We start from the raw sequence: 57,671 nt of genomic DNA on the forward strand, positions 1-57,671 counted from the left end.
CGCCACGGCTCGTCGCGACCGTTCTCACGGCGCAGCCGCGCCATCGGGCTGTCGTCGTCACGCGTGAGGTATTCGACCCACTCCGACATCTCCTGCACCGTGCCACTGCCGACGTTGCCGTTGACGTACGCCTCGGTACCGAGCAGGTCGCACAGATCCATGAACTCGTGGGTTCCGAAGTGATTGCTCTCGACGACGTCGCCCCAGTTCGTGTTCGCGATCTTCGGACGCTGCTCGCGCGGACCGATCCCGTCGCGCCAGTGATACGTGTCGGCGAAGCATCCGCCGGGCCAGCGCAGGTTCGGGATGTCGAGCGCGCGGAGGGCATCGACGATGTCGGTGCGGATGCCGCGGATATTGGGGATCGACGAATTCTCGCCGACCCAGAAGCCGTCGTAGATGCAGCGCCCGAGGTGCTCGGCGAAGTGCCCGTAGATGTGTCGGCTGATGCGATCGCCGACGACGTCGAGGTCGATGACCGCACGTGCGGACGAGGTCATGTGGTTCTCCAGTGCTCGTGCTCGGTGAGCGGGACCAGCGGAGGACGCGCCGCGGTCGTGGTCAGGGTGATGCGGCGGCCCTCTCGCGCCGACCGGGTGAGAGCGCTCATGATCTCCAGGACGTGCAGGGCGACCTCGCCGCTCGCACGCCCCGCGCCGGCGCCGCCGCGCACGACGTCGAGAACCCCGATGCCGCGGCCCGCGCCTCGGTAGCCGGCGCGCGGTGCGATCGCGGTCCACTCCGCTGCCCGCGGCCGGCGCATGGTCACCTCGCCGTCGAAGAAGTTGGGGTCGGGCAGGGTCAGCGAAGCGCTCTCGCCGTGCACCTCGATCGGTGCGGCATGGGTCGCGGCGGCGTCGAAGCTGAAAGTCACCGTCGACAGGGCACCGCCTGCGTGCTCGAGCACGCCGGTGACATGCGTGTCGATCTCGACGGGGATGCGCTCCCCCGCGCGCGGACCGGAACCGATCGTGCGCTCGTCGCGGGACCGCGATGACGCGCCCGATACGCGCACGACGGGCCCCAGCAGATGGAACAGGGCCGTGAGGTAGTAGGGCCCCATGTCGTAGAGCGGTCCGCCGCCTTCGCGATAGTAGAAGTCGGGATGCGGGTGCCAGGCCTCGTGTCCCGACGACAGCCACGTCGCGACCGCCGCGATCGGCCGGCCGATCTCACCGGCGTCGACGACCGCGCGCGCGGTTTGCACACCGGATCCCAGCACGGTGTCGGGAGCCCCGCCGACCCAGGCACCGTTCGCGCCGGCCATGACCCCGAGCGCCTCGTCGAAGGTCGCGGCCAGCGGCTTCTCGCCGTAGACGTTCTTTCCCGCGGCGAGTGCTGCGCGCGCGACCTCGCCGTGGGCGGCGGGGATCGTCAGGTTCACCACGGTCTGCACCGCCGGGTCGGCGACGAGCTCGGCGACCGACAGCGCCCGCGCCCCCGGGAACCGCTCGGCGACCGACCGGGCGCGGTCGGCGTCGAGGTCGGCCGTCGCCGCGATACGGACGGCGGGGTGTTCGCCCAGCGTCTCCAGATACTGGCCCGAGATGACCCCGAGGCCGACTACACCGATGCCGTGCGGCTCGCCCACAGCATCCCCCTCTCGATGATGGTGCGGACGTTGACGTCGCGCAGGACGACGAGACTGTGCCCCGGCGTCGCGACGAAGATGCGCCCCTGTCCCCACTCGCGCGTCCAGACGGCGGGCGAGGTGATGGGGCGGTGCCACGGGTGGTACGGCTGCACGGGGTGCGTCGTCGTCGCGAGAACGTCGTTGAGGTCGTCGCAGAGCACCCAGTACTGCTCCGTGCGCAGCGTGAAGTCCTCGAGACCGGCCATGATCTGCGACCGGCGCCCCGCGTCGGTGAGGTCGACGGTGTAGCAGAGGTAGTTGTCGGTCTCGTCGCCGACCCGGGCATCGGGGTGCTTCGCGGGATGCGTCGCGAACTGCCCGCCGATGAGCTGCAGGTAGTCGGAGTTGTCGCGGTACGAGTCGGCGATGCCGCCGTGCCAGCCCGCGAGTCCTGTTCCACGCTCGACCGCGTCGCGGAGGCCCGCGAAGGCCTCGCGCGAGATCTTCGACATCGTCACCGATTGCACGATCAGATCGGTGCGCTCCATCGTCTCCCGGTCGGTGTAGACCTCGTTGTCCTCCTCGATGCGGACCTCGAAGCCGTTCTCCTCGAGGAACGGGACGAAGAGGTTGGTGGCCTCGACGGGCTTGTGCCCCTCCCAGCCGCCTCGGACGATGAGCGCCTGTCTCGCGGTCATGAGCTGACCCCTTCCACTCGGATGCTTCTGCTGTCGGATGCCGCGCTCTCCTCGACCGCCGTGAGCACGCGCTGCACCCCGGCGGCCTCGGCGAACGACGGACGCGCGTCGATCTCACCGGCGACGGCGCGGACGAAGTCGACGCTCTGATGCGTGAACAGGTGCTCGTAGCCGAGCCCGTGACCCGCTGGCCACCAGGCTCCCGCGTAGGGGTGCTCGGGCTCGGTCGCGTCGATGCGCCGGAAGCCCTGCTCGCCGGCGGGGAGTGTCGCGTCGGCGAAGAGCAGGTCGTTGAGGTGCGAGAAGTCGAAGGCGACCGCCCCGCGGTCGCCGCTGATCTCGATGCGGTTGGCGTTGCGATGGCCCGTGGCCATGCGCGTCGCCTCGAAGACGCCGAGAGCGCCGTCGGAGAAGGATGCCGTGAACGCCGCGGCGTCGTCGACGGTGACGCGCTCGGCGCCGGCCCCGGCTCCGGCCCGGCCGCCGAGCCCGACGCGCTCGTCGAGGACGGGACGCTCGTCGACGAAGGTGCGGAGCGTGCCCGAGACGCTCGTGATGCGCGATCCCGTGAGCCATTGGGCCGCATCGATGCTGTGCGCTCCGATGTCGCCGAGAGCGCCCGATCCCGCGCGGTCACGATCGAGGCGCCACGTGAACGGAGCCTCTGGATCGGTGAGCCAGTCCTGCAGGTACTGGGCGCGGACGTGCCGGATGCGGCCGACGCGGCCCTCCTCGATCAGGCGCCGCGCCAGAGCGAGGGCGGGCGTGCGGCGGTAGCTGAACCCGCACATCGCGACGACGCCGCGGGATCCCGCCGCGGCGGCGGCATCCGTCATCCGGTCGGCGTCGGCGACGTCATTGGCCAGCGGCTTCTCGCACAGGACGTGACGGCCGGCGTCGAGGGCGGCGAGCGCGATCTCGGCGTGGGTGTCGCCGGGGGTGCAGATGTCGACGGCGTCGATGTCGTCGCGTGCGATGACGGCGCGCCAGTCGTCGCTCGACTCGGCGATGCCGAACCGCGACGCGGCATCGGACGCACGCTGGGCATCGCTGCCCGCGAGCACGACGACCTCGGGCTCGAACGGCAGATCGAAGAAGCGCGGAGCAGTGCGCCAGGCGTGCGCGTGCATCCGTCCCATGAACCCGGTTCCGATGATCGCGATGCGCAATCGTCTCGACATCCTCGTCTCCCTCCGCACCGGTGCGTGTGATCGCGGACCACGATGTCACAGCCTCTCGACGCGGCCGTCGCGCTTTGCGCAAAATAGGGGCATGCCGTCTCACCGACCGAGTCTCACCGACGTCGCCGCGGCCGCCGGGGTCAGCGTCGCGACAGTCTCACGCGCGCTCCGCGGGCGCGGCGAGCTGTCGCCCGAGACCCGCACACGCGTGCTGCATACGGCCGAAAGGCTCGGGTACACGCGGGGCGGAACACCGCGAGGCCGGCCTCGCGGCGGTACGTCCCGCATCTTCGATCTGGTTCTGGGGCACTTCCACGATCCCTACACCGACGAGGTCGTCGCGGGAGCCCACACCGCTGCATCGCGCCTGAGCTACGACCTTGTCCTCACCGCCGAGCGCGACGATCCGGGCGACGACTGGCCCGCTCGCATCCGCTCGCGGGGATCGGCAGGGGTCGTGCTCGGCCTCATCCTGCCCACGGCCGCTCAACTGGAGATCGTGCAGAGCGCGGGCATCCCCGTCGTCCTGCTCGAGCCGCCGTCGGGGACCACCCAGCGCGTGCCGAGCGTGCGGAACACCGATCACGCGGGCGGCTCGGCGGCGGCGGAGCACTTGCTCGCGCAGGGCGCGCGGCGCTTCATCGTCATCGGCGGCGCTCCGTCCTACCGGTACGGCCGCGCGCGGATCGAGGGCTTCCTCTCGACGCTCGACGAGACGGCACCGGCCGCGCCCCGCACCCTGACGACGGCGGACTGGGGCGCGGCGGACGCGCGGCGCGCGTGCGCCGCTGCGCTCGACGACCTCGGCGGCGAAGGCCCCATCGGACTCTTCGCCTGCTCCGACGAGATGGCCGCGGGCGCCTACCGGGCGATTGCCGAGGCCGGGCTCGCGGTAGGGCGCCACGTTCTCGTCGTGGGATACGACGACGTGCGTGGTGCGCGGTGGCTGCATCCCCCGCTCACCACGATCCGCCAGCCCATCCGCGAGATGGCCGCGGCAGCGGTCGGCCTCCTCGCGCAGATGGCGGGCGGCGCCCAGCTCGCCGACGAGGTGGTCGAGCTGCCCACGGTCCTCGTCGCCCGCGGCTCGACCGGCCGCCCCCGGTGACGACCGCCGCGACGGCTCAGGATGACGCGACGACCGGGAAGTACACGGCGTAGCGCTCGTCGACGATCTCGTTCAGCGGCACGAATCGGATGCCGGCCGAGTTCCCGACACTGCGGTATCGCGTGAGCCACTGTGACCACTGCCTCTCATCGTCGGCGGCCAGCAGCGTCGCCGGGTCGGAGCTGTCGCCCACGAGCGGCGTCTCACGGTCGACGAGGCCCGCGAGAACGACGGCGCCCTCGACGAAGGCGACGGTCTCGGGCTCGTCGGGAATCGGCACCGTTCGCAGTTCGAATCCGAAACCCAACTCGACCTCGGTGCGCCCGCCGGGGTGATCGACCTCCACGAAGCTCCCGCGACGCACCACCGCGAGGTCCGACCGAACATGCACCTCGCCCATGGTCCAGGCCGGCACGCGCATCCGGACGCGGCCCCCGACGCTCGCCGGCGACTCGATCACGACCGACACCCGCAGCGCGTGCGGCCGATGCGCCGGGCCACCGGGGCCCGCGTTCGCGTCCGGACCGACGTAGAGCGCGTCGTCGAGGGTGCGCACCTCGACAACGAGGCGGCCCGCCGCGGTCTGCGCATCGGCGCGGACGGGGATGTATTGCGCGACGGTGACGGCGTCGTCGTCCGCGTAGACCGCGAGCGAAGAGTGCCGCGTGTGCGCCTGCACCACCGTGCCGTGGCAGCACCAGAAGTCTTCGGTGGGCGATCCCCATTCCTTGCGCGAACCGCTCTGCAGGGGCAGGAAGTAGCTCACCATCCCGGTGCCGGGATGCTGCTGCGCCAGGATGCCGTTCACCAGATTCGCCTCGATGTAGTCGAGGTACGACGCCTCCCCGGTCCACCGGTAGAGCACGTCCGCCAGCCGGATCATGTTGTACACGGCGCAGTGCTCCTGCGTCTTCGTGCCCCGCCGCGCGGCGAAGGCGAACGGCGGCGTCCAGATCTCACCCGAGGTCTGTCCGCCCGTGCAGAAGGTCCCGCGTCGCGTGACGGCCCAGTCCCAGTACGCCTCGACGACGCGTCGCCAGCGTTCCTCTCCGGTGACCTCGAAGGCGCGGGCAGCGCCCAGCACCTCGGGGATCGTGGTGTTGGCGTGCATGTTGGTCAGCATGTCCTCCCCCGCCAGCAGACCGTCGAAGAGCGACCGGTGGTCGTACCGGTCGAGGAGCTCGCGATACATGTGGTCGCCGGTGGCGTCGAGGAGGTCTGCCCACGCCTCGAGCATGCCGCCCGTCTCGACCTCGAGGATGGCCTGGAACTCCTCGGGCTCGAATCCCCGCGCCCATTCCGCGAGCACCCCGGCCGCCCGGTGGGCGATGCGCAGAGCTCGCTGGTCGCCGAGGTCTCGGTAGACGTCGACCAGACCCATGAGGGTCTTATGGATGTTGTACTGCGGCGCCCACACCTCGCGCCCCTCGGCGAGGCGGCGCAGGAATGTCTGCGGAATGCCGAACACCCAGCCGTCCCCGGCATCCTGGCACGCCTCGAGCTCATCGAGGACGACCGCGAGCTTGCCCCGCAGCACGGGGTCTCCGGTGACGGCGACCTCGCGCGCGGCAGCCGACATCCAGTGCCCGACGAAGTGGCCCCGCAGAAGCGCGCCCGGTGTCTCCCAGCCCCAATGGCGCCCCCAGCCGCTCTCGACCCCCGGGGTGGCCGACGGCTTCAGGTGCCATCCCTGGTCGCCGATTCCCGCCTCGATGCGGTGGTTCTGCACGAGAGCGCGTTCGTCGAGCGACGCGAGGTACTCGCGGTTGACGCGGCGACGGCGATCGTAGGTGCCTGCGAGCAAGCGGGCGGCACCGGGCGCGAGAGCGGATGCGGTCATGGTTGTGCCATCTCCTTCGATGTGCTGAGATCGATCTCTGACTGTACCGCCCGAGCGATGCCAGCAGAATAGGAGCATGGATTCCATGCGCGTGATCCACCTCAGTGCCGAGGGAGTCTCCGTCGTCATCGCGACGACGAACGACGGGATGCCGGAGATCGTCCATTGGGGCGCGGCCGTGACGTCGGCAGAAACCGATCTCCTCACGTTCGTCGAAGCCGAGAACAGAACCGGGATGGTCGGTGATTCCGATGTTCCCTACCGCGCGAGCATGCTTCCCGAGCACAGCCGCGGGTGGTTCGGAGCACCAGGGCTGTCGGCGCATCGCGGCGGCTCGGGGTGGGCGCCCCGCTTCGCCCTGCGCTCTCTCGCCCTCGACGGCGAGGAGGTCGGAGCGGGGGTGACGTACGCGGACGGGGGCCGCGTCAGCGCCGTGCTCCACGACGCGTACGCCGAGATCGAGCTCGGATTAGAGATCGATCTCACGTCAGATGGGCTCATTCGCGCCCGCGCCCGAGTCCGAAACACGGCCGACGCCGACATGGCAGCGGTGCCGCTCGAGATCCACGCCCTGGCTGTCGCCCTTCCGATACCGACGTGGGCGCAGGAGGTGCTCGACTTCACCGGCCGGTGGGGACACGAGCGCATTCCGCAGCGGCATCCGATCGTCCGCGGCGATCATTCGCGCATCTCGCGCCGAGGCCGTACCGGCTTGGACGCGACGCTGGTCCAGGCGGTCGGGACCCCGGGCTTCTCGGCGAGCACCGGCGAGGTGTGGATCGGACACGTCGGGTTCAGCGGCAACCACGAGCACACGATCGAGCGGACCGACGGGCGCCTCCACTTCCGGGGCGGCGAGTCGTTGCTCCCCGGCGAGATCCGGTTGGCGCCCGGCGAGGAGTACTCCGGGCCGTGGGTGTTCGGCAGCTACGGATTCGGACTCGACGGCGCCGCGGCGCGCTTCCACTCCTACCTGCGTAAGCGCTCTCGTTCGTCCCGCCGCCCCCGCCCCGTGACGATGAACGTCTGGGAGGCGGTGTACTTCGACCACGACCACCGGGTGCTCGTCGACCTGGCGGCCCGCGCCGCCGAGCTCGGCGTCGAGCGCTACGTCCTCGACGACGGCTGGTTCCGCGGGCGCAACGACGACCGTGCGGGGCTCGGCGACTGGACGCCCGACCCGGTCGCGTGGCCCGCCGGCCTCCGCCCCCTGGCCGACGAGGTCCGCGCTCTCGGTATGGAGTTCGGGCTCTGGGTCGAGCCGGAGATGATCAACGAGGACTCGGATCTCGCCCGTGAGCACCCCGAGTGGATCCTCCGCGCGGGACCCGAGCTTCCTCCGCGCTACCGGTTCCAGCAGGTGCTCGACCTCACGCAGCCGGGCGCCTTCGACCACATCCTCGCGGCCCTCGACGGGCTCATCGACGATATCGGCGTGAGCTACCTCAAGTGGGACCACAACCGTGACCTCATCGCGGCCGGGCACCCCCGTTCGGGCACTCCCGCCGTCCACGAGCAGACCCTCGCGGTGTACCGCCTCATCGACGAGCTCCGCCGTCGCCACCCCGACCTCGAGATCGAGAGTTGCGCCTCCGGCGGCGGGCGGGTCGACCTCGGCATCCTCGAGCGCACCGACCGGATCCATCCGTCCGACAGCCACGATCCGCACGATCGCTTCGGCATCCTGAGGTGGACGGGGCTGCTGGTGCCCCCGGAGATGATGGGGTCGCACGTCGCCTCCCCCGTCTCGAGCGTCACGGGCCGCATACACGATCTGCAGTTCCGGTGCGCCGTCGCATTCCTCGGGCACTTCGGCATCGAATGGGACATCCGCGACCTCGACGCCACCGACCGGCGCATCCTCAGCGACTGGATCGCGCGCTACCGTCGGCACCGCGAGCTCATCGCGACGGGGCGCACCGTCGGTGCGGGTGAGCTCGACGCCACATCTCCGCAGGTGCGTGGCGTGGTCGCCGCCGACCGTTCGGAGGCGCTCTTCACGATCGTCACTCCGACGACCTCGCCCGACACGATCGCCCGCGTGCGGTTCCCCGGCCTGGCCGCCGACCGCAGCTACCGGGTGTCGGTGAGCGGCTCGGACTCGTTCGGACCGCCGTGGCAGGTTCCGGCGTGGCTTCGGGAGAGCCCCGATCTCGGCGGTGACGGCGACGGCGAGCGCGAGGGCCGCGGTCCGGTGATCGCGGGGGCCGTGCTCGCACGCGTCGGGCTGGACTTCCCCACGTTCCACCCCGACCGCGCGGCGGTCGTTCACCTCGCGGCGGTGGCGGGCCCGTGATCGGCGAGCGCCGGGCCGCCGCATCCCGTCCCCCCATGGGGTGGAACAGCTGGGATTGCTTCGGGTCGTCCGTGACGGAGGCCGAGGTGCTCGCGAACGCGGAGTACGCCGCCGAACACCTGCTCGCGTTCGGGTGGGACACGATCGTCGTCGACATCCAGTGGTACGAACCCGATCCGGGTGCGCACGACTATCGAGAGGTCTCTCGTCCGCTGCTCGACGCCTGGGGACGGCCCCTCCCCGCGCCGGGGCGCTTCCCCTCCGCTGCAGGCGGCAGCTTCCGGCCGCTCGCCGACCGCGTCCACGAACTCGGCCTGCGCTTCGGGGTCCACCTCATGCGCGGCGTCCCGCGCGCCGCCGCGGATGCGGGACTGCCCGTCTCGGGCCACCCCGACGCGACGTGCGACTCGATCGCTGATCGTGCGAACGTCTGCGTGTGGAACCCCGACAACTACGGCGTCGACATGACCGCGCCCGGCGCGCAGGAGTACTACGACTCGGTCATGGCACAGCTGGCCGCCTGGGAAGTCGACTTCGTGAAGCTCGACGATGTGCTCTACCCGCCTGTCGAGACGGCGGAGATCGCGGCGATCTCGCGCGCGATCGACCGCTCGGGACGCCCCATGGTCCTGAGCCTCTCGCCCGGCAAGCGACTGTCGCTCGCGCACCTCGACGCCCTCCGCGAGCACGGCCAGATGTGGCGGATCTCGGACGACTTCTGGGACGACTGGACCCAGGTGGTCGAACAGTTCCAACGCGCAGCCCGCTGGGCGCCGTTCCAGATGCGCGGAGCGTGGGCGGATGCCGACATGCTCCCCTTCGGCCGCATCGGTGTGCGCGGACACGTCGGCGAAGACCGGCTCAGCCGCTTGTCGGTCGAGGAACAGCGCACCGTCATGACGCTGTGGAGCATGATGGGCTCACCGCTCATGATGGGCGGTCACCTGCCCGACACCCCGCCCGAGACGCTCGCGCTGCTGCGCAATCGCGGGGTCCTGGCGCTCCGTGACGGCGAGGAGTCGCGCGAGATCGTCCGCGACGGACACCTCGTCATCTGGAGTGCGCGTGTGGGCGCGCGCGAGTATCGCGCGGTCTTCTGGCTCGGAGACGATGAGCAGGAAGTCATCGTCCACCTCGCCGATCTCGGGCTCGCGGACACGGGGACGGCCGGTGCGTGTACGGACGTGTGGAGTGGGAAGAGCGTCGAGATCGCCGACGGACGCGTCATGCTGACCGTGCCGGCTCACGGCACGCGTCTGCTCGTCTTCGACTGACACTCGGGATGCGCGGCCCCGCCCGACAGGCGAGCCGGCGCAAAGGGCTGTCATCTCGCCGCTGACACGACCATTCACGTCGGGTCGGCGACCATCGACGACGCACGCTCCCCTCCGGCACGCGAGCCGACGCAGACGGCTGCCAACTCGCCGCTCACACGACCATTCACGTCGGGTCGGCGTCGGGGTGGCGTCGGGGCGGCGTCGGGCCGACCGTCAGGGTACGCGGCGTGGGTCGATCCCGAGTCTGCCGGCGGCGTCATCGAAGCCCCCGGCGCGAGCGAGCTCCTCAGCACGCGCCGATGCCCGCTCGAACAGATCGTCGAACCTGACCGGTGCGCCGGCGGCCGCGGATGACACGGCCGCCTCGACCATGGCGAGGCTGCCGATGTTCCGCGAGATCTCGCCCGACGGCTCCGGGCCGCCGTCGAGGGCCGCGACGAACTCGGCGAGCGCGGCATCCAGTCCCTCGGCGCCGCCCGCCAGTGCGACCGCCTGCGCGCTACCCTCTCGGGGCTGGACCACGACGTCGGTCTCTCCGTCCCAGGCAGCGGATCCACCGGCGGCGCTCCCCCGCCAGTCGCCGTTCCACGAGGTCGTGAGACCGTCGGCGCACCAGCTGCCGGAGTACGAGAACCGGCGCCCGTCCGCGAAGCGGAAGATCGCCTCGGCCGCGGCGGCGCCCCGATACCAGCTCCAGCTCGGCGAGAACTCTTCGCAGAAGACCGAGACCGGTTCGCTCGAGAGCAGATATCGCGCCTGGTCGAACTGATGGATCGCCATGTCCACGAGCAGCGGCGACGGCATCTCGTCTCGGAAACCCCCGAACCGGGGGTTCTGGAAGAAGCGGACGTCGAGCTGCTCGGCGCCGCCGAGACCGACGAGTGCGTCGCGGAACGCCCGGATCCCGCGGGAGTGCCGACGCGACTGACTCGTCGCCATCAGGGTCCCGGTCGATGCGCTGACGGCGGACAGCAGCAGGGCCTCGGCCACGGTCGGCGTCACCGGCTTCTCGCTCAGCACGGGAACGCCCGCCCGCAGCGCTGCGGCGCTCACCTCGAGATGCGCCTGCGGGATCGTGACGTTGACGATCAGGTCGACGTCGAGGACGGCGAGCGCGTCACCGACCGAGCCGAAGCTCGGGACACCGAGTCCCCGTTCGAGTGCCGCGGCCCGCGCGGCGTCGGCGACGATGTCGACGAGCCCGACGATCTCGAGATCGGGACGGCGAGCAACCGTGTCGATCCACGCCTTCCCCATCGCTCCCGCCCCGACGACGACCACACGACGGACGCGCTCCGTCACGACTGCTCCTCGCCGTCCCACTCCCGCGGAACGTCCCACTCCCCCGTGCGATGCATCGCCAAACGGGCCGCGCGGCGGGGGCGGTCGCTCCGAGCCCATCGTGCCGCGTTCGCGAGGACGAGCTGGATCTCGGGCTGATGGTAGACGGGATAGTCCTGGTCACCCGGCGAGAAGTAGAACACCCGCCCGTGACCGCGGAAGAACGTCATCCCCGATCGGAACACCTCACCGCCCGAGAAGTTCGAGACGAAGACCAGCTCGTCCGGCTGCGGCACGTCGAAGAACTCGCCGTACATCTCCTGCTCGGGGATGACGATCGGCTGCGGCACGCCGGCGGCGATCGGATGCGTCGGCGAGACCGTCCACACGAGCTCGCGGTCCTGCGCCTGCCGCCAGCGCAGCGCGCAGGTCGTCCCCATGAGACGGATGAAGATCCTCGAGAAGTGCGCCGAATGCAGCGCGACGAACCCGAGCCCGCCGAGCACGTGCCGGTGGACCCGCTCGACCACGACCTCGTCGACCTCGTCGTGCAGGAGGTGCCCCCACCAGAACAGCACATCCGTCTGCGCGAGCCGTTCCTCGCTCAGCCCGTGCTCGGGATCGTCGAGTGTCGCCGTCTCGACGACGGCGGCGTCGCCGAGAAGTCGCCGCAGGCCCGCCGCGATGGTCCCGTGCATCGTGTCGGGATAGAGGGCGCGCGGGATGTCGTGGTGCTTCTCGTGATGGTTCTCGCCCCACACCAGCACGCGGATGGGGGCGGATGCCGTGCCGGTCACCCCTTGAACGCTCCGTCCATGATGCCCGCGACCATGCGGCGCCCGACGACGAAGAACACGATCAGCAGCGGCAGTGTCGCGAGGAACGATCCGCCCATCGTCAGCGCGAGGTCGATCGAACGGTTGGCCTGCAGCTGCTTCAGGGCGATCTGCACCGTGAACAGCTCGGGCGACTTCAGCACGATGAAGGGCCACATGAAGTCGTTCCACACCGAGGTGAACGTGATGAGTCCGAGCACGAAAGCCGCCGGCCGCACGACCGGAAATCCGATGCGCCAGAAGATCTGCCAGCTGTTCGCGCCGTCGATGCGCGCCGCGTGCATGAGCTCGTCATTGAGCGTGGTCGCCATGTGCTGCCGCATCCAGAAGATGCCGAACGCGCTGGCGAGCCCCGGAACGATGATCGCCTGCAGGGTGTCGACCCAGTCCAGCCACGAGATGATCAGGTACTGCGGGATCACGCTCAGCTGAGCGGGCACCGTCATGGTGAGCAGCACGATGACGAACAGGGCGCCCCGGCCCCGGAACTGCAGCTTCGCGAAGGCGAATCCCGCGAGCGCGCACAGCAGTGACGCGATGACCGCGATCGAGAGCGACACGATCGCGCTGTTCAGCAGCGACTGGAAGAACGGGACCGTGTCGAACACCTTCGTCGCGATGTCGAAGAAGTTGAGCCCCGGGTAGAAGCGCGGCGGGATCGAGGTGACGGCGGAGGCACCCGCCGAGGCGATCACGAACATGTAGTACAGCGGGAACACGCTGATCACGACAGCGATCCCGAGCAGGACGTAGACCGGCCAGGGCACTCGGCCGACGCGCCCACCGCCGCGCCGCGGACGCTTGCGGGGCGCGCTCAGCGCGGTCGGGTCGAGGGGACGCGGCACAGCTGTGTCGACGGCGTCGGACATCATCGGGCCTTTCGTGTGCGGGTGGTCAGGAAGAAGTTGATCGCCGAGACCACGACGACCACGACGAAGAGGGCGACCCCGATTGCGGAGCCGTAGCCGAACTCGAACTGGCCGAAGCCCTGCTCGTAGAGGAACAGTGCGAGGGTCTGGCACTGGCGCCCACCACCGCAGGTCAGCCCCGACTCGGGAGCCACCAGCAGGGGCTCCGTGAAGATCTGCAGCCCGCCGATGGTCGACATGATGACGGTGAAGATGATGATGGGCCGCAGCGACGGGATCGTCAGGTGGATGAACTGCTGCCAGCCGGATGCGCCGTCGACCGAGGCCGCTTCGTACATCTCGCGCGGAAGCGCCTGGAGCCCCGCGAGGTAGAGCAGCGTGTTGTAGCCGAACCACCGCCACATCACCATCGACGAGATGACGATCCACGATCCGACCTGCGACGACAGGAAGTTCACCGCCGGGATGCCGAAGAGGTCGAGCACCCAGTTGATGAGTCCGAAGTTCTTGTCGAAGATCTGCGCGAAGACCAGGGCGGTCGCCGCGACCGAGGTGATGTAGGGCACCAGGAGCGCCATGCGGAAGAAGTTCGCCATCTTCAGGGTGGCGTGGTTCAGCAGGTGCGCGAGCCCGAGCGCCAGGAGCAGCTGCGGGATGGTGGAGATGAGGAAGATCCCGAAGGTGTTCACGAACGCGTTCCAGAATCGGGCGTCTTGGACGAGCCGTTCGAAGTTCGCCAGGCCGACGAACGTCTGCTCGCCGATCGGGTTCCAGTCGAACAGGGCCACGTAGAACGTGAACAGCAGGGGGAACAGCCCGAAGATCAGGAAGATCACGAAGAACGGGGCGATGTAGACGTAAGGCGCGATGCGCTCGGCGAGCGGCTGTCGGATGGCGCGCTTCGGCGGGCGCTCGCGCCGGGCGGCCTTCTTGTCGATGGTGATGGCGGTGGCGGTGGCTGTCGCAGTCATGATGCGTCCTCGATGAGGGTGGTGGTCCGCCCGCAGACGGACCACCACCGAACGGGTAAGGTCAACCGCCGATCGCGGCCCGGGCGCTGTCGACGCCGGTCTGCCACGCGTCGCGCGGCGCGACGTTCCCCGCTTCCATGTCGACGAGGGCGTTCAAAAGCGCCGCCCCGATCGCGCTCGTGTCGGGCCCGTTGTGGAAGGACTGGAACTGCAGCACCGAGTTGCTGATGACCTCGCCGATGCGGGAATCGCCGAAGAAGGGGTCGGTGTAGCTGGTGACCTCGGAGCTCTCGAGAGCGCTCTTGGCGGCCGGGAACGTCCCGGTCCGGGCGAAATGCGCCGTCTGCCCCTCCGGCGACAGCATCGTCTCGATGTACTTCCACGCCGCCTGCGGGTTCTTCGCACGGGCCGGGATCGCGATGACACTGCCGCCCCAGTTACCGCCGACGCCGGGGATCGAGGTCACCCGCCACAGCCCCTCGGTGTCGGGGGCGTCGTTCTTGTAGCCCGACAGCATCCACGACGGCGCGGTGCTCACGGCGAACGCGCCGTTCGCCTTGCCGGGAGCCCAGCCCGACGACCACGCGGCGATGCCGGCGCTGATGCCCGCTTCGTAGGTGCGCACAGCGACGTCGAATGCTTCCTCGACCTGCGGGTTGGTGTCGAAGATGAGCTCACCGTCGGGGGTGTAGTACTTCTCGGTGACCTGGTTCACTGTCGAGAAGAAGACACTCGTCTCGACGTTGTCGACGAAGGGCTCTCCGGTCGCGGCCGTGTACTTCTTGCCCATCTCGATGAAGCCGTCCCACGTCGACCACATCTCGGCGACCTCGTCGGGGTCGGTCGGGAGCCCGGCGGCCTCGAACAGGTCGGCCCGGTACGCGAATCCCAGTCCGCCGATGTCGGTCGGGATGCCGATGATCGAGCCGTCCTCACCGGTCGCCTCGGCGATGGCCCAGTCGAGGTAGCCCTCGCCGATGTCGTCGCCACCCAGCGTACGGAGGTCGACGAAGTTCCCGGGGTTCTCGATGAACTTCGGGAGCTCGTCGTTCTGGATCATGACGAGGTCGGGGACCCGTCCGCCGGCGAGGGCCGCGGTGAGCGCGGTGGCAGTCTCGGCGGTGCTGCCGACCTCCGACAGCTTCACCTTGGCGTCCGGGTTCTGTTCCAGGTACTGGTTGACGGAGTCCTGCTGCCCGATCCCGGTGAAAGACCAGAACTCGAACTCGGCGTTGGGGTCGTCGGACCCGCCGCCGGACCCACCGGATGTGCACGCGGTCATCGCGATCGCGACGACGCCGAGAGCTGCGACGGGCAGGGCCAGTCTGCGACGATTCACAACTGCTCCTCTTCTTTGGGGACATGTGATGTGCGCGGGGCGTTGAGAGACCCCGCTGAGAGATCGTTCTCTCATGCCGGGACACAGTATCCCGAGATCGAAGGGCTGGCAAGCCGCGGCACCACGACCTTCGTGATCGGCCTCGGCGTGGGGACTCGCCTGCCGACAAGTTGCGCACAGCCGCCGACCTCGTGCAAAGATCGTCGCGTCAGAGAACGATCTTTCGCTCGATGACCCTGACTGAGGAAGAGGGAGCCATGTCTCGACCGACCATCGTCGACGTCGCCCGCGCGGCCGGCGTCTCGCGCGCGACGGCCGCACGCGTCCTGGCCGGAGCGACGAACGTCGACCCGGCGATGGCGGCCGCCGTCGGCCGGGAGGCCGCACGCCTGGGCTACGAAACGAACTTCGCCGCGCGCGTGCTGCGCGGCGGGCGCGCCGGGGCGATCGGCCTCGTCATCGCCTTCGACGAGCTGGGCGGGTTGAGCGGCACATTCTTCACCGCGGTCATGAAGGGCGCAGCCAAGGGGCTCTCCGCCGGCGAGGTGCAGCCCGTCCTGCTGCCCGCCGATCACGAGGACCTCGATCGGATCCCGCGGTTCCTGCGATCGGGGGCGATCGACGGCGCCATCGTGGTGCTCCAGCACGAGATCACGCACCTCGTCGACCGACTCGCCGACTCGCCCGTGCCGATCGCGTGGGTGGGCCGCCCCCGCGGCGAGATCGGCCCCGACCCGATCGTGATCGACTCCGACAACTACGGCGGCGGAGTCCTCGCCGCGCGGGCGCTCGTCGAGCACGGACGCCGCAACATCGGCATCATCACGGGCCCCCTCGACATGGAGCAGGCCCGTGAGCGCACCCGCGGGTGGACCGACGAGCTGGCACGCCACGGCATCGAACCCGGCCCCATCGTCCACGGCGACTTCACCCTCGACAGCGGCACGGCCGCGATGGCGCGGCTGCTCCAGCGCGTCCCGACCCTCGACGGGGTGTTCGCCTGCTCGGATCTCATGGCCGCGGGCGCCATGCGCGTGCTGCAGGCGGCCGGACGCCGCGTCCCCACGGATGTCTCGCTCGTCGGCTTCGACGACATCCTGCTGGCCGCGGCGAACGACCCCCCGCTGACGACCGTGCGCCAGCCGCTCGAGGAGATGGGTCGCGCCGCCGCCGACACGCTGCTCGGCGCGATCCGGGGAGACGACGTCGAACGCGTGCAGGTGCTTCCCACCTCGCTCGTCCACCGCGAATCGCTGTGACCTCGGCCCCGATGTGAGCGCCCGCCCGGAGCTGGTCTTCCGCAGCACAGAGCCCGCCGACTCGTGGGAGGACGGCCTCATCGTCGGAAGCGGGAGGGTCGGCGCCGTCGTTCACGGGCCCGGCGACGAGCTGCGCATCTCGATGGCGCACGAGCGGTTCTTCCTCCCGGCGAATCCCCGTCCCCCGGCGCCGCTGCTGCACCCGGTGCTCCCGCGACTGCGGGCGGCGCTCGCGGCCGGAGATTCGGGCTCGGCCGACGAGCTCCTGGGTGCGGCGCTGACCGATGCCGGGTTCACCGATCTCGTCTGGACCGACCCGCTCGCGCTCTGCGGCTCGCTGACGGTGACGACCCCGGGTGGGTGCGCCGCGACGACGCGGGAGATCGACCTCGTCCGTGGCGTGGCGAGCGTGACCTGGCGCGACCACTCCGACACGTTGCGTCGGGTCAGCGTCGTCGCCCCGCGCGCGACCGACACGATCGAGCTCGCCCTCGAAGCCGGTGCCGACACCGAGATGCGCATCCGCCTGGCGCTCGACACAGTCGACGACACCCCCGCCGCATCGTTCGCGCCCGACTACACCGGCACCGTCACGGGCCGCGTGCGCGCCGGCGACACCGGGCGCCTCGAGATCGTCGACGTCGCCGGTCGGATCCTCGCCGCCGCGACTGCGACGACCGCCGAGTCCGGCGTCGTCTGGCGGCGGGATGCCGACGGGCTCGAGGCGCGCGTCCTCGTGCCCGCGGGTGCGAGACGGACGGTGCGCGTCGATCTGTCGGTCATCGGGCGCCCGCCCGTTCCCGCACCCGCCGCCGACTGGGGCGAGCGTCTCGACTCGCAGGAGCGCGCTCATGGCTCGCTGGTCACGACATCGCTGCTCGACCTCGACGGCGCATCCGACACGGTCGCCACGACGACGGAGCGGCTGTGGCGCGAAGCCCGCTCCGGGAACCCCGAGGCCGTCCGCCGCGCGATCGAGATCGCGTACATCTCGGGCAGGTCGAACATCATCTCGTCGACGGGCGAGCTGCCCCCGACCCTGCAGGGTGTTTGGCAGGGCACCTGGAGGCCGGCGTGGTCGGCCGATTACACCATGAACGGCAACGTGCAGAACGGGGCTCTCGCGGGCGTGGGGGTGACGGGAACGCCCGAGCTCGCGCTCTCGCTCCTCGGCCTCGTCCTCCCGCACCTCGACGACTATCGAGAGAACGCGCGCCGGGTCTACGGTGCCGACGGGATGCTGCTCCCCTCGCGCATGTCGACCCACGGGATCGCCAATCACGTCGACCGGTCCTTTCCGCATGTGTTCTGGACCGGCGCCGGCCCGTGGGTGCTGCGCATCGCGGCCGACACCGTGGCCCTCACGGGCGACCGTTCGGTCGTCGACGACCGGCTCTGGGAGCTCGTCGAGGGCGTGCTGGCGTTCGGTGAGACCGCGACGGTCGTGGTCGACGGCATCCGCCACTTCTCACCGAGCTACTCGCCCGAGAACACCCCCGACGGCTCGGCGACGCCGCTCGCGATGGACGCCGCGATCGATGTCGCCGCCTATCGCGACGCCGCCCGCGCGGCCCGTCTGCTCGGGCGCGCCCGGGGCGACGACTCGCTCGACGACCGCTGGCAGGCGCTCGCGAGCAGCGTGCCCGACCTCGCCGTGGCTCCCGACGGGACGCTGGCCGAGTGGCTCGACCCCGCCGCGCAGGAGAACGCCGCGCACCGGCACGTCTCGCAGCTGTATCCGCTCTGGTACGAGACCGACGAGATGTTCGGAGCCGACGCGCCACCGGCCGCCGCGCTGCGACAGGCTGCGCAGCGCACGATCGACGCGAAGGTCGCGTGGCGTGCCGCCGATCCCGCTCCCCCGCCCGGCCGCATGGAGATGGCGTTCGGGCTCGCGCAGATCGGTCTGGCCGCGGCCGCGCTCGGTGACGCCGAGACGGCGGTGCAGTGCGTCGAATGGCTCTCGCTCCTGCATTGGCGGCCGTCGCTCACGACGACCCACGACGCCGACAGCATCTTCAACCTCGATGCCAGCGGCGCGCTGCCCGCCGTCGTCGCGTCGATGCTCAGCCGGTCCACCGTGGACTCGCTCCACCTGCTGCCCGCGCTCCCTGCGCGGTGGCCCCGTGGCCGCATCACGGGGCTCCGCGCGCGTGGCGGCATCGTGATCGACCGACTGTCGTGGGACGAGGCGTCGGCGACCGTCGAGGTGCGCAGACTCGCCGCGGCGTCGTGGCTGTGTCCATCGGGCACCACGACGGTGCACGCCGGCTCGGGCTTCACATGGGCGGACGAGCACGGCGGCGAGCACGGCGGCGCGCGCATCGTCGAGCTGGGCGAGGCCCCCGTCACCCTGCGGATGCGGCGGAAGGCGAGCACCACGGCGGAGGGGACGACATCGGCATCGTAGGCTGAACGGATGCCGGACCTCGCCTCGCCGCTCATCGCGTGGTACCGCGACAACGCGCGCGACCTTCCCTGGCGACGGCCCGGATTCGGCGCCTGGGGCACGCTGGTCAGCGAGTTCATGCTGCAGCAGACGCCCGTGGCTCGTGTGATCCCGCTGCTGGAGGCCTGGCTCGAGCGATGGCCGACACCGGCGGATCTCGCCGCCGCGGCCCCCGCCGACGCCGTCCGGCAATGGGCGAACCTGGGGTACCCACGACGTGCGCTCTGGCTCCACCGCGCCGCCGTCGAGATCCGCGACCGCCACGCCGGCGTAGTCCCCCGTGACGTCGACGATCTGCTCGCGCTCACCGGCATCGGCGACTACACGGCACGTGCCGTCGCGGTCTTCGCCTACGGCGACCGGCACCCCGTCGTCGACACCAACACCCGGCGGGTTCTGGCGCGGGCCGTCCAGGGCCGTTCACAGCCGGGTCCGGCGGCCAAACGCGACCTCGTCGACATGGCCGAGATCCTGCCCGACGACATCGCCGCGTCGACTGTCGTGAACGCGGCGGCGATGGAGCTGGGTGCGCTGGTGTGCACGGCGCGCGTACCGCGGTGCGACGCGTGCCCGCTGGCCGACCGCTGCGCGTGGCGTGCCGCGGGCTATCCCGACACCGGCGACACCCGCGTGAAGCAGGCACGCTACGAGGGCAGCGACCGGCAGGCGCGAGGCGCGATCCTGCAGGTCCTGCGCGCAGCGACGACTCACGACGTCGCCGCGGAGGACGTCATCGGCGACTGGCCCGATGCGGCTCAGCGCGACCGTGCGATCGATTCACTCGTGGTCGACGGCCTCGTCGAAGCCGTCGACGGTCGGCTGCGTCTGCCGCGCTGACCGAACAGAAGAGGGATGCCGCTGTGCCGCGGCATCCCTCTTCCTCAGTCCTCGTCCTCGTCGGCCTCGCGAGGCTTGACGTAGGGGTCGGCTTCTCCCGCGTAGCTCGCGCCGGTCGCGGTGGCGGCGGTAGCGGCATCCCGCTCGCGCGCCTCGCGGAGCAGGTGCTCGATGTGGCCCGCGTTCTCGGGAATCGCGTCGAGGATGAACTCGAGCGTCGGGGTGACCCGGACGCCGAGCTTTCGGCCGACCTCGCTGCGGAGCATGCCCGTCGCCGCGCGCAGCGCATCGGCGGAGTCGGCACGCTCCTGGTCGGAGCCGTACACGGTGTAGAACACCGACGCGTGCTGCAAGTCACCCGTGACCCGCACGTCGGTGATGGTCACGAAGCCGAGGCGCGGATCACGCAGCCCCTTCTCCAGCCGCTCCGCGACGAGCACGCGGATGCGATCGGCCAGACGCGACTGACGTTCGCTGGACATACCTTCTTCTCCCTACTCAGGCCCGCTCGTCGGCGGACCGGCGATTGCGGAGGCGATGGATGTCGCTCGGATAGTCAGGGTCTTGGGGGTCCTGTTATCCGAGCGACATCCGTCGCCGTAGCAACCAACACTGGGTCAGCCGCGCGGCTTCTCCACCATCTCGGTCGTCTCGATCTCGTCGCCGATCTGGATGTCGTTGTACTTGCCGAGGCCGATACCCGCTTCGAAGTCCGTACGGACCTCGGTGACGTCGTCCTTGAACCGGCGGAGCGACTCGATGGCCAGGCCATCGGCGATCACGACACCGTCGCGGATGACGCGCGCCTTGGCATTGCGCGTGATCGTGCCCGAGCGGACGATGACACCCGCGATGTTGCCGAACTTCGAAGAACGGAACACCTCGCGGATCTCGGCCACACCCGACTGGACCTCTTCGTACTCCGGCTTGAGCATGCCCTTGAGCGACTGCTCGACGTCGTCGATCGCGTTGTAGATGACCGAGTAGAACCGGACGTCCACACCCTCGCGGGCGGCGCGCTCGCGAGCCTTCGTGTCGGGACGGACGTTGAAGCCGATGACGATCGCGTTGTCGATCGTCGCCAGGTTGATGTCCGACTCGGTGATGGCGCCGACGCCGCGGTGGATGATCCGCAGCTGCACGGAGTCGTCGACCTCGATCTTGAGCAGCGACTCCTCGAGGGCCTCCACGGCACCCGAGACGTCACCCTTGATGATGAGGTTGAGCGACTCGACCTTGCCCTCTTCGAGAGCGCGGGTGAAGTCCTCGAGCGAGATGCGCTTGCGGGCCTTGGCCAGCTGGGCGTTGCGCTCGGCGGCCTCGCGCTTCTCGGCGATCTGACGCGCGGTGCGGTCCTCCTCGGTGACGATGAACACGTCGCCGGCTCGAGGCACCGAGTTCAGACCCTGCACCTGCACCGGACGCGAGGGGTAGGCCTCTTCGACCGGGTCGCCGTTCTCGTCGATCATGGCGCGGACGCGGCCGTAGGCCGTTCCCGCGACGATCGCGTCGCCGACACGGAGCGTTCCGGACTGGATGAGCACCGTGGCGACCGAACCGCGGCCCTTGTCGAGCTTCGCCTCGATCGCGACACCGCGTGCAGCCTTGTTCGGGTTCGCCGTGAGGTCGAGACCGGCATCGGCGGTGAGCAGCACGGCGTCCAGGAGCTCCTGGATGTTGGTGCCCTGTCGCGCCGACACGTCGACGAACATGACGTCCCCGCCGTACTCCTCGGCGACCAGACCGTACTCGGTGAGCTGCTGACGGACCTTGGCCGGGTTGGCGTCGGGCTTGTCGACCTTGTTCACCGCGACCACGATCGGCACGTTGGCGGCCTGCGCGTGGTTCAGGGCCTCGACCGTCTGCGGCATGATGCCGTCGTCGGCCGCGACCACGAGGATCGCGATGTCGGTCACCTGCGCACCACGGGCACGCATGGCGGTGAACGCCTCGTGACCCGGGGTGTCGATGAAGGTGATCGCACGCTCGATGCCCTCATGCTCGGTCCAGACCTGGTACGCACCGATGTGCTGCGTGATGCCGCCGGCCTCGCCCGCGACCACGTTGGTCTGACGGATCGCGTCGAGCAGTCGCGTCTTACCGTGGTCGACGTGGCCCATGACGGTGACCACCGGAGGACGGATCTCGAGGTCTTCGTCGCTCTCGGCCTCCAGCTCGGCGTCGAGGTCGAGACCGAAGCCCTCGAGGAGCTCTTTGTCCTCGTCCTCGGGCGAGACCATCTGGATCTTGTAGCCGAGCTCCTCGCCGAGCACCTCGAAGGTGGCCTCGTCGAGCGACTCGGTGGCCGTGGCCATCTCGCCCAGGTTGAACAGGATCGTCACGAGCGTGCCGGGCTGCACGGTGTAGCCGCGCAGCGCCTCGAGCTTGTCGGCGAAGTCGGCGATCGATGCGCCGCGGCGCAGGCGGATGATCTCGCCGTTGCCCTTCTGAACGTTGACGCCGCCGACGACCGGCGCCGACCGCATCTCGAACTCCTGCCGCTTCGCCCGACGCGACTTGCGCTGCTTGGACTTGCCGCCACCCTTTCCGAACGCACCCGCGGTTCCGCCGCCGGGGCCGCGACCGCGACCACCGCCGCCGCCGGGACGACCGGCGAAGCCGCCGCCGGGAGCACCCGGACGCTGGAAGCCGCCGCCGGCACCGCCGGGACGACCGGGACCGCCGGGACGCTGCTGGAAGGGCGCGCCGGGACGACCGCCGCCACCGGGGCGACCGGCGCCACCGGGACGCGGAGCACCGGGGCGCGGCGAACCGGGACGCGGAGCCTGCGGACGCGGGATGTTTCCAGGCGTGGGCCGCTGACCCATGCCCTGCGCCGACGCGAAGGGGTTGTTGCCCGGACGCGGACCGGCGGGACGCTGACCCATGCCCTGCGAGGGGGCGAAGGGGTTGTTGCCGGGGCGCGCGCCGCCGGGACGCGGCGGCTGCGAGCCACCGGGCGTGGGACCGGCGGGCTTGGCCGGACCGGGCTTGCCGGCCCCGGGCGTCGGAGCCGACGGAGCCGAAGGCGCGGCGGGGGTCGCCGACGGTGCGGCAGGGGCCGCCGGAGCCGCCGGGGCGGACGCCGCAGGTGCAGCGGGAGCGGCCGGCGCAGCCGGAGCGGCGGGCTTGGCCGGACCGGGCTTGGCGGCCGGACCGGGCTTGGCGCCGGCGGGACCGGGCTTGCCGGCGCCCGGGCGCGCAGCACCGGGCTTGGCACCGCCGGATGTCGCGGGAGCGGGGGCCGCGGCAGCGGAGCCGCCCTCAGCCTCGAGCGCAGCCCGCAGCTTGCGAGCCACGGGGGGCTCGATGGTGGATGAGGGGCTCTTGACGAACTCGCCGAGCTCCTTCAGCTTCGCGAGCGCGACTTTGCTGTCGACGCCGAGTTCGGAAGCGATCTCGTGTACGCGTGGTTTTGCCACAATTCTCCTGTCTGAAGGCCCACCCTCGGACAGGGCGGACCGCTTAAGCGCGGACGGGTCTCATTTCGAGCCGTTCACTTCGTGTCCATAGCCGTTCAGCCTTTGCGCTGGTGATCAATCGGGAAATCCTGCGTGTCCAGTGGGCCGGACACCCGCAGGGCTCGTCCGAACGCGCGGCGCCGCAGTGCGGCATCCATGCATTCGCGCGTCTCGTGCACCCACGCGCCCCTGCCCGGCAGCGACGCGGCTCGATCTGCAATCAAGACGCCGTCGCGGGCCACGACTCGCAGGAGTGAGGACCGGGAGGCACGCGCGCGGCAGCCCACGCACGTTCGAACAGGTTCCATTCTACCCCCTCGACCGAGTTCCCGGTTTCGTCAGGACTCCAGGATCGAGTCGGGCTGGATGTCGATCTTGGCGCCGGTGAGCTTCGCGGCGAGGCGGGCGTTCTGGCCCTCCTTGCCGATGGCGAGCGACAGCTGGTAGTCGGGGACGAGCGCCCGGACGGCCTTGGTAGCCGCATCGAGCACGAAGCTCGAGGTCACCTTGGCCGGCGACAGCGCGTTGGCCACGAAGGTCGGCAGGTCGGCGTTGTAGTCGATGATGTCGATCTTCTCGCCGCCGAGCTCTTCCGTGACGGCGCGGACGCGGCGGCCCAGCTCGCCGATGCAGGCGCCCTTGGCGTTGATCGAAGGGTCGTTGGCCTTGACCGCGATCTTCGTGCGGTGACCGGCCTCACGGGCCAGCGAGGTGATCTCCACGAGACCGTTGGCGATCTCGGGCACCTCCATGGCGAAGAGCTTGCGGACGAGTCCGGGGTGGGTGCGCGACACCGTGATCGAGGGACCCTTGGTGCCCTTGGAGACCGAGGTCACGTACACGCGCAGTCGCGAACCGTGACGGTACTCCTCGCCCGCGACCTGCTCCTCGGGCGGGAGGATGGCCTCGATCGTGCCGAGGTCGACGTGCACCATGCGCGGGTTCGGCCCCTGCTGGATGACACCGGCGACGATGTCGCCCTCCTTGCCCCGGAACTCTCCCAGCACGGCGTCGTCGGCGATGTCGCGCAGGCGCTGGCTGATGACCTGCTTCGCGGCGAACGCGGCGATGCGGCCGAAGTCGTCGGGAGTCGACTCCTCCTCGCCGATGACGGCGCCGTCCTCATCGCGCAGCGGCACGTAGATGGCGACGTGACCGGTCTTGCGGTCGAGCTCCGCACGAGCCCCCTCGGGCAGCTCGCCGTCGGGCGAGGTGTGCTTGGCGTACGCCGTGAGGACCGCCTGCTCGATGATGCGGACGAGTTCGTCGAAGGGGATCTCCTTCTCTCGCTCGACGGTGCGCAGCAGTGAGAGATCGATGTCCATGGGGGCCCTCCATATTCAGCTCTTGTCCGGGCGCGTTTCGCGCTCCCGGCATCCATCCCACGTTACCCGATGGGGCTGTGAACGTGTTTGCCCGGCCCCGAGGAGACCGCGACCGGCGGATGATCTCGCGATACTGGGGGCATGACCGAACGCGCTCCCCGCCTCGCAGACCCCGGACTGATCGGACTGCTCGGTTTCGTCATCGCCACCCTCACGGCGCAGCTGGAGCATCTCGGGCTGCAGAACGAGAGCCCGGTGTTCTGGGTCGGCGCCGTCTTCGGCGGCGTGGTCCAGGTCACCGCGGGGATGCTCTCCTACTTCGCGGGCGACGACTTCCACTTCATCGTCTACAACGCCTTCGGGTGGTACTGGATCTGCATGCCCGGCTTCCTGCTCGGCGGCGAGCTCGGGTTCTTCGAGGTCGAAGGACCCGCACGCGGCGTGTTCACGCTGATGTTCTCGATCCTGGCGCTCGTGTTCGCCCTCTCGGCGGCATCGCGCAACACCGTGCTGCCCGTCACGCTGCTCGCGGTCGCGGTCGGCCTCGGACTGCAGACGATCACGGCGTTCGGCGGGCCGGCGGCCGTGGGGGCAGCAGGCTCGGTCGCGCTGCTGGTCGCGTCGGCACTCGCGGCGTACATGCTTCTCGAGAAGTTCTACACGCGAACGCTGGGTCGCAGCATCCTGCCTCTGGGCCCCGCGTGGTTCCGGCCCGCCTCACCTGTATCGATTCAGGCGCATACTGTTTGAGGACCGGGCGGCCCGCGCTGCGGGAGACGACGCCCGATCGTGACATCGGTCGCGACGACGGCTCTGCCGCCGCGACCGCAACGCGAAAGGAACCTCACATGACCACCAACGCGCACGCCGCCGTCCTCCACGGCCAGGACGCCCCGTTCACCTTCGAGGAGATCGTCCTCGACGACATCCGTCCGAACGAACTGCTCGTGAAGGTCGCCGCCACCGGCCTGTGCCACACCGACCTCGCCGTCCAGCACGGTCACATCCCCGCGGCGTTCCCGTTCGTCCTGGGGCACGAGGGCGCGGGCACCGTCGAACAGGTCGGCGACGCCGTCGTCGGCTACGCCGTCGGCGACAAGGTCGCGGTGTCGTTCGCCTCGTGCGGCCACTGCACCAACTGCCTCACGGGACGCGAGGCCTACTGCCGCAACTTCATGGCGCTCAACTTCGGCGGAGCCCGCGAGGACGGCTCGGCCACCATGACCGCCGCCGACGGCTCCGCCGTGCACGGGTCGTTCTTCGGACAGTCCTCGTTCGCCAGCCACGTCATCGTCGAGGCCCGCAACGCGGTGAAGCTGCCCGCGACCGCCGACGTCGAGATCGCGGGGCCCCTCGGCTGCGGCGTGCAGACCGGAGCCGGCACCGTGCTCAACTCGCTCGACGTCCCCGCCGGCGCATCGGTCATCGTGACCGGCACCGGCGCCGTGGGCCTGTCGTCGATCATGGGCGCGAAGGTCGCCGGCGCCACGACGATCATCGCGGTCGACATCATCCCGGAGCGGCTCGAGTTCGCGGCGAAGCTCGGCGCCACGCACACGGTCAACAGCAAGGACGAGGACGCGGTCGCACGCATCCTCGAGATCACCGGCGGGGTCGGCGCGGACTACGCCGTCGACACCACCGCCGTTCCCGCCGTCGTCGACACGATCGTCGCCGCCACCGCATTCGGTGCGAAGATCGCGCTGGTCGGTGTGCCGAAGCCGGGCACCGAGATCGCGCTCGCCTCGATCTCGGGCTCGGGCAAGACCTTCGTGGGCGCGATCGAGGGCGACGCGGTGCCGCAGAAGTTCATTCCCGAGATGCTCGCGCTGCACGAGGCCGGACGCTTCCCGTTCGACCAGCTCATCACGAAGTACCCGTTCTCGGAGATCGAGCAGGCCATCGCCGACACGCAGTCGGGCAAGGCGGTCAAGGCCGTCCTCGTCATGGACTGACGGTCCGGATACGCCGATCGGGCCGGAGCATGCACATGGGTGCGCGCTCCGGCCCGATCCGTCTGGTCGGGCGCGGGAGGCCGTAGGCTCGCGGGATGGCCGAACACGGGGTGCACGACGCGGCGAGCGCCGTCGAACGGCATCCCGCGGCACGTGTGCTGGCCCGAGGCGGTTACGTCGCAAACGGCTTCGTGCACCTGCTGATCGGGTCGCTCATCGTCGCGGTGGCCTTCGGCGGCGAGCGCGACGCCGATCAGACGGGGGCCTTCCGCGCGGTCGCGGAGCTTCCGCTCGGTTTCGTCGCGCTGTGGGCTGCGGCCGCGCTCCTGGCGGCGCTGGGCGTGTGGCATCTCGCCGAGGGCATGCTCGCCTCGCGGCGGCGGCGCGGCGCGGCCGTCTGGGCGCTGCGGGTCTCGGAGTGGGGACAGTCGGTCGTGTTCCTGTTCTTCGGCGGGTTGTCCGCCGCGGTGGCGCTCGGTGCACGTCCGCAGGCCGACGAGGCCGCGCGCGACGCGAGCCGCGGCATCCTCGCGCTTCCCGGCGGGGTCTTCGCGATCGTGCTCGTCGGGGTCGGTGTCGCGGTCGCCGGAGTGGTCTTCGTCGTCATGGGCGTGCGCCGTTCGTTCCACACGAAGATGACGATCCCCGATGGCGCCGTCGGTCGCGCCGTCGAGGGCCTCGGGATTCTCGGCTTCATCGCCAAGGGCATTGCTCTGGGGTCGCTGGGCGGAGTGCTCATCGTCGCCGCCGTGAGGTCCCGCGCCGAGGAGGCCGGCAGCCTGGATGCCGCGATCCGAGCGCTGCTCGACCTGACGTTCGGCCCCGAGATCGTGGTCGTCGTGGGAGCCGGGCTCATCGCCTACGGCGTGTTCACCGTATTCCGCGCGCGCTACGCCGACCTCTGAATCCGCAGCAAGGAGTGCGCCGGATGCCGCGACCTGCGCGGCATCCGGCGACCGGAGGCTGAGATCAGCGGGCGGTGAGTCGAGCGACGGCGTCGGCGACCGCGACGGTCTCGCGCTCCCCCGTGCGGCGGTCCCACAGCTCGACCTGGCCGTCGGCCGCGCCGCGCCCGACGATGACGATGCGCGGCACACCCACCAGCTCGGCGTCGCCGAACTTCACGCCGGGCGACACCTTCGGGCGGTCGTCGTAGACGACCTCCAGGCCCGCCGCCTCGAGCTCGCCCGAGAGCTGCTCGGCCAGCTCGAAGGCCGCGGCATCCCGGCCCGTCGCCACGACGTGGACGTCGAACGGCGCGACCGATGCGGGCCAGATGAGTCCGCGCTCGTCGTTGTTGAGCTCGGCGATGATCGCCAGGATGCGGGTCACGCCGATGCCGTACGACCCCATCGTGACCGTGACGAGCTTGCCGTTCTCGTCGAGGACCTTCAGCCCCAGCGCCTCGGCGTACTTGCGGCCGAGCTGGAAGACGTGGCCGATCTCCATGCCACGCGCGATCGAGACCGGACCCGAGCCGTCGGGGGCCGGGTCGCCCTCGCGCACGGTGGCGACCTCGACGAACGCGTCGGCCGTGAAGTCACGACCCGCGACGAGGGAGTGGACGTGCTTCTGGTCGATGTTCGCGCCCGTGATCCACGAGGTGCCGTCGACGACGCGGGGGTCGAGGACGTAGCGGATGCCGGTGGCCGACTCCTCGCCGAGCACCGGGCCCTCGGGCGACCAGGGGCCGATGTACCCCTTGACCAGCAGCGGGTTCTCGGCGAAGTCCTCGGCCGTCGCCGGCTCCACCTCGGCCGGCGCGAAGGCGACCTCCACGCGCTTGTCGTCGACGTCGCGGTCGCCGGGCAGGCCCACGACGACGAGCTCGCGCGTTCCGTCGAGGTGCGTGAGGGCGAGCACGACGTTCTTGAGCGTGTGCGCGGCGGTGTACTCGCCCTCGAGGTTCGCGTTGACGTGTGCCACGAGCGTCTCGATCGTGGGGGTGTCGGGCGAGTCGAAGACGACCGGCTCCGGCAGCCCGTCGATCGGCCCCGCCTCGGGGACGACCGTGGTGAACGCCTCGACGTTCGCGGCGTAGCCGCCCGCCGAGCGCACGAACGAGTCCTCGCCGACGGGCGTGGGGTGCAGGAACTCCTCCGACCGCGACCCGCCCATGGCGCCGGCATCCGCCTGGACGATCACGTACTCGAGACCGAAGCGCTGGAAGATGCGCTCGTACGCGTCGCGCTGGGCCTGGTAGCTCGCCTCGAGCCCCGCGTCGTTCGCGTCGAACGAGTAGGCGTCCTTCATCGTGAACTCGCGGCCGCGCAGCAGACCGGCGCGGGGGCGCGCCTCGTCGCGGTACTTGTCCTGGATCTGGTAGATCGTCAGCGGCAGGTCCTTGTACGACGAGTACAGGTCCTTCACCAGGAGCGTGAACGCCTCTTCATGCGTAGGCGCGAGCAGGTAGTCGCCGCCCTTGCGGTCCTGCAGGCGGAACAGCAGGTCGCCGTACTCCTCCCAGCGCCCCGTCGCCTCGTACGCCTCGCGCGGCATCAGGGCCGGGAAGTGCACCTCCTGGGCGCCGGCCGCGGCCATCTCCTCGCGCACGACGCGCTCGATCTTGGCCTTGACGCGCAGGCCGAGCGGCAGCCACGCGAAGATGCCCGCCGCCTGAGGTCGGATGTAGCCGGCGCGGATCAGCAGCTTGTGACTGGCGACCTCGGCGCCCGCGGGGTCTTCACGGAGCGTGCGGAGGAACAGGTGCGACATACGGGTGACCACGAGTCGAGTCTACGGATGCCGCGGGGCCGCGATGTGCGCTCGGCGGGTCATCCCAGTCGCATCAGGTAGGCCGAAGCCACAGATGCCAGATCCGCACCTCGCCCTCGGACCTCGATGAGGTTCACGCCGTCCGTGGCGACCACTGCCTCATCGCCCGATGCGCTCGCACCGACGCGGGCGTCCGTCGCGCCCGCGACCTCGACCGGGGTTCCCGCCCCCGCCGAACTCGCCGCGTCTGCCCATACGGGCCCGGCGCCTGGGCGCACGGTGATGCTGAAAGCCGTGAGGCCGTCAGCGGTGTACCAGAGGCAACTCGCTTCTCGGTGCGCAGCGTTGGCGATGGCTGTGTGCAGGTTCGCGGGCCATCCCGTTCCAGGTTCGACCGTCAGACTCGCCCCGACAACCTGGGCCAGCTCAGCCGTGTCGGCATCCGAGCACGCGATCGGCGTCCGCCACTGTCGTGTGGGAGGAACAGCGTGGGCGCTCGGGAGCATGGCGAGCGAGCCGTCGACTCGCTCGAGAATGGGGAGCAGGTCCGATGAGTCGGAGCCAGAATCCTGCGGCGAAGAGCTGGCGACGATCGCCCAGAAGCGTTCGCCCGCGCTGACCCGGTAGCAGAACCTCCCCACCTCGCGGTCGTGGCAGTCGTCAGCGCCAAACTCGTCGACGACGCCATCTGCTGCGGCCTCCGCGGGCAGCACCACGAGCTCCATCATGCCGCTGTTCACGGCGTAGCGGCAGTACAGGCCGCCCAATGTGGCTAGCGTGACGTCGCCCGCAGCCGAATCATCTGCCATGAACTGCGCGTCGGATTCGACGGCATCCGAGAGGCTGTCAGCGGGCAGGACTGCCTCGCAGTCTCCATTAGCCACCTGCAGCGCAGCCGCAGGCGGGGACGGTGCAGGGGGTGACGGCGTCGTGGGCGGCGAGGTCGGCGTCGGCGTCGGTGTCGACGGCGGGGTCGGAGACGGGGGCACAGGCGTCGCTGTCTCAACCGGGGTGGCGATGCGGTGATCCGACCGTGCCGTGGCGAAGGCGACACCCGAGATGACACCCCCGACGAGTACGACGGCGGCGGCGCCGGCGACCAGGTGCGAGCGCCGAGCGCGGGTCGCGCTCATACGCCCCGCTCCTGCGATGATGCGATCGCGCAGATCGCCGTGCTCATTCGGGGTGAGCTGATCGTTCAGGTCCACGATGCCTCCAACGCCGTCATCTCGTCTCGTAGCCGGCTCTTTGCCCGTGAGAGGCGTGACTTGACCGTGCCGACGGGGATCCCCAGGGTCTGAGCGACATCGCGCTCGGGGTAGCCCTCGAGCACGCTGAGGACGACGACGCTCTGCTCACCGGCCGGCAGCTGCTTGAGTGCCGCGAGCACACCGCTCTCGTCGTGGGCCGACGGCGCCGCGGATGCGGACGCCGCGGGGGTCTTCGCCAACAGCGCTCGGTAGCGCCGCCCCGATCGCTCGAGATTGCGCGCCGTGTTCGCAACGGTCGTCAGCAGCCACGGCAGCGGCGACCCGTCGACGAGGCGCACACTCGCGCGCTTGCGCCAGAGCTCGAAGAAGGCGATGGCGACCGCGTCCTTCGCGTCCTCGCGATCGGTCAGCAGGCGGCTCGCGTGCCGGAACAGCCGCGACTCGTATCTGTCGAACAGGTCTCCCAGCGCGGACTCGTCGCCCGCCCGCAGTCGCTGCCATGCAGCGGCCTCATCATCTCCCACACCCTGTAGTGTCCGGCACTGCCGCGAAGGTTCGCGGTCGTGCGAACTAATCTGAGCGGATGACGACCGTGCTGCTGACCGGGTTCGAGCCGTTCGCGGGAGACGCGACCAACCCGTCTGGGGATGCCGTCCGCCTTGTCGCCGATCAGTGGGACGGGCCGGAACAGCTCGTCACCGCGGTTCTTCCCGTCGAGTTCGACGGCGCTCGGCGCAGGCTCCGCCAGCTCATCGCGACGCACGACCCGGATGTCGTGGTCGCGACGGGCCTCGCGGGCGGACGCGCAGGCATCACGATCGAGCGTGTCGCGATCAATCTTCTCGACGCGCGCATCCCCGACAACGCCGGTGACCAGCCGGTCGACGTCCCGTCGTCACCCGGAGGGCCGGCCGCCCGCTTCGCGACCCTGCCCGTCAAGGCGATCACCGCCGCGATCATGGATGCCGGCATCCCCGCCACCGTCTCGCACTCGGCCGGCACTTTCGTCTGCAACCACGCGATGTTCACCGTGCTCGACGTCGACGACTCCGGGCTCCGCCGGGCGGGCTTCATCCATGTGCCCTACGCGAGCACGGACGCTCCCGTCGGTCAGCCGTCGCTTGCTCTCGTGGAGATCGCGCGGGCGATGCGCATCGCCATCCGTACATCGCTCGACACCGACGTCGACGCGTCCTACGCCGCGGGCACGATCGCCTGATGCGATTTCGCTTCAGCTGGAGAGCGCGGTGAGCATCCGAGACAGGACCTGAGCTGCGACCTCGGCGTCCTGAGACCACATGCTGACGACGTTCGTGCCGTCTGTCGCGTAGACGAGCACCGACCCGTAACCCCGATCGACGCCGAACGAGTCCGCGGCGCCTGCTACCTCAACGGCGACCGCTGCCTCGGCGTTACCCGTACGAAGTTGCTTCCATTGCCAGCCGAGACCGGGGGCAGCGAGAGGGGCGAGGATGCGGAACTCGTGCGTGTCGTAGTGGAGCCGCTCACCGTCGGAGAACATCGGGCAGGTTAGCGCGATACCGGCCGAGGCGAACAGGACGTCCTCGGGTTGCTCCGCCCCCTCCCAGTAGCCATGTCGGTAGGGGCCGACGATGTCTTCGAGACCGATGGCCTCCCCGAGCTCGACGCAGTCGGGGATGGACCAGGTCTGGTCGATGCGGTCGACGGGGCGTGGCTTCGTCGCCGACGCGAGGTTCCGCGACACCGCCTCGACGGCTGCGCTCAGAAGCTCTTCCGGCGCCTCATAGACCTCGGAGCCGACGGTTGCGCTGACCCAGTCGTCTCCCACGCGGACGCCGAAACGACAGGCGCTCGAATCATAATTCGGTTCGCAGAACGCGACCGAGTAGGCGGCAGCGATCTCGTTGGTCACCGCCGCGGCGGGTAGCACCATCGTGGTGAGGTTCCTGACACCCGCGGCGGGCTCGACGCCCTCCGCCGCAAACCAGGTACAGGTGAGACCCCCCACGGTGCCGACGGGGTCGGCCTCCACGGGCACGGGACGCTCCGGCTCCCACAACGCGATCTGCTCGGCGACGGTGATCGAGCCCGCGCCGAGAAGCTCATCGCGCTGCTCGACCGTGAGCATCTGGTCGCAATCGGCGTCGAACGCCCGGACGGGCTCGAGGTTCGGCGTCGGGGTGGGTGTCGGGGTGGGGGCGGCAGACGACGGGCTGACCGGCGACGGGGTCTCCGCCGCACGTTCGACGGGGGTGCATCCCACCGCGAGAACGGCGGCGATCGCGAGGGGCAGGAACGCGACGGGACGACGGAGCACGCCTTCAGCCTGGCAGGACCGGCACGCCGGCCGCGGCATCCGCCGTCGAAGCGTTATGGAACCGATCTCAGGCGGTGACGACCTGCGCCGTACCGAGGGGCGCGTCGGGGCCCAGCTCGTCGGCGATACGGCGGGCCTCTTCGATGAGCGTCGCGACGATCTCCGACTCGGGCACGGTCTTGATGACCTCGCCCTTGACGAAGATCTGGCCCTTGCCGTTGCCCGACGCGACGCCGAGGTCGGCCTCGCGAGCCTCGCCCGGCCCGTTCACCACGCAGCCCATGACCGCGACGCGCAGCGGCACGGTGACATCCTTCAGACCCGCCGTGACGTCGTCGGCGAGCGTATAGACGTCGACCTGCGCGCGCCCGCATGACGGGCACGAGACGATCTCGAGCTTGCGCTCCCGCAGATTGAGCGACTGCAGGATCTGGTGTCCGACCTTGACCTCTTCGGCCGGCGGCGCCGACAGCGAGACGCGGATCGTGTCTCCGATCCCCTCTCCCAGCAGGATGCCGAACGCGGTGGCGCTCTTGATCGTCCCCTGGAACGCCGGGCCGGCCTCGGTCACCCCGAGGTGCAGGGGCCAGTCACCGCGCTCGGCGAGCTGCCGATAGGCCTTGACCATGACGATCGGGTCGTTGTGCTTGACCGAGATCTTGAAGTCGTGGAAGTCGTGCTCCTCGAAGAGCGACGCCTCCCAGACCGCGCTCTCGACGAGGGCCTCCGGGGTCGCCTTGCCGTACTTCTCCAGCAGACGACGGTCGAGAGAACCGGCGTTGACGCCGATACGCAGCGAGACGCCCGCGGCCTTCGCCGCATTCGCGATCGCTCCGACCTGGTCGTCGAACTTCCGGATGTTGCCCGGGTTCACGCGCACCGCGGCGCATCCGGCGTCGATCGCCTGGAAGACGTACTTGGGCTGGAAGTGGATGTCGGCGATGACGGGGATCTGGCTCTTCTTGGCGATGATGTGGAGCACGTCCGCGTCGTCCTGCGAGGGTACGGCGACGCGCACGATCTCGCAGCCGGACGCCGTGAGCTCGGCGATCTGCTGCAGCGTCGCGTTGATGTCGGTGGTGGGTGTCGTCGTCATCGACTGCACGCTGACGGGGGCTCCTCCCCCGACGAGCACCTTTCCGACGCGGATCTGCCGGCTCTTGCGGCGGGGGGCGAGGACGTCCGGAACCTGGGGCATCCCGAGATTGACAGCTGGCACGGGCACAGCCTACGCGGCAGGGCCGCAGACGGGCTGGGAGCCGCGCGACACCGCATCCCTCGTGCGGGTGTGATAATTTCGGCCCATGCGCACGCGCCTCTCCTGGTGGCACACCGCCTAGGCGGTGTGTTCGACGTGCACACGTTTCAGACCGCCCGGCGTTGAAGGCCCGGCGGTCTTCTTCGTGGGGCGGGCGCTCCGACGAAGAAAGACGACGATGACCGGTTCCCTCCCGACCCTGACCGATCTCGCCGCGAGCGGTGAGCCGTTCGCGCTCATCGCGCGCGACGGGGCGAGCGTCGATGTGCTCCGCGGCGACGTCGTCGACGTCGACCGGCTCGCCGACATCCCGCTGGACGATCCCGACGGCACTCCGCGCGAGGTGCTCGCCCTCGTGCCGTTCCGTCAGGTGGTCGAACGCGGCTTCGTGTGCCACGACGACCGGGCACCACTGCGCTGCCTGCGCGTCGCTGACCACGATTCCCTGCCCCTGGCCGAGGCACTGCGCCAGCTGCCGTCGGAGCGCGTGCCGCTCGAGGACGCCGGGTTCGACATCTCCGACGACGACTACGCCGACATCGTCCGCCGCGTGATCGCCGACGAGATCGGCCGCGGCGAGGGCGCCAACTTCGTCATCCGCCGTGATTTCACCGCGACGGTCGAGACGGATGCCGTCACCGCCGGCCTCACCTGGTTCCGCGCGCTGCTGCAGCACGAGCGCGGCGCGTACTGGACCTTCCTCGTCGTGACCGACGGTCACGTGGCGGTCGGCGCCAGCCCGGAGGCCCACGTCAGTGCCCGCAGCGGGGCGCCCGCGGAGCCCGGGACGAGCATCGTGACGATGAACCCGATCTCCGGCACCTTCCGGCATCCCCGCGGCGGCGCGACTGCCGAGACCCTGACGGAGTTCCTCTCCTCCACCAAGGAGACCGAGGAACTGTTCATGGTCGTCGACGAGGAGCTGAAGATGATGTCGGCCGTCTGCTCCGACGGGGGCCGCATCACGGGGCCGCATCTGAAGGAGATGTCGCGCCTGACCCACACCGAGTACATGCTGCGCGGCTCGAGCACGATGGATCCCCGCGACATCCTCCGTGAGACCATGTTCGCCCCCACCGTCACGGGCTCGCCCATGCAGAACGCGTGCACCGTGATCGCGCGGCACGAGCGCACGCCCCGCGGGTACTACTCCGGCGTCGCGGCCCTGTTCACGCCCGCGGCCGGCGGCGGCCACGACCTCGATGCGCCCATCTTGATCCGCACGGCCTACCTCGTCGACGGCCGGCTGCGCGTGCCGGTCGGCGCGACGCTCGTGCGGCACTCCGACCCGGCGGGCGAAGTGGGCGAGACCCACGGCAAGGCGGCCGGCGTCCTGGGCGCGATCGGCGCCGTCGACCGCGACGAAGCGCCCGCGGCGATCGCCGACACGACGGCCGTCGACGAGGACGCGCCGGCCGCGCACCGCCCGCGGCTCGGCGACGATCCGACCATCGCGGCCCTGCTCTCCTCACGCAACGCGCGTCTCGCGCAGTTCTGGCTCGACCCGCAGGCCGCCGAGGGCGGGCCGTACGCGGGCCGCGAGGTGCTGGTCGTCGACGCCGAGGACCGCTTCACCACGATGCTCGGACACCAGCTGCACCACCTCGGGTTCACCGTTCGCATCGCTCCCTGGCACGAGGTGACGGATGCCGCGGTCGACGAGGCCGGCCTCGTCGTCTTCGGTCCCGGCCCGGGCGATCCGCGCGACGGCGCGAGCCCTCGCATCGCCCGCATGCGAGAGCTCGTCGGCCGGCGCGCCGACGCGGGCACTCCGCTGCTCGCGGTCTGCCTCAGCCACCAGATCCTGGCCGACCGGCTCGGCATCGCGCTGGCCCCTCTCGCGTCGCCCCATCAGGGCCTGCAGAAGAGCGTGGATGTGTTCGGGCAGCCGGCATCCATCGGGTTCTACAACACGTTCACGGCGCGCGTCGCTCCCGGCACCGACCGCCTCGGCGACACCGAGATCGCGGCCGACCCGTCGTCGGGTGACGTGTACGCGCTCCGGGGTCCGGGATACGCCTCCGTGCAGGGGCACCTCGAGTCGATCCTGTCTCGAGATGGCCTGCCGACGCTCGAGCGGCTCATCGGGTTCGCGCTCGAGCCCGTCGCCACCTGACCGCCGCCGCAGCGCGGCGAGCGCGTCAGCCGAGGATCGAGATCGGGTTGAAGACGTCGGCGAGGATCAGCGTCCCGCCCATGACGATGAGCGCGATCACGACGACGAAAGTGACGGGCACGAGCTTCGTGGCGTCGACCGGCCGCGGCGCCGGGCGGCGGAAGAGCTTCGCCCAGGCACGCTTGATCCCGTCCCACAGGGCCACCACGACGTGTCCGCCGTCGAGGGGCAGAAGGGGCAGCAGGTTGAAGATGAACAGCGCGATGTTGAGCGAGCCGAGCAGGCTCAGCAGGTCGACGACGCGGTCCTGAATGGGCGCTTCGGTCGCGGCGACCTCCCCCGCGATGCGCCCGGCACCGACGACCGACAGCGGCCCATTGGGATCGCGTTCCGCACCGGTGACGAGGGCGACTCCGGTTTCGTAGACCTTGACGGGCAGCTGCCAGATGACGCTCGCGACGGCGCCGAGCCGCTCGACCGCCGCCTGCGGTCCGGTCCAGATCGGCTGCGGCACGTTGATACGCGTTCCCGTCATACCGACGAAGCCGACCTCTTTCACCTCGGTCGTCCCGTCCGCGGCCATCACGGGGCGTTCGGCGGCGATCGGGGTGACCTCCAGCGTGACGCGGTCGCCGTCGCGCTCGACGATGATCGGGATTGTGCGCCCCGGCGACGCCTGGATGATCGCGGTCGCCTCGACGTAGCCCGTCACCTCGGTGCCGTCGACGGCGACGATGATGTCGCCGGGGCGTATGCCGCCTGCCGCGGCCGGTGAGACGGGATCACCGGGCTCGCACGTCGTGCGCTCGACGCCGGCCGGGACGACGCACTCGTTGACGCCGGCGATCGTCGTCGAAACGCTCGGCAGTCCGATGGCGCTCAGCGCGATGCCGAAGAGCACCATCGCGAGTACGAAGTTCATGAGCGGCCCGCCGACCATGATGACGATGCGCTTCCACACCGACAGCTGGTAGAACGCCGGTCGCGTGTCGTTCTCGACGAGGGTCTCGGCGTTGGCGAGGCGGGCGTCCTGCACCATCGCCCCGAAGAAGCGACCGCTGCGCCGGGTGGCGGCCTCGGGATCCTCGGGTGCCGGCGGATACATGCCCGACATCGAGATGTAGCCACCGAGAGGCAGGGCCTTCACGCCGTACTCGGTCTCGCCGAAGCGCCGCGACCAGAGGGTCGGCCCCAGGCCGATCATGTAGCGGCCGACACGCACGCCGAACAGCTTGGCGGGGACGAGGTGCCCGACCTCGTGCAGCGCGATCGAGACGGCGAGCCCGACGACGAGCAGCACGACGCCGATGACGAAAGCGAGGACGGTCACGACCGCTCAGAGTACCCGCCGAGTCTTTGAATCGGCCCAGGCCGTAAACTCCCACCATGGAGCGGGCGCAGAGTGCGGCAGTGCGGCGTGCTCGCGCGCTGCGGGGAACCGCCTCCGCCGCGATCGCCACCGTCTTCGCCGCCACGGCCCACACCATCTCGGGCGGGCTGGCGCCGCTCTGGCTCATCGTCGTGGCGACGCTGCTCGCGGCGCCCGCGGCCGTCTGGCTCGTCGGCCGCGCACCCTCGGCATGGCGCACCGGCCTGGTCGTCCTCGCCAGTCAGGGCCTGTTCCACACCTTCTTCTCGATCGCGGGTGCCGCTGATCCGACGGCGCCGGTCCCGCACACCCACGGCGGAGGGCTCCCCGCCCTCGCGCCTCTCACGCATACGCACGCCGTGAGCTCGGGAATGACGGCGACGCATGTTCTCGCCGCCGCCGTGACCGTCGCCACGCTCGTCGCCGGCGAACGCCTGGTGCGCGCCATCCATCGCGGCATCCTGCGGTTCGTGCGATTGATGTCGCCGTCGGTTCGTGCGCGGACTCCGATGCTCCGTCCCGTCCCGCGCCGCGAACGCGTCGCGGCGGCCCGTCGCCTCCGTTTCTCTCTGTCACTGCGGGGTCCGCCGGTCGCCACCGTGTGACCTCCCCTTCCCGTAGCGGGCCGCATGACGCCGCCCGCATGTTCTGAGAGATGACAATGACCCGCACCATGACCGCGCGCCGCCGTGCGCGCCTGGCCGTCGGCGTGACCGCCGGTGCCGCCCTCGCCCTCGCCCTCCCGCTCGCCGCTTCGGCACACGTGCACGTGACGCCGGAGGAGGTCGCCGCCAACGGCTCGACCCGTATCGACTTCTCGTTCAGCCACGGCTGCGACGGGTCGCCCACGACGGCACTCGTCGTCGACATCCCCGCCGAGGCACAGGGCGCGACCCCCGTCATCGACGGCGCGTGGACTATCACGACCGAGGCGGGCGAGAACGGCATCCCCACACGCGTGACGTACACGGCGGTCGCGCCCATCCCCGACGCGTACGCAGCCTCTGCCGGCATGAACGTGATCTTCCCCGGCTCGGCCGAGGGCGAGAGCTTCGCCTTCCCCGTCACGCAGCAGTGCGAGACCGGCGAGGCCGCCTGGGTGCAGGTCGCTGAAGACGGTCAGGACCCGGACGACCTCGAATACCCGGCTCCCGTCGTGGTCGTCGGAGCAGCGGCGGCCGACGCGCACGACGGACACTCCGAGGGCGGCCACTCGTCCGGCGACACCGCCGATTCCGGTACCGAGACCGCCGCGGCATCCGCTCCGGCGGCCGATCCCCTGCCCATCTGGCTCTCGGCCGGGGCTCTCGTCGTCGCGGCCGCAGCGCTCGTCCTGGCCATCACCCGCCGACGCGCCTGAGCACACCCGGGGCGGGCGCGTCAATCGACGCGGCCGCCCCGGAACCGGGGTGAGACAATGGTCGCAATGCCTACCGACGCCCCGAACCTCCCTCCCGTCCTCCGCCCCGAGAGTCCGCCGCGCCGCTCCCTGACAGAGCTCGCGGCGCACGTCGGCGGGCGGATCGTCGGCGCCGCCACCGACGTCACCGTGACGGGCATCACCCTCGCGACGGCAGATCTACGCCCGGGCGAGGCTTTCGTCGCGATCCAGGGTGGCGTCCGGCACGGTGCCGAGTTCGCAGCGCAAGCCGCCGCGACGGGCGCAGCGGCCATCGTCACCGACACTCGCGGGGCCGAGCTCGCCGCCGACGCCGGTCTGCCCATCGTCGTCGTCGACGATCCGCGGGCCCGACTGGGCGAGCTCTCGGCCTGGGTCTACGGAACCGGCCGCGAGGACCGTCTCCCCCTGCTGTTCGGCACGACCGGGACGAACGGCAAGACCAGCGTCTCTCACCTCATCGAGGGGATCCTCGGTCAGCTCGGAGTCGTCACGGGCCTGTCCTCGACGGCGGAGCGCCACATCGCGGGCGACGTCATCGTGTCGCGGCTCACGACCCCCGAGGCCTCGGAGTTCCACGCGCTGCTCGCCCTCATGCGCGAGCGCGGCGTCGACGCGGTCGCCGTCGAGGTGAGCGCGCAAGCGCTGACCCGGCACCGCGTCGACGGAGTGGTCTTCGACGTCGCCGGTTTCACCAACCTCACCCACGACCACCTCGACGACTACCGAGACATGGCGGAGTACTTCGAGGCGAAGCTGCCGCTCTTCCTCGCGGACCGGGCGCGACGCGGGGTGGTGTGCCTCGACTCCGACGCCGGCGCGCAGATCGTGGCGCGCGCGGAGATCCCCGTGACGACGATCATCACCCCGGCGATCGCCGAGACCCCCGCAGCGACAGCGGACTGGACCGTCGAGATCGTCGAAGAGCGGCAGGACGGCACCGAGTTCCGGCTGGTCGGGTCCGGTGGCCGACAGCTCACGACGACGGTTCCGGTGATCGGACGGCACATGGCCGCGAACGCCGGTCTCGCGATCGTCATGCTCCTCGAGGGCGGATACGCGTGGGACGAGCTCGTGCGCGTGCTCGACGGGCACCGCATCGATGCGCACCTGCCCGGCCGCACGCAACGCGTCTCGGGCGACCGCGGGCCGGCCGTGTACGTCGATTTCGGGCACTCCCCCGACGCGTTCGAGAAGACCCTCGCCGCCGTGCGGCGCGTGACCCCCGGGACCGTCGTGATGGTGTTCGGCGCCGACGGCGATCGCGACAAGACCAAGCGGCACGACATGGGGGCGACGGCTGTCCTCGGCAGCGACATCCTGATCGTGACCGACCACCACCCGCGCTTCGAGGATCCCGACGCGATTCGGGCCACCCTGCTCGAGGGCGCTCGGCGAGCGCGACCGGATGCCGACATCCGCGAGTCGTCGCCGCCGGAGAAGGCGATCATCGAAGCCGTCTCGCTCGTCGGAGAGGGCGACGCGATCCTGTGGGCCGGCCCGGGACACCAGGACTACCGCGACATCCGCGGAGTCCGCACGCCCTACTCGGCTCGCGAGCTCGCTCGTCGAGCGCTTCGGGATGCCGGCTGGCCGGTGCCCGAGCCCAGTTGGGCCGTGCCCTACGCCGACTGAGCGCGGTTGTGGTCGGACCACTGTGAAAAATCGGCGGTCCCCCGCCGTCCTGTCGCTACCGTGCACGATCGCCACACCCTCTGCGGCCCGGGCGTAACGTCGGTCGCAGGCACGCCGCGGCAGGCACGACCAGCGCCTTCCCCGCTCCCCGGCGGGCCTTCCGACAGGACGAAGGACCCACGATGAGCACAGTCATCCCGACCACGACAGCACACGACGACGACGCGGTCCCCGCCGCGTGGGAGGGCTTCGCCCCGGGCCCGTGGCAGGACGACATCGACGTCCGCGACTTCATCCAGCGCAACTACGAGCCCTACACCGGCGACGCGTCGTTCCTCGTGGGACCGACGGCCCGCACGACCGGGCTCTGGCAGACGCTCAGCGAGATGTTCCCGGCAGAGCGCGAGCGCGGCGTGTACGACGTCGACGCCCTCACCCCCTCGACGATCACGTCGCACGCTCCGGGCTACATCCGGCGCGAGGACGAGCTGATCGTCGGTCTGCAGACCGACGCGCCGCTGCGTCGCGCGATCATGCCGAACGGCGGCTGGCGCATGGTCAAGGGAGCCCTCGAGACGTACGGCTATCCGGTCGACCCGACCCTCGAGACGATCTTCACGCGCTACCGCAAGACCCACAACGACGGCGTCTTCGACGTGTACCCGCCGGCCGTCCGCCGAGCCCGCAGCAGCCACATCATCACGGGCCTTCCCGACGCCTACGGTCGCGGCCGGATCATCGGCGACTACCGGCGCGTCGCGCTGTACGGCACCGACGCGCTCGTGGCGGCGAAGAACGTCGAGCGGGCGGAGCTCGACATGCACCCCTCGACGGAGAACATCCTGCGCTCGCGTGAGGAGAACGCCGAGCAGATCCGCGCCCTGCACGAACTCGCCGAGATGGCCGCCTCGTACGGCTTCGACATCACCCGGCCCGCCGCCACCGCCCGCGAGGCGATCCAGTGGCTGTACTTCGCCTACCTCGGGGCGGTGAAGGAGCAGAACGGCGCCGCGATGAGCTTCGGGCGCAACACCGCGTTCCTCGACGCCTACATCCAGCGCGACATGGCGCGCGGCATCCTCACCGAGGTCGAGGCGCAGGAGCTCGTCGACGACCTCGTCATCAAGCTGCGCATCGTGCGGTTCCTCCGCACGCCCGAGTACGACGCGCTGTTCTCCGGCGACCCGACCTGGGTGACCGAGTCGATCGGCGGTGTCGGCGAGGACGGACGCACGCTCGTGACCAAGACCGCCTTCCGATTCCTGCAGACGCTCTACAACCTCGGCCCGGCACCCGAGCCCAACCTGACGGTGCTGTGGACCGACGCGCTGCCCGACGGCTTCAAGGAGTTCTGCGCGCAGGTCTCGATCGACACCTCGTCGATCCAGTACGAGTCCGACGACCACATCCGCGCGCTGTGCGGTGACGACGCGGCGATCGCATGCTGCGTCTCGCCGATGACGGTCGGCAAGCAGATGCAGTTCTTCGGGGCTCGGGTCAACCTCGCCAAGACTCTCCTGTACGCCATCAACGGCGGACGCGACGAGGTGAGCGGCAAGCAGATCGCGCCGGCCGCCGCCCCCGTCTCGGGAGACGTGCTCGGGTACGACGACGTGCGCGAGCGCTTCCGAGTGATGATGGAGTGGCTCGCCGAGACGTACGTCGACGCGCTCAACTGCATCCACTTCATGCACGACAAGTACGCCTACGAGCGTCTGGAGATGGCGCTGCACGACGGGAACGTCCTGCGCACCATGGCATGCGGCATCGCCGGCCTCTCGGTCGCCGCCGACTCGCTCTCGGCCATCAAGTACGCGAAGGTCGAGCCGGTGCGCGATGCGTCGGGTCTCGTCGTCGACTACCTCGTCCACGGCGACTTCCCCACCTTCGGCAACGACGACGACCGCGTCGACGAGATCGCACGCGAGCTGGTGTCGGACTTCATGTCGATGATCCGCAAGCACCAGACATACCGCGACGCGGTCCACACCCAGTCGGTGCTGACGATCACGTCGAACGTCGTGTACGGCAAGGCCACGGGCAACACCCCCGACGGACGCCGTGCCGGCCAGCCCTTCGCCCCGGGCGCGAACCCCATGAACGGGCGCGATACGCACGGGATGCTGGCGGCGGCGCTGTCGGTCGCGAAACTGCCCTTCGACCAGGCCCAGGACGGCATCTCGCTGACCACGACCGTGACGCCGAGCGGGCTCGGGCGCACGCCGGACGAGCGGGTCCGCAACCTCGTGGGACTCCTCGACGCGCAGATGGCCTCGGACGGCTACCACCTCAACGTCAACGTGCTCACGCGCGAGACGCTGGAGGACGCGATGGTCAACCCCGACAAGTACCCGCAGCTGACCATCCGGGTCTCCGGCTACGCGGTCAACTTCGTGCGACTGACCCGAGAGCAGCAGCTCGACGTCCTCAGCCGCACCTTCCACACGGGAGTCTGAGTCCCGTGTCCGCCATCCTGGTGCCGGGCGCGGCCTGCACCGCCGATCTGAGCGACCCCCGTCACGACCGTCTCGCCGCACGACGGTCCGGGCATGTCGCGAGCGTGCACTCCTGGGAGCTCGTCACTTCCGTGGACGGCCCCGGCACCAGGATGACCCTCTTCCTCGCGGGATGCCCGCTGCGCTGCCAGTACTGCCACAACCCCGACACGTGGCGTCAGCGTGACGGCGAGCTCACCGAGCTCGATGACATCGTCGCCCGTCTGCGCCGGTACCTGCCGGTCTTCCGGGCGACGGGAGGAGGACTGACGATCTCCGGCGGTGAGCCGCTGCAGCAGGCGGCCTTCGTCACGCGCCTGGCCCGGGCCGCCGCCGAGCTCGGCGTCCACGTCGCCATCGACACCTCGGGGAATCTCGGTCGCGCGGCATCCGATGCGCTGCTCGACGACGTCTCGCTCGTCCTGCTCGACGTGAAGTCGGGCCTGCCCGACACCTATCGCGAGGTCACCGGGCGCGACCTGCAGCCGACGATCGACTTCGGCGACCGCCTGGCCGCTCGTGGCACGCCCGTGTGGATCAGGTTCGTGCTCGTGCCCGGACTCACGGATGCCGTGGAGAACGTCGACGCCGTCGCCGACATCGTCGCCCGATGGCAGAACGTGCACCGCGTCGAGGTCCTGCCGTTCCATCAGATGGGTACGTCGAAGTGGGAGCGACTCGGCAGCCCCTACCCGCTCGCCGGGCGACCGACGCCGGATGCCGAGCTGCTCGCGCGGGTCCGCGGTCAGTTCGCGGCGCGAGGCCTCACCGTCTACTGACGGCGGCCGTCATCGCGTCGCACCGATCGCGCGGTCAGCGGCGTTCCGCGCCCACGACTCGGCCTCCGCGAGCGACTCCCGTGTGAGCTCGCTCGGCGGACGGTGCGCGTCGACGACGCGCTCGACGGTCTCGACGATCCCGAGGAAGCTCAGCGCCCCGGCGTGGAACGCCTCGACGGCCTGCTCGTTCGCGGCGTTGAACACCGCCGGGTAGGTTCCCCCCTCTCCGCCCACGCGCTTGGCGAGGGCGACAGCCGGGAACGCTGCGTGGTCGAGCGGCTCGAAGGTCCACTCGCCCGCACGTGTCCAGTCGAGCGGAGCGCCGACGCCCGCGACTCGGCGCGGCCAGTCGAGGCCGAGCGAGATCGGCAGGCGCATGTCGGGCGGCGAGGCTTGGGCGATGGTGGAGCCGTCGATGAACTCGACCATCGAGTGCACCACCGACTGGGGATGCACGACGACGTCGATGCGGTCGTAGTCCACGCCGAACAGCAGGTGGGCCTCGATGACCTCGAGCCCCTTGTTGACGAGCGTCGCGGAGTTGGTCGTCACGACGCGTCCCATATCCCAGGTGGGGTGAGCGAGCGCCTGCGCGGGGGTCACGGCGGCCAGCTCGTCGCGCCGGCGGCCGCGGAACGGCCCGCCGGATGCCGTGAGCACGAGCCGGCGCACCTCGTCGGACTCGCCCGACCGCAGGGCCTGCGCGATGGCGGAATGCTCGGAGTCGACCGGAACGATCTGACCGGGCGCGGCGAGAGAGGTGACGAGCTCGCCGCCGACGATCAACGACTCCTTGTTCGCGAGCGCCAGTGTTCGACCCGACTCGAGCGCGGCGAGAGTGGGCCCCAGCCCGACCGACCCGGTGATGCCGTTGAGCACCACGTCGGCGTCGACATCACGGACGAGACGTTCCGCATCAGCCGCGCCGAGTGCGGTGCGGGTCACCCCGAAGCGAGCTGCCTGCTCCTCCAGCATCCGCGCGTTCGACCCGGCGGCAAGCCCGACGACCTCGAACCGGTCGCGCCGGGAGTCGATGACGTCGAGCGCCTGCGTCCCGATCGAACCGGTGGAGCCGAGGATGACGACGCGACGCATCCCGTCAGCCTAGGTGCTGCGGGGGTGCCGGGTTGATTGGCGCGGCGGCGGGCGACCTCAGTCTGCGGCCGGCGCGGGCGTGCGCTGGACGCCGAGGATGTCGACGACGAAGACGAGCGTCTCGTTCTGGAGCTCGCTGCCCTCCTGCGCGCCGTAACCCGCGGCCGGCGGGATGACGACGAGCACCTGCGAGCCGACCTGCTGCCCCTCCAGGGCCTGCTGGAAGCCGGCGACGACCCCGTTCGTCGGGAACGCCGCAGGCTGGCCGCGGTCCCAGCTCGAGTCGAACACCGAGCCGTCCGACCACTTCACGCCGGTGTACTGCACGAATGCGGTGTCGCCGGGCTGGATCGTGGCGCCGTCGCCGGTCTTCAGGTTCGCCAGCTTCACCTCGGTCGGCGCGTCGGTGCCGGGGAGGGTGATGGTGGGGGCGCCGTCGTCGGCGAGCTCGACCGTCGGCATGCCGTCGACGGGCGCCTGGTCGGCGCCGGTCGCCCGAGTCGGGAGCTTCTCGACGCCCTCCGCGACGACCACCACGGCCGTCCGGCCCTCGCCGAACGCCGACCCGGGAATCGCCAGAGCCGCCGTCGAGCCGAGCGGGGCGCACTCGAGCGCCGCGACGAACACCGAGTACTGCTGGGTGTCGAGCAGGACCGGAACCAGCCCGGAGTCGTCGGGCGAGGTGTCGCGCGACTGCTCGAGCAGTTCGCCCGTCGCGCCGTCGTAGATCGCGTAGGACCCCGACACCAGGTCGCCCGAGTGGAGGTCCTCGCCGTCGCCGCGGGTCGTGAGCGTCCGCTCGATCTCGGCGGGCTCGAGGCCCGGGTCGACCGTCGCCGTCAGCTCGGGCGCCGCGCCCGACACCTCGATGCTGTCGGAGGACTCCCCCGGCTGGGCGTCGACGAGGCACTGCTCCGACCCGCCGGAAGCGTTGGGGCTGGGCGACTCGGTGGCCGTGTCACCGCCCGCGCAACCGGCGAGCGCAAGCGCCGAGACGGCGACGACGGACAGAGCGGCGAACGGGCGCAGACGCACGGAGAACCTCTTCGATCGGGGAGACGGAACTGTCATCCTCTCGCACCAGCATCAGTGCGCGCTGAGAACCCGGGGCGCCCTCCGTCAGCGTTGTGGATTGCGACGGGGCGATGTCGGAGGCCCGTGGCAATATTAGAACATGCATTCGAATGGCGGGCTGAGCGGCGGGATGGGCAGCGACGCTGATGTCGCTGAGCTCGCGATGCTGGTCGCGGATGCCGAGGGGGCGGCGGACGTGGTTCGGGCTGGCCAGGTGCGTGAGGTTCGGGTGCTCGCCGCCGCTGGGGTTCTCGCGGAGAAGCAGGCCGCCGGGTCGTCGGAGAGGGTCAAGGCGCGGGAGATGGCGCTGCGTGGAATCGCCGCGGAGCTGGCTGGGGTGTTCGTGGCGACCGACCGGACCGTGCAGCGCCGCATCGATGAGGCGCGGGACCTGGTGGAGAACTATCCGGTGACGATGGCGGCGTGGGAGGCGGGGCGGATCGTCCGCGGGCATGTGCGGGTCATCCAGGAGACGGGATGCCTGGTGCCTGCGGAGGAGCGGGCGGAGTTCGAACGCGTCGCGATCGAGCGGTGTGAGGGCGAGACACCCAACCGGGTGCGGGACACGTTGCGGATGATCGCCGAGCGGATGCACCCGCGGACGTTCACCGAGCGACATGAAGAGGCCGCGGCGGGGCGGTGCGTGCGAGTGCAGGCAGGCGCGGATGGGATGTCGAATCTCATCGCGACCCTGCCGACGGTGATCGCGGATGGGATTGTCGACCGGCTGACGCGGCAGGCCCGGGAGATCATCAACGTGCGGCAGCACGCCGACGCGGCGGGCGTTGACGCGATCGGCGCTGACGCTCGAGCCGACGCGCTGGGCGCTCGAGCCGACGCGCTTGACGCTCGAGCCGACGCACGAACCGACGCCAACGGTGGCGGCCGCGATGCCGATGCGACGATTCGCGACGGGTCGTCGTTCATCGACGATGCCCGCACGATCGACCAGGTCCGCGCCGACGTCTTCAGTGACCTCCTCCTCGCCGGCACACCCGCCCTCGACCCCACCGCGACCGGCGACGGCGACGGAACCCTCGGAGCCATCCGCGCGCACGTGCAGGTCGCCGTGTCTGCGCTGACGCTGACGGGCCAAGACGAGGGTCCCGCGGATCTCGCCGGTCGCTCCCCCATCGACGCCGCAACCGCACGGGAGCTGGCGGGCAACGCCACCTCGTGGGACCGGCTCCTCACCCACCCGGTCACCGGAACCGTGCTGGAGTGCGACACCTACCGGCCCACCGCCGCCATGGTGCGACTGCTGCGGGCCCGCGACCGGCACTGCCGATTCCCCGGATGCCGGCAACCCGCCATCCGCTGCGAGCTCGACCACACCATCGCCGCATCCGAGGGCGGGCCAACGCACGTGCGTAACCTCGCCAACCTCTGCAAACGACACCACGACGTCAAACACCACACCCGCTGGCGAGTCCGACAGCTCCCGGGCGGGCGGCTCGTCTGGACCTCACCGACCGGACGCGTCTACCGCGACGACGCACCGCCACCATTGGTGGCGTTCACGACCGCGGGTCCACCCGGACCGGGAGCTCCACCGTTCTGACGATCCGTACTCGATACGGCCTCGCCCGCCCACGTCGGTCGTGTGCGCTCGCACAACATGTCCGCGTAGTTATGCGTTCCGCAGTAGCCTCGTCTGGTGAACGCTGACGCAACCGAGCCGCAGTCCGGCGAGCCCGGCGAGCACGACGAAGCCGCAGCCGCCGTCGAAGCAGTCCCGGGAATCGGTCTCACCTACGTGATCGGCCGGTGGGTGCTCGCACCGCTGGCTCGCATGATCTACCGGCCGCGCATCGAAGGACGCGAGCACTTCCCCCGGAAGGGCGCCGTCATCCTGGCGAGCAACCACCTCTCCTTCATCGACTCCTTCGTGATCCCCATGGCGTCGCCACGCCCGGTGCGGTTCCTCGCGAAGTCGAGCTACTTCGACGGGACCGGATTCCGCGGGTGGCTGTCGCGCGAGTTCTTCTACGCTGCAGGCGCGTTCCCGGTACGCCGCGGAGCAGGCCAAGCCGCGCTCGATGCCCTGGACCAGCAGAAGAAGATGCTCGACGCCGGATGGTCGACGGCGCTCTACCCCGAGGGCACGCGCTCTCTCGACGGCCGCCTCTACAAGGGGCGCACCGGTGTCGCTTTCCTCGCGCTGCAGACCGGCGCACCGGTGATCCCCGTCGGACTCATCGGGACGAGCGACATCATGCCCGTCGGGGCGAAGTTCCCGCGGCTCCGTCCGCGGGTGACCGTCCGCTTCGGCGAGCCACTCGACCTCAGCCACCACGGTTCGGCGGACTCCGGTCGAGCCCGCCGCAACGCCACCGACGAGATCATGGCTGCCATCCACGCCCTGTCAGGTCAGGAGCTGGCAGGCGCTTACAACGAAGCCCCGCCGCAGAACACCGTCGAGCGGATCAAGCAGGCTCTGCCGCACGAACGCCGCTGACCAGACAGGTCACTCCTCGCCCGAGACGAGGATCGTCGGCTCGTGGCGCACCGGGAAGTTCACCGAGTTCGCGATGAAGCACCAGGCATTCGCCTGAGCGTGCGCCTCGAGCGCCGCCTCTCGCATCGAGGCCTCCGCGACGACGACCCGGGGTCGCAGGACGACCTCCGCGAACGCGCCGCCACCCCGCCCGTCCTCACGCATCGTTCCCGTCGCGTCATCGGTGTACGAGACGACGACGACCCCCGCCGTCACGCACGCGTGAAGGTACGACAGCAGGTGGCATTCGGAGAGCGCCGAGAGCAGCAGATCCTCCGGGTTCCACCGGGTCGGGTCTCCGCGGAACGGCTTGTCGCTCGACGCCGCGAGCGACGGCTTTCCGTCGATGCTCAGCGTGACGGCCCGGTCGTAGTCTCGGTAGCCGCTCGTTCCGGTGCCGCGATTCCCGGTCCACTCGGCCCGGACGGAATAGCGGTGCTCACCCAACATGCAGACAGTCTGACACGCGGCACGGCGGGGCCCGCGACGGTAGGCTGTCGGGGTGCCGCAGACCTTCGCCGTTCCCGCCGCCGTCGAGCTCGCGGTCGTCGAGCGCAGCGGTTTCATCGAGTCCCGTCACGCCGGCGCAGCGGTCGTCCTGGGAGCCGACGGCAGCCCGATCCGCACCCTCGGCGACGTAGACGCACCGATCCTGCCGCGCTCGACCCTCAAGCCCCTGCAGGCACTCGCCAGCATGACCGCCGGAGCCTCGCTCGAGGGGGAACGGCTCGGCCTGGCCACCGCCAGCCACTCCGGCACCGATCGGCACGTCGCGGTCGTCCGCGGCATCCTGAACGACGCAGGCCTCGGCGAGGACGATCTCGGCTGCCCACCGGCCTGGCCCGGCGACACCGCCACGCGCGACGAGATCGTGCGGGAACTCGGCACCCCCACCCGCATCCGCATGAACTGCTCGGGCAAGCACGCCGCGATGCTGGCTGCGTGCGTCGCGAGCGGCTGGGACACCGCCACGTATCTCGACCCTGAGCATCCGCTTCAGGTGCACACGCGGGAGGTCATCGAACGACTGACCGGCACGAAGGCCTCGGCGATGGCGATCGACGGATGCGGCGCCCCCGTCTACGCGATGAGCCTCATCGCGCTCGGGCGCGCGATCCAGCGCATCGGCACCGCGAGCGAGCGTTCGCCGTTCGCACTGCACCGCATGGCTGGTGCCCTCGTGCGGGCCGTTCGCGAGAATCCCTGGACGATCGATGGTCCCGGGCGACCCGACACCGTCGCGATCGAGCGACTCGGAGTCTTCGCGAAGACGGGCGCCGAGGGCGTGCTCGTCATGGTGGCCCCCGACGGAACCACGGTGGCCCTCAAGGTGCTCGACGGCAACGGCCGCGCCGCGTCGGCGATCGCGCTCACCCTGCTGGTGCGGGCAGGCGCCCTCGAGGCCGCACCCGTAGCCCGCGTGATCTCTCATCTTCCGCTGACCGTGCTCGGCGGCGGACAGAACGTCGGCATCATCCGGCCGACGGTGTAGCGGCTCCTCACGAGGGAGCGCAGAAAGGACTGCCATGCGCATCAGCGTTCCCAGCGAGGTCAAGAACAACGAGTACCGCGTTGCGCTCACACCATCGGGTGTGCACGACCTCGTCGTCAACGGCCACGACGTGTTCGTCCAGCGCGGTGCCGGCGAGGGCTCGTCGCTGCCCGATTCGGAGTACGCCGACGCCGGAGCAGTGCTGCTCGACGACGCCGACGAGGTCTGGGCGCGCGCCGAGCTGTTGCTGAAGGTCAAGGAGCCGATCGCGAGCGAGTACCACCGCTTCCGCGATGACCTGGTCCTGTTCACCTACCTGCACCTCGCGGCCGACCGCCCGCTCACCGAACGGCTCGTCGAGAGCGGCATCACCGCCATCGCCTATGAGACCGTGCAGCTCCCCGGCGGGGGCCTGCCGCTCCTCGCACCGATGAGCGAGGTCGCCGGCCGCCTCGCCCCGATGGTGGGCGCCTCCACGCTGCTCCGCTCGGCCGGCGGTCTCGGCCTGCTCATGTCCGGTGTCCCCGGCACCCGGCCCGCCGCGGTCACGGTCATCGGAGGCGGAGTGGCCGGCGCGAACGCCGCATACATCGCGGCCGGCCTCGGCGCGGACGTGACGATCTTCGACACCAACATCCAGCGCCTTCGCTTCCTCGACGACCACTTCCAGGGGCGGGTCAAGACCGCCGCCTCCAACCCGCTCGATCTCGAACGCGCGGTCGTGGCTTCCGATCTCGTGATCGGATCGGTGCTGATCCCCGGCGCCAAAGCCCCCAAGCTCGTGCGCAACGAGACCGTCGCACGCATGCGACCGGGTTCGGTGCTGGTCGACATCGCCGTCGACCAGGGCGGCTGCTTCGAGGACACCCGGCCGACGACCCACGCCGATCCCACCTTCCGCGTGCACGACACGGTGTTCTACTGCGTCGCGAACATGCCCGGCGCTGTGCCGAACACCTCGACCTCAGCTCTCACGAACGCGACACTCCCCTACGTGCGGCAGATCGCCCGCCACGGCTGGCGCCGGGCGCTGAGTTCCGACCCGGCGCTCGCGGCCGGACTCAACACCGCCGCGGGCCAGGTCGTGAACGAGGGCGTGGCAGCAGCGCACGATCTCACGGCAGGCTCGCTGGCCGACGTGCTGGGCTGAGAGGCAGGACGACCCGGCGGACACGATCCGTCCGCGTGTCGATGACCCACGCGCGCCCGCGGCCCGGCGCGGCGTAGGGCGGCAACCGCCGGCTGCCCGTCACGAGCCGCAGCTCGGACCCGCAGGCGGCGTCGACCACGAGCTGAACCCGCGTCTGCGCGCCTGCCGCCGCGCCGCGCCAGCGACCGATCCATGCCTCCGGGGTGCCCCACACGACCCTCCCCGGGCGTAGGGATGTCGTCTGCTCCACAGAGGTGACCTCGAGGCCGCGACTGCGCCAGTGGTCGAGCACCGCCTGCGTGGCGCCCGTGGGCGGTGCCACGAACGCTGTGGCGAAGCTCGGCTCGAACACACCGGGGAGCGCTGCCTCGACGGGCGGCGGAGGAACGTCGCCGGGATCGGCGAACTGGACGAGCGCACCACCCCATCTCCCCCGCCCCGCCGGCGCCGACGGGTCGTGGTGCGATGGGTCACCGCCGAACGAGACGTGCTCCGACCGCGAGACCGCTGTGAGCACCGCACGATCGGGCAGGAGGTCGATGATCCTCCCGACGGCTCCCGTTATCCGCTGCGCCGCGCAGATGAACTGGATGCCGCGGGCTCGAGCGTCGCGCGCGACGCGTTCCAGGATCGCCGCCGCGGCGGCGCTGTAGTCGTCGGGCAACGCCGCGAGCAGGCGGTCGAGATCGTCGACGACGACCACCCAGCCCTCCGGAACGTCGTCGAGCACGGTGACGACGTCCCACGCCGCCTCGAGGTCGCCGGGTACCCAGCACAGCCGGTCGGCGGGCACCTGTGCCGCGATGGTTCGCAGGAGCGTCGTGCGCCCCGACCCCGCGCGTCCGAGCACCCCTGCTCCTGGCGCACGTCCGTCGAGGACCACGACGCGCCGACGCTGCTCTGCCGGCTCGTCGGCCACACCCAGAACGAGGGCGCCCTCCCGCCGCACGTCGGCCAGCGCGATGTGAGCGGGCAGCGGCGGCAGCCAGGGGCGACGGGCCGGAGTCGCTCCCGCGGCGGCTCGAGCGATGTCCGCAATGGCCTCGGGAGGACACAGACTCACCCGCAGCAGATGCGGCTGCGCGTCCGCCGGACGCTTCACCAGCGCGGCACCGCGGTCCGCGCGTCCGCCGGGCAGTGCCGCAGCGTCCGCCGAGCCGAGCACGGCCCGCGACTCCGCGCCATCGGCCACACGCAGGGCGATCCGCAGCGGCGCATTGGCGAGCACCGCTTCGCGGTACCCCGCCGCACGCTGCGTCGCCAGCACGAGATGCATCCCGAGCGCGCGGCCGCGTGCGGCGATGTCGGCGAACACGTCGTGCATCGCGGGGTGAGCGGCCGTGAGCGCGGCGTATTCGTCGACGACGACCACCAGCCGCGGCAGCGCATCGGACGCCTCGGCGATGTCACGTGCCCCGAGCTCGGCCAGGACGCGTTCCCGGCGCCGCACCTCGGCGGCGAGGCTCTCGATCGCACGCACAGCGTTCCGGTCGTCGAGATCCGTCACCACGCCTGCCACGTGCGGCAACGACGTCAACGCGTCGAAAGCCCGACCGCCCTTGAAGTCGATGAGCAGGAAGTTCACGCGCGACGGCGGCGAGGCCCGTGCGAGCGACGCGATCCAGGTCACGAGCAGCTCGCTCTTCCCGCTGCCGGTAGCCCCCACCACGACCGCGTGCGGCCCATCGTCGACGAGATCGACGATCACAGGACCGCCGCGGCCGGCTCCGAGAACCGCGGTGATCCCCGCGCCGCCGGGGCGAGGAAGATCGTCGAACGGCAGTGGCGTCACGTCGTCGCCGCCCACCGCGGCGGCCCGTTCGCGGAGCAGCGCGACGATCGTCATCGCCTGGGCCCGGCCGATCGTCTCCGGACGCAGCACCGAGGAGGAACCGCCATACCCCAGCACCGCTTCGTCGACGCCGGAGACTCGCACGACGGCGGCGCATCGCGGGGGCGGGGTAACCGAGTCGACGCACACGATCGCGATGTCGGCATCCGCGGGTGGCACCCCTGACCCCCACCAGAGCCGCAATCCTGCGAGCACCGACGCGTGCGGGAGCTCTCGGGCCCAGTCCTCGGCCGCGGCGACGAGCGAGACTTCGCCCGGCCCGTGGACGAGGCAGATCTGTAGCACGAGAGCTCGCGCGATCGACGCCGCGGGCGCCGCGGGCCCGACGACCGCGATCCCCGCCGTGAGCGGGACCGTGACCGGCGCGTTGCGCACGGTGGCGGCGGCCTGCCGGAACTCCGGCGGCGCGTCACCATCGACACGCGTGCGCGACGGCGCGTCGCCCGATCCCACGACCACCAGGTCGCGGGTGGGCCTCGGACGCCACAGGTCGTCGGGGGCGGCGAGGAGTCGGGCGACATCCGGCGTCGTGCGCCAGCGGTCGGCGCGCTCGTGTGCGTGGCGCTCGTTCAGCTCGGCGTGAGCGGACCGCAGGCCGGCAGCGGCGCTCCCCGCGGAGCTCCGCCGCTCTCGACGCGCCACGCGCATCCCGTCGAGCAGCGAGGCGACCGCGACGAGGGGCCCGAGCGCCGCGAACCACAGCACCGTCGGCGACCCCGTCATCTGCCAGAGCAGGACGGCACCCGCCACCGGGACCGCCAGCGCCCACACCGGGAGCGGCGGACGCCGTGTCTCAGGCCGCGGCGGCGGCAGCCGGATCGGGTCGTCGAAGGGGACGGTCGGATGCACGCGTCCGAGTCAAGCAACGCACTCGTGGTGCCGCTCTCCTAATGGCGCAGGAGGTGGAGAGCCGGGTTCAGTCCGCGTTCGGGGAGGAGGCGTCGTCGGCGCTGCGGAAGTGCGCGTCGAGCACGATGATCGTCACGTTGTCGCGACCGCCGTTCTCGAGCGCGGCGGTCATCATCGCCGAGACCGCCGCAGCGGGATCGGGGTTCTCGAGCAGGAAATGCAGGATTCCGTAGTCCGTCAGCTCCTTCGTGAGCCCGTCGCTGCAGATGACGAACCGGTCGCCGTCGACGACATCCAGACGCACGTAATCAGGAGTGACACCGTCGCTCGGCCCGACGGCGCGCGTGATGACGTTCCCGTACGGGTGCTGCTCCGCCTCCTCGGGGCTGAGCCGCCCCGCGGCGACGAGCTCCTGGACGACGGAATGGTCGGTCGTGACCTGAGCGATCGCCTGGTCGCGCAGGAGGTAGACCCGCGAGTCGCCGATGTTCAAAGTCGTCCACTGCGGTTCGCCGTCGACGATGTCGAGGTACACGCCGGTGACGGTGGTGCCGGTTCCGTCGTCGGTCGTCTCGGGGTGATCGGCGATGTCGCCGACGGCCCGCTCGAGAGCCTCTTCGATGTCTTCGGGAGTGACGACGCCGCGATCGGCGACACCACGGAGACGATCGACGGCACTCGCGCTGGCGATCTCGCCGCCGATGTGTCCGCCCATGCCGTCGGCGACGATGAACAGCGGATACTGCGCGAGAACGGCATCCTGGTTGCTGTCGCGTCGACGTCCGGTATCGGTCGCGGCGGCCCACCGGAGTTCGATCGCACCGGACGGGACGTCCACGATCCGGGATTGGGTCGTGGGGTCGGGCACGCTGTCACTCTTCTTTCGTCGACGGATGGGCGTGTCACACTCTAGTGGACGCACCCGTGGTGCGGGATTCCGTCAGCCCGCGGCGGGGTCCGACGGAAGCGGGAAGAGCGAGTCGATCGTCGCCAACTCATCGGCGCTGGGCTGCCACGCCGAGGCCGCCGCGGCGTTCGAGCGCACCTGCTCGGGAGAGGTCGCGCCGGCGATCACGCTGCTCAGCGCGGGCTGCGCCAGGAGCCAGCCGAAGGTCGCGTGCACCATCGTGATGCCCCGCTCATCGCAGAACGAGCGGTAGGCCTCGATGGCATCCCACGGCGCGTTCTCCCACAGGTGACGCCGCTCCCGAGCGACACGCGTGTCGGCGGGAATGTGATCCCGCGTGAACTTCCCGGTCAGCAGGCCGTTGTGCAGCGGGAAGTACGGCAGGAAGCCACGGCCGAAGTGCCGGACGGCCGGCAGCACCTCTCGCTCGGCGGCGCGCGCGAGCAGGCTGTAGTGATTCTGCGCGGAGACGAACGGCACATCCCCGCGGGCGCGTGCGACCGCCTCCGCCTCGGCGATCTGCCACCCCGCGAAATTGGAATGGCCGATGTAACGGATCTTCCCTTCACGAACGAGTTCCGACAGCGCGTCGAGCGTCTCCTCGATGGGCGTCTCGGGGTCGGGCGTGTGCAGCTGATAGAGATCGATCCAGTCCGTCTGCAGACGCTCGAGCGACGCCTCAACCGCTCGACGGATGTAGACGCGCGACCCCTTGGCGCCGGGCAGACCGAGGTCCACCGCACTGTGGCCGAACTTCGTGGCCACGACGACGCGGTCACGGCGCCCGCGCAGCGCTTCGCCCATCAGAGTCTCGGACAGGCCGGGCTCCCCGCCGTAGATGTCGGCGGTGTCGAAGAAGGTGATGCCGGCGTCGAAGGCGGCATCCAGCACGGCGACCGTGCCGTCCAGCGTCTGTGTGGGCGTCCCCCGCCGACCGAAGTTGTTGCATCCCAGCCCGACGGCCGAGACGAGAAGGCCGGAGGTTCCGAGTCGCCGGGTCTGCACTGCGTCGTCCATCCTTCCACCGTAGACCCGGGGCACGGTGTGCACGGCCGAGACGAGGAGGAGCCCCCGTCTTTCGACGAGGGCTCCTCGGGTGTTCACTGCCGCGGGGCGTCCGGAGCGGGAGGCTCGGTGGTCGGCGGCGTGACGGGCGGCTGTGCTGCCGGCGGCGGGTAGGCACCGGCCGGAGGTGCCGGCGGCGCGGCGGGCGGCGGGTAAGCACCGGCCGGCGGGGCACTGGGGGCCGCGGGCGGAGCGTATCCGGCGCCGGGGGCACCGTAGGCGCCGGCTGCAGGAGCTGCTCCGCCATCGGGCTGAACGGGGATCCCCTGCCAGACGGTCGTGTCGCGAAGGAACGAGGTGCGCCACGGCGAAGGCTGCACGTTGGGGTTCCACGGCGAGCTCGAGAAGGCTGCGATACCCAGCCAGATCAAGCCGCCGATACCCGGCAGGATGTAGAGCAGCACGAGCGGCCAGTCCTTGCCGAGCTTCTGGCCCACGCGAACGCTCGCCAGAGCGAGAGCGATGATCGCGAGGTAGCCGAAGATGAAGCCGATGCCCGGGATGTTGCTCAGCACGCCCGTGGCGATGATCGCGCCCAGCATGACCCACGGGGAGATGTCGCCGAGCTTGGCGAACACCATCTCGCGGTAGAACGGGACCCACGCTCGCCACTTGCCCTGGACGCCCGCCTTCTCGAAGATCTTCATGTAGAAGAACGAGCTGATGATGTAGCCCGCGAGCGCGAGGATCAGGATGATGGGAAGGATCAGTAGGAGAAGGGCGAGAACCGCGCCCGCCCCCGCACCATCGTCGTAGTAACCCGACATGAACGACCTCCTCAGTCGTGACCTGGACGACGCGCTCGCGTCGTCGGTCGCCGCTCATGCTAGCGAAACACGGGCTGTCGCGTGAGACGGTGACGGCCGGTCCCCGCTGACTCAGACGACGAGCTCGAGTTCGCCGGATACCGCTGCCTCGCGCAGCACCCACCCGTTCGCATCCGCCCAGGCGACGAGATCGGCTCGCGACGCCACCGCCGGCGCCGAAAGCGCGAGCGCGCGGGTCAGCTCCCCCTTCGCGTGCTTGTTGAAATGGTTCAGCGCGCGTACCGTCCCGTCGGCGCCGGCGGAGACGACGCGTACGAAGGCCGACGACGTCGCCGCAGGCACCGGAGCGAGCGCCACATAGGCCTCGGATCGCAGATCCAAGACGAAAGGCGCATTCGTCTCCCCCAGCGCGGCGGAACCTGCGGCAGCCCAGTGACGCCGAAGCGGCGGGATGCCGGGGAGTGATGCCCCGGCCGCGAGACGGTACGCGGGGATCGGGTCGAGTGCGGCGACGGGACCGAACGGCGCCGACTGGATGAGCACGTGCTCCCCGAGCCAGTCTCGTGCGGCGGAATCGAGATTCGTCGAGCCCAGCGCATCGAACAGCACACCCGTGTAGCGGTCGACGGCCGGCATCGTCGGAGACGTCGTCAGCTCGGCGTTGACCGCGACCTCGCCCCGCTGACGGGCGCTGAGCTTCAGCACCCGCGCTGCGGCATCCGGGTCCGCCGACAGTGCGACGAGGGCAGTGACCGCGGCCCGTCGCTCGTGGGCCAGCTGCGGCAACGCGAGCGCGTCGATGTCGAGCGGCGCGCCGGTGCCGCCGGCACGCTTGGTCTCGGAGGGTGGCAGCAGCACCAGCATCCGTTGTCTCCCTTCAACGCGAGAGACCGCACCCCGGAGGGTGCGGTCTCTCGTAGACGCGGTACGGGTCAGGCCAGCGCGGCGTTGCCAGCCACGATGGTGAGCTCGTCACCCTCCATCGACAGGAAGCCGTCCTGCGCGTTGGCGACGATCTTCTCGCCGCCCGGCTGCGTGATGCGCACCTGGCCCTCGGCGAGGATGGCGAGCACCGGCTCGTGCCCCGCCATG

49 protein-coding genes (2 of these 49 running past the window's edge) are annotated in these 57,671 nt (G+C 70.6%); 20 read left to right on the forward strand and 29 right to left on the reverse strand.

Annotation, left to right across the window (positions count from 1 at the left end; all coding sequences use genetic code 11):
* The 4 genes in view from CBF90_RS06500 to CBF90_RS06515 are tightly spaced (each overlapping or abutting the next) and all read right to left on the reverse strand, a layout consistent with a single transcriptional unit that may run on beyond the window.
* Positions 1–500 carry the start of an alpha-N-arabinofuranosidase gene (locus tag CBF90_RS06500; protein ID WP_023955095.1) on the reverse strand. The gene continues 1,018 nt to the left of window position 1, outside the view, so only the first 500 of its 1,518 coding nucleotides appear in the window; the start codon lies at positions 498–500; its stop codon lies beyond the left edge, outside the window.
* On the reverse strand, positions 497–1,591 hold the full coding sequence (locus tag CBF90_RS06505; protein WP_088380181.1) for a Gfo/Idh/MocA family protein: 1,095 nt from the start codon (positions 1,589–1,591) through the stop codon (positions 497–499). The genes CBF90_RS06500 and CBF90_RS06505 overlap by 4 nt, the downstream gene beginning before the upstream one ends.
* Positions 1,564–2,271, reverse strand: a complete 708-nt coding sequence (locus CBF90_RS06510) for a ThuA domain-containing protein (protein ID WP_023955099.1) — start codon at positions 2,269–2,271, stop codon at positions 1,564–1,566. Before CBF90_RS06510 ends, CBF90_RS06505 begins: the two co-directional genes overlap by 28 nt.
* On the reverse strand, positions 2,268–3,452 hold the full coding sequence (locus CBF90_RS06515; RefSeq protein WP_088380182.1) for a Gfo/Idh/MocA family protein: 1,185 nt from the start codon (positions 3,450–3,452) through the stop codon (positions 2,268–2,270). Before CBF90_RS06515 ends, CBF90_RS06510 begins: the two co-directional genes overlap by 4 nt.
* Before the next feature lie 91 nt (positions 3,453–3,543).
* Here CBF90_RS06515 and CBF90_RS06520 point away from each other — a divergent pair, with 91 nt between their 5' ends.
* Positions 3,544–4,560: a LacI family DNA-binding transcriptional regulator gene (locus CBF90_RS06520; protein ID WP_064955078.1), complete on the forward strand. Its 1,017-nt coding sequence runs from the start codon at positions 3,544–3,546 to the stop codon at positions 4,558–4,560.
* A 16-nt stretch (positions 4,561–4,576) separates the two neighbouring features.
* Here the strand turns inward: CBF90_RS06520 and CBF90_RS06525 are convergent, their stop codons facing one another.
* The gene (locus CBF90_RS06525) at positions 4,577–6,400 is read right to left on the reverse strand and encodes a beta-L-arabinofuranosidase domain-containing protein (protein ID WP_172407795.1); all 1,824 of its coding nucleotides are present in this window, start codon (positions 6,398–6,400) and stop codon (positions 4,577–4,579) included.
* Positions 6,401–6,476: 76 nt separating this feature from the next.
* Here CBF90_RS06525 and CBF90_RS06530 point away from each other — a divergent pair, with 76 nt between their 5' ends.
* A complete protein-coding gene (locus CBF90_RS06530) occupies positions 6,477–8,696 on the forward strand; it encodes an alpha-galactosidase (RefSeq protein WP_088380183.1) in 2,220 nt (739 codons plus the stop codon).
* A gap of 35 nt (positions 8,697–8,731) precedes the next feature.
* Positions 8,732–9,970 (forward strand): glycoside hydrolase family 27 protein, encoded by a 1,239-nt coding sequence (locus CBF90_RS06535; protein WP_088380184.1) that lies wholly within the window; start codon positions 8,732–8,734, stop codon positions 9,968–9,970.
* Between the two features lie 216 nt (positions 9,971–10,186).
* Here the strand turns inward: CBF90_RS06535 and CBF90_RS06540 are convergent, their stop codons facing one another.
* From CBF90_RS06540 to CBF90_RS06560, 5 genes are all read right to left on the reverse strand, one after another.
* The gene (locus CBF90_RS06540) at positions 10,187–11,275 is read right to left on the reverse strand and encodes a Gfo/Idh/MocA family protein (protein ID WP_172407796.1); all 1,089 of its coding nucleotides are present in this window, start codon (positions 11,273–11,275) and stop codon (positions 10,187–10,189) included.
* Positions 11,272–12,051 carry a ThuA domain-containing protein gene (locus CBF90_RS06545; RefSeq protein WP_023955113.1) on the reverse strand — a complete coding sequence of 260 codons (780 nt, stop codon included), beginning with the start codon at positions 12,049–12,051 and terminating at the stop codon, positions 11,272–11,274. Before CBF90_RS06545 ends, CBF90_RS06540 begins: the two co-directional genes overlap by 4 nt.
* Entirely contained in the window at positions 12,048–12,962 is a 915-nt protein-coding gene (locus CBF90_RS06550) for a carbohydrate ABC transporter permease (RefSeq protein ID WP_242435604.1), read from the reverse strand. The genes CBF90_RS06545 and CBF90_RS06550 overlap by 4 nt, the downstream gene beginning before the upstream one ends.
* Positions 12,959–13,930 (reverse strand): carbohydrate ABC transporter permease, encoded by a 972-nt coding sequence (locus CBF90_RS06555; RefSeq protein WP_023955117.1) that lies wholly within the window; start codon positions 13,928–13,930, stop codon positions 12,959–12,961. Before CBF90_RS06555 ends, CBF90_RS06550 begins: the two co-directional genes overlap by 4 nt.
* A 61-nt stretch (positions 13,931–13,991) precedes the next feature.
* Positions 13,992–15,269: an ABC transporter substrate-binding protein gene (locus CBF90_RS06560; RefSeq protein ID WP_197690564.1), complete on the reverse strand. Its 1,278-nt coding sequence runs from the start codon at positions 15,267–15,269 to the stop codon at positions 13,992–13,994.
* Positions 15,270–15,526: 257 nt separating this feature from the next.
* On the opposite strand from CBF90_RS06560, the gene CBF90_RS06565 reads away from it, so the two are divergent.
* Genes CBF90_RS06565 through CBF90_RS06575 form a run of 3 tightly spaced genes read left to right on the forward strand, consistent with a single transcriptional unit; the run spans position 15,527 to position 19,814 of the window.
* Positions 15,527–16,528: a LacI family DNA-binding transcriptional regulator gene (locus tag CBF90_RS06565; protein ID WP_052007901.1), complete on the forward strand. Its 1,002-nt coding sequence runs from the start codon at positions 15,527–15,529 to the stop codon at positions 16,526–16,528.
* Positions 16,529–16,541: 13 nt separating this feature from the next.
* Positions 16,542–18,938, forward strand: coding sequence for a glycoside hydrolase N-terminal domain-containing protein (locus CBF90_RS06570; RefSeq protein ID WP_088380188.1), 2,397 nt, complete (start codon positions 16,542–16,544; stop codon positions 18,936–18,938).
* Positions 18,939–18,947: 9 nt separating this feature from the next.
* Positions 18,948–19,814 carry an A/G-specific adenine glycosylase gene (locus CBF90_RS06575; RefSeq protein ID WP_023955125.1) on the forward strand — a complete coding sequence of 289 codons (867 nt, stop codon included), beginning with the start codon at positions 18,948–18,950 and terminating at the stop codon, positions 19,812–19,814.
* Between the two features lie 44 nt (positions 19,815–19,858).
* Here the strand turns inward: CBF90_RS06575 and rbfA are convergent, their stop codons facing one another.
* The 4 genes from rbfA to nusA form a co-directional block, all read right to left on the reverse strand.
* Complete coding sequence (gene rbfA / locus CBF90_RS06580) at positions 19,859–20,296, reverse strand: 30S ribosome-binding factor RbfA (RefSeq protein WP_071919310.1); 438 nt, start codon at positions 20,294–20,296, stop codon at positions 19,859–19,861.
* A 135-nt stretch (positions 20,297–20,431) separates the two neighbouring features.
* Positions 20,432–23,236, reverse strand: a complete 2,805-nt coding sequence (gene infB / locus CBF90_RS06585) for a translation initiation factor IF-2 (protein ID WP_088380189.1) — start codon at positions 23,234–23,236, stop codon at positions 20,432–20,434.
* 95 nt (positions 23,237–23,331) lie between these two features.
* Positions 23,332–23,583: a YlxR family protein gene (locus tag CBF90_RS06590; RefSeq protein ID WP_023955131.1), complete on the reverse strand. Its 252-nt coding sequence runs from the start codon at positions 23,581–23,583 to the stop codon at positions 23,332–23,334.
* A 30-nt stretch (positions 23,584–23,613) separates the two neighbouring features.
* Positions 23,614–24,600 carry a transcription termination factor NusA gene (gene nusA, locus CBF90_RS06595; protein WP_023955133.1) on the reverse strand — a complete coding sequence of 329 codons (987 nt, stop codon included), beginning with the start codon at positions 24,598–24,600 and terminating at the stop codon, positions 23,614–23,616.
* 141 nt (positions 24,601–24,741) lie between these two features.
* Here nusA and CBF90_RS06600 point away from each other — a divergent pair, with 141 nt between their 5' ends.
* From CBF90_RS06600 to CBF90_RS06610, 3 genes are all read left to right on the forward strand, one after another.
* Positions 24,742–25,350: an acetate uptake transporter family protein gene (locus CBF90_RS06600; RefSeq protein WP_023955135.1), complete on the forward strand. Its 609-nt coding sequence runs from the start codon at positions 24,742–24,744 to the stop codon at positions 25,348–25,350.
* 98 nt (positions 25,351–25,448) lie between these two features.
* Entirely contained in the window at positions 25,449–26,555 is a 1,107-nt protein-coding gene (locus CBF90_RS06605) for an NAD(P)-dependent alcohol dehydrogenase (RefSeq protein ID WP_088380190.1), read from the forward strand.
* A 95-nt stretch (positions 26,556–26,650) separates the two neighbouring features.
* A complete protein-coding gene (locus CBF90_RS06610; protein ID WP_088380191.1) occupies positions 26,651–27,460 on the forward strand; it encodes a DUF1206 domain-containing protein in 810 nt (269 codons plus the stop codon).
* A 64-nt stretch (positions 27,461–27,524) separates the two neighbouring features.
* On the opposite strand, the gene CBF90_RS06615 is transcribed toward CBF90_RS06610, so the two are convergent.
* The 3 genes from CBF90_RS06615 to CBF90_RS06625 are packed head-to-tail and all read right to left on the reverse strand — an operon-like array spanning position 27,525 to position 31,005.
* Positions 27,525–29,282: a proline--tRNA ligase gene (locus tag CBF90_RS06615; protein WP_088380192.1), complete on the reverse strand. Its 1,758-nt coding sequence runs from the start codon at positions 29,280–29,282 to the stop codon at positions 27,525–27,527.
* Positions 29,283–29,329: 47 nt separating this feature from the next.
* A complete protein-coding gene (locus tag CBF90_RS18565) occupies positions 29,330–30,478 on the reverse strand; it encodes a hypothetical protein (protein ID WP_088380193.1) in 1,149 nt (382 codons plus the stop codon).
* Complete coding sequence (locus CBF90_RS06625; protein WP_023955145.1) at positions 30,469–31,005, reverse strand: RNA polymerase sigma factor; 537 nt, start codon at positions 31,003–31,005, stop codon at positions 30,469–30,471. The genes CBF90_RS18565 and CBF90_RS06625 overlap by 10 nt, the downstream gene beginning before the upstream one ends.
* Before the next feature lie 59 nt (positions 31,006–31,064).
* Here CBF90_RS06625 and pcp point away from each other — a divergent pair, with 59 nt between their 5' ends.
* A complete protein-coding gene (pcp, locus tag CBF90_RS06630; protein ID WP_172407797.1) occupies positions 31,065–31,700 on the forward strand; it encodes a pyroglutamyl-peptidase I in 636 nt (211 codons plus the stop codon).
* Between the two features lie 12 nt (positions 31,701–31,712).
* Here pcp and CBF90_RS06635 read toward each other — a convergent pair whose 3' ends face one another.
* Both CBF90_RS06635 and ispG read right to left on the reverse strand, forming a co-directional pair.
* Positions 31,713–32,780, reverse strand: a complete 1,068-nt coding sequence (locus CBF90_RS06635; RefSeq protein WP_023955149.1) for a hypothetical protein — start codon at positions 32,778–32,780, stop codon at positions 31,713–31,715.
* Positions 32,781–32,847: 67 nt separating this feature from the next.
* A complete protein-coding gene (ispG, locus tag CBF90_RS06640) occupies positions 32,848–33,978 on the reverse strand; it encodes a flavodoxin-dependent (E)-4-hydroxy-3-methylbut-2-enyl-diphosphate synthase (RefSeq protein ID WP_023955151.1) in 1,131 nt (376 codons plus the stop codon).
* Between the two features lie 238 nt (positions 33,979–34,216).
* On the opposite strand from ispG, the gene CBF90_RS06645 reads away from it, so the two are divergent.
* Complete coding sequence (locus tag CBF90_RS06645) at positions 34,217–36,154, forward strand: anthranilate synthase family protein (protein ID WP_088380194.1); 1,938 nt, start codon at positions 34,217–34,219, stop codon at positions 36,152–36,154.
* Positions 36,155–36,179: 25 nt separating this feature from the next.
* On the opposite strand, the gene CBF90_RS06650 is transcribed toward CBF90_RS06645, so the two are convergent.
* Positions 36,180–37,484 (reverse strand): RIP metalloprotease, encoded by a 1,305-nt coding sequence (locus CBF90_RS06650; protein WP_088380195.1) that lies wholly within the window; start codon positions 37,482–37,484, stop codon positions 36,180–36,182.
* A 56-nt stretch (positions 37,485–37,540) separates the two neighbouring features.
* Between CBF90_RS06650 and CBF90_RS06655 the strand changes: the two genes are divergently transcribed.
* The 5 genes from CBF90_RS06655 (at position 37,541) to pflA (ending at position 43,831) form a co-directional block, all read left to right on the forward strand.
* Complete coding sequence (locus CBF90_RS06655) at positions 37,541–38,128, forward strand: hypothetical protein (RefSeq protein WP_088380196.1); 588 nt, start codon at positions 37,541–37,543, stop codon at positions 38,126–38,128.
* A gap of 56 nt (positions 38,129–38,184) precedes the next feature.
* A complete protein-coding gene (locus tag CBF90_RS06660; RefSeq protein ID WP_088380197.1) occupies positions 38,185–38,883 on the forward strand; it encodes a DUF1775 domain-containing protein in 699 nt (232 codons plus the stop codon).
* A gap of 66 nt (positions 38,884–38,949) precedes the next feature.
* Positions 38,950–40,557 (forward strand): Mur ligase family protein, encoded by a 1,608-nt coding sequence (locus CBF90_RS06665; RefSeq protein WP_088380198.1) that lies wholly within the window; start codon positions 38,950–38,952, stop codon positions 40,555–40,557.
* Between the two features lie 182 nt (positions 40,558–40,739).
* On the forward strand, positions 40,740–43,013 hold the full coding sequence (pflB, locus tag CBF90_RS06670; protein ID WP_023955163.1) for a formate C-acetyltransferase: 2,274 nt from the start codon (positions 40,740–40,742) through the stop codon (positions 43,011–43,013).
* 14 nt (positions 43,014–43,027) lie between these two features.
* Positions 43,028–43,831: a pyruvate formate-lyase-activating protein gene (gene pflA, locus CBF90_RS06675; RefSeq protein ID WP_242435616.1), complete on the forward strand. Its 804-nt coding sequence runs from the start codon at positions 43,028–43,030 to the stop codon at positions 43,829–43,831.
* Between the two features lie 9 nt (positions 43,832–43,840).
* Here pflA and dxr read toward each other — a convergent pair whose 3' ends face one another.
* Positions 43,841–44,926: a 1-deoxy-D-xylulose-5-phosphate reductoisomerase gene (gene dxr, locus CBF90_RS06680; RefSeq protein WP_088380199.1), complete on the reverse strand. Its 1,086-nt coding sequence runs from the start codon at positions 44,924–44,926 to the stop codon at positions 43,841–43,843.
* A 57-nt stretch (positions 44,927–44,983) separates the two neighbouring features.
* Positions 44,984–45,961, reverse strand: a complete 978-nt coding sequence (locus CBF90_RS06685; RefSeq protein WP_088380200.1) for an FKBP-type peptidyl-prolyl cis-trans isomerase — start codon at positions 45,959–45,961, stop codon at positions 44,984–44,986.
* Between the two features lie 139 nt (positions 45,962–46,100).
* Here CBF90_RS06685 and CBF90_RS06690 point away from each other — a divergent pair, with 139 nt between their 5' ends.
* Both CBF90_RS06690 and CBF90_RS06695 read left to right on the forward strand, forming a co-directional pair.
* Positions 46,101–47,561, forward strand: a complete 1,461-nt coding sequence (locus CBF90_RS06690) for an HNH endonuclease signature motif containing protein (protein WP_242435606.1) — start codon at positions 46,101–46,103, stop codon at positions 47,559–47,561.
* Positions 47,562–47,741: 180 nt separating this feature from the next.
* On the forward strand, positions 47,742–48,458 hold the full coding sequence (locus CBF90_RS06695; RefSeq protein ID WP_233494961.1) for a 1-acyl-sn-glycerol-3-phosphate acyltransferase: 717 nt from the start codon (positions 47,742–47,744) through the stop codon (positions 48,456–48,458).
* Positions 48,459–48,467: 9 nt separating this feature from the next.
* Here CBF90_RS06695 and CBF90_RS06700 read toward each other — a convergent pair whose 3' ends face one another.
* Complete coding sequence (locus CBF90_RS06700) at positions 48,468–48,947, reverse strand: OsmC family protein (RefSeq protein WP_023955175.1); 480 nt, start codon at positions 48,945–48,947, stop codon at positions 48,468–48,470.
* A 52-nt stretch (positions 48,948–48,999) separates the two neighbouring features.
* Between CBF90_RS06700 and CBF90_RS06705 the strand changes: the two genes are divergently transcribed.
* Positions 49,000–49,989 carry an asparaginase gene (locus tag CBF90_RS06705; RefSeq protein ID WP_023955177.1) on the forward strand — a complete coding sequence of 330 codons (990 nt, stop codon included), beginning with the start codon at positions 49,000–49,002 and terminating at the stop codon, positions 49,987–49,989.
* 34 nt (positions 49,990–50,023) lie between these two features.
* Positions 50,024–51,139, forward strand: a complete 1,116-nt coding sequence (gene ald, locus CBF90_RS06710; RefSeq protein ID WP_088380202.1) for an alanine dehydrogenase — start codon at positions 50,024–50,026, stop codon at positions 51,137–51,139.
* Here ald and CBF90_RS06715 read toward each other — a convergent pair.
* The 6 genes from CBF90_RS06715 to CBF90_RS06740 form a co-directional block, all read right to left on the reverse strand.
* Positions 51,105–53,840 carry an FtsK/SpoIIIE domain-containing protein gene (locus CBF90_RS06715; protein WP_088380203.1) on the reverse strand — a complete coding sequence of 912 codons (2,736 nt, stop codon included), beginning with the start codon at positions 53,838–53,840 and terminating at the stop codon, positions 51,105–51,107. The two genes, ald and CBF90_RS06715, sit on opposite strands and share 35 nt — an antisense overlap.
* A gap of 67 nt (positions 53,841–53,907) precedes the next feature.
* On the reverse strand, positions 53,908–54,708 hold the full coding sequence (locus tag CBF90_RS06720) for a PP2C family serine/threonine-protein phosphatase (protein WP_023955184.1): 801 nt from the start codon (positions 54,706–54,708) through the stop codon (positions 53,908–53,910).
* A 72-nt stretch (positions 54,709–54,780) separates the two neighbouring features.
* A complete protein-coding gene (locus CBF90_RS06725; RefSeq protein ID WP_088380204.1) occupies positions 54,781–55,764 on the reverse strand; it encodes an aldo/keto reductase in 984 nt (327 codons plus the stop codon).
* Between the two features lie 83 nt (positions 55,765–55,847).
* Entirely contained in the window at positions 55,848–56,579 is a 732-nt protein-coding gene (locus CBF90_RS18570) for a large exoprotein (RefSeq protein ID WP_088380205.1), read from the reverse strand.
* A gap of 111 nt (positions 56,580–56,690) precedes the next feature.
* On the reverse strand, positions 56,691–57,443 hold the full coding sequence (locus tag CBF90_RS06735; protein ID WP_088380206.1) for a YaaA family protein: 753 nt from the start codon (positions 57,441–57,443) through the stop codon (positions 56,691–56,693).
* Positions 57,444–57,511: 68 nt separating this feature from the next.
* A protein-coding gene (locus CBF90_RS06740) for a F0F1 ATP synthase subunit epsilon (protein ID WP_023955192.1) crosses the window boundary here: on the reverse strand, positions 57,512–57,671 show its 3' portion. The gene runs 98 nt beyond the window's last position; 160 of the gene's 258 nt are visible here — the last part of the coding sequence; its start codon lies off the right edge, out of view — the gene reads right to left on this strand; the stop codon is at positions 57,512–57,514.

The sequence above is a fragment of the Microbacterium sp. AISO3 genome (assembly GCF_002204305.1).
Taxonomy (GTDB): Bacteria; Actinomycetota; Actinomycetes; order Actinomycetales; family Microbacteriaceae; genus Microbacterium; species Microbacterium arborescens.

Bases quoted from the DNA above. Each gene is read 5' to 3' on its own strand.
- CBF90_RS06510 (WP_023955099.1), bottom strand. From the start codon at position 2,271: ATGACCGCGAGACAGGCGCTCATCGTCCGAGGCGGCTGGGAGGGGCAC.
- CBF90_RS06515 (WP_088380182.1), bottom strand. From the start codon at position 3,452: ATGTCGAGACGATTGCGCATCGCGATCATCGGAACCGGGTTCATGGGA.
- CBF90_RS06520 (WP_064955078.1), top strand. From the start codon at position 3,544: ATGCCGTCTCACCGACCGAGTCTCACCGACGTCGCCGCGGCCGCCGGG.
- CBF90_RS06525 (WP_172407795.1), bottom strand. From the start codon at position 6,400: ATGACCGCATCCGCTCTCGCGCCCGGTGCCGCCCGCTTGCTCGCAGGC.
- CBF90_RS06530 (WP_088380183.1), top strand. From the start codon at position 6,477: ATGGATTCCATGCGCGTGATCCACCTCAGTGCCGAGGGAGTCTCCGTC.
- CBF90_RS06535 (WP_088380184.1), top strand. From the start codon at position 8,732: ATGGGGTGGAACAGCTGGGATTGCTTCGGGTCGTCCGTGACGGAGGCC.
- CBF90_RS06550 (WP_242435604.1), bottom strand. From the start codon at position 12,962: ATGATGTCCGACGCCGTCGACACAGCTGTGCCGCGTCCCCTCGACCCG.
- CBF90_RS06555 (WP_023955117.1), bottom strand. From the start codon at position 13,930: ATGACTGCGACAGCCACCGCCACCGCCATCACCATCGACAAGAAGGCC.
- CBF90_RS06565 (WP_052007901.1), top strand. From the start codon at position 15,527: ATGTCTCGACCGACCATCGTCGACGTCGCCCGCGCGGCCGGCGTCTCG.
- CBF90_RS06575 (WP_023955125.1), top strand. From the start codon at position 18,948: ATGCCGGACCTCGCCTCGCCGCTCATCGCGTGGTACCGCGACAACGCG.
- rbfA (WP_071919310.1), bottom strand. From the start codon at position 20,296: ATGTCCAGCGAACGTCAGTCGCGTCTGGCCGATCGCATCCGCGTGCTC.
- CBF90_RS06590 (WP_023955131.1), bottom strand. From the start codon at position 23,583: ATGGAACCTGTTCGAACGTGCGTGGGCTGCCGCGCGCGTGCCTCCCGG.
- nusA (WP_023955133.1), bottom strand. From the start codon at position 24,600: ATGGACATCGATCTCTCACTGCTGCGCACCGTCGAGCGAGAGAAGGAG.
- CBF90_RS06600 (WP_023955135.1), top strand. From the start codon at position 24,742: ATGACCGAACGCGCTCCCCGCCTCGCAGACCCCGGACTGATCGGACTG.
- CBF90_RS06605 (WP_088380190.1), top strand. From the start codon at position 25,449: ATGACCACCAACGCGCACGCCGCCGTCCTCCACGGCCAGGACGCCCCG.
- CBF90_RS06610 (WP_088380191.1), top strand. From the start codon at position 26,651: ATGGCCGAACACGGGGTGCACGACGCGGCGAGCGCCGTCGAACGGCAT.
- pcp (WP_172407797.1), top strand. From the start codon at position 31,065: ATGACGACCGTGCTGCTGACCGGGTTCGAGCCGTTCGCGGGAGACGCG.
- ispG (WP_023955151.1), bottom strand. From the start codon at position 33,978: ATGCCCCAGGTTCCGGACGTCCTCGCCCCCCGCCGCAAGAGCCGGCAG.
- CBF90_RS06645 (WP_088380194.1), top strand. From the start codon at position 34,217: ATGACCGGTTCCCTCCCGACCCTGACCGATCTCGCCGCGAGCGGTGAG.
- CBF90_RS06655 (WP_088380196.1), top strand. From the start codon at position 37,541: ATGGAGCGGGCGCAGAGTGCGGCAGTGCGGCGTGCTCGCGCGCTGCGG.
- CBF90_RS06660 (WP_088380197.1), top strand. From the start codon at position 38,185: ATGACCCGCACCATGACCGCGCGCCGCCGTGCGCGCCTGGCCGTCGGC.
- CBF90_RS06665 (WP_088380198.1), top strand. From the start codon at position 38,950: ATGCCTACCGACGCCCCGAACCTCCCTCCCGTCCTCCGCCCCGAGAGT.
- pflB (WP_023955163.1), top strand. From the start codon at position 40,740: ATGAGCACAGTCATCCCGACCACGACAGCACACGACGACGACGCGGTC.
- dxr (WP_088380199.1), bottom strand. From the start codon at position 44,926: ATGCGTCGCGTCGTCATCCTCGGCTCCACCGGTTCGATCGGGACGCAG.
- CBF90_RS06690 (WP_242435606.1), top strand. From the start codon at position 46,101: ATGCATTCGAATGGCGGGCTGAGCGGCGGGATGGGCAGCGACGCTGAT.
- CBF90_RS06700 (WP_023955175.1), bottom strand. From the start codon at position 48,947: ATGTTGGGTGAGCACCGCTATTCCGTCCGGGCCGAGTGGACCGGGAAT.
- ald (WP_088380202.1), top strand. From the start codon at position 50,024: ATGCGCATCAGCGTTCCCAGCGAGGTCAAGAACAACGAGTACCGCGTT.
- CBF90_RS06725 (WP_088380204.1), bottom strand. From the start codon at position 55,764: ATGGACGACGCAGTGCAGACCCGGCGACTCGGAACCTCCGGCCTTCTC.
- CBF90_RS18570 (WP_088380205.1), bottom strand. From the start codon at position 56,579: ATGTCGGGTTACTACGACGATGGTGCGGGGGCGGGCGCGGTTCTCGCC.
- CBF90_RS06735 (WP_088380206.1), bottom strand. From the start codon at position 57,443: ATGCTGGTGCTGCTGCCACCCTCCGAGACCAAGCGTGCCGGCGGCACC.